This window comes from Vreelandella sp. L-15, assembly GCF_056857635.1.
Window position 1 is genome coordinate 1 of sequence record NZ_JBSXNN010000041.1, and the last position, 56665, is coordinate 56665.

The 56665-nt window shown below is 56.0% G+C and carries 56 protein-coding genes and 1 tRNA gene (1 of these 57 cut by a window edge); 37 read left to right on the top strand and 20 right to left on the bottom strand.

The features are described 5' to 3' along the window. Window positions 1-481 precede the first annotated feature (481 nt). The 10 genes from AC13CY_RS05230 to AC13CY_RS05275 all read left to right on the top strand — a co-directional run bounded on the left by AC13CY_RS05230 (window position 482) and on the right by AC13CY_RS05275 (window position 6845). Entirely contained in the window at window positions 482-790 is a 309-nt protein-coding gene (locus AC13CY_RS05230) for a hypothetical protein (protein ID WP_054641745.1), read from the top strand. Window positions 791-1065: 275 nt separating this feature from the next. After that, window positions 1066-1272: a hypothetical protein gene (locus tag AC13CY_RS05235; RefSeq protein WP_074211608.1), complete on the top strand. Its 207-nt coding sequence runs from the start codon at window positions 1066-1068 to the stop codon at window positions 1270-1272. After that, window positions 1269-1595 carry a hypothetical protein gene (locus AC13CY_RS05240; RefSeq protein WP_074210615.1) on the top strand — a complete coding sequence of 109 codons (327 nt, stop codon included), beginning with the start codon at window positions 1269-1271 and terminating at the stop codon, window positions 1593-1595. The genes AC13CY_RS05235 and AC13CY_RS05240 overlap by 4 nt, the downstream gene beginning before the upstream one ends. Next, on the top strand, window positions 1585-1830 hold the full coding sequence (locus AC13CY_RS05245) for a hypothetical protein (RefSeq protein ID WP_074210616.1): 246 nt from the start codon (window positions 1585-1587) through the stop codon (window positions 1828-1830). The genes AC13CY_RS05240 and AC13CY_RS05245 overlap by 11 nt, the downstream gene beginning before the upstream one ends. 12 nt (window positions 1831-1842) lie before the next feature. Further along, window positions 1843-2793 (top strand): toprim domain-containing protein, encoded by a 951-nt coding sequence (locus tag AC13CY_RS05250; RefSeq protein WP_083602208.1) that lies wholly within the window; start codon window positions 1843-1845, stop codon window positions 2791-2793. Beyond that, the gene (locus AC13CY_RS05255; protein WP_074210617.1) at window positions 2790-4742 is read left to right on the top strand and encodes a DUF927 domain-containing protein; all 1953 of its coding nucleotides are present in this window, start codon (window positions 2790-2792) and stop codon (window positions 4740-4742) included. Before AC13CY_RS05250 ends, AC13CY_RS05255 begins: the two co-directional genes overlap by 4 nt. Beyond that, window positions 4732-5454, top strand: coding sequence for a hypothetical protein (locus tag AC13CY_RS05260; RefSeq protein ID WP_139296673.1), 723 nt, complete (start codon window positions 4732-4734; stop codon window positions 5452-5454). The genes AC13CY_RS05255 and AC13CY_RS05260 overlap by 11 nt, the downstream gene beginning before the upstream one ends. After that, entirely contained in the window at window positions 5444-5716 is a 273-nt protein-coding gene (locus tag AC13CY_RS05265; protein ID WP_074210619.1) for a hypothetical protein, read from the top strand. Before AC13CY_RS05260 ends, AC13CY_RS05265 begins: the two co-directional genes overlap by 11 nt. A 12-nt stretch (window positions 5717-5728) precedes the next feature. Next, entirely contained in the window at window positions 5729-6205 is a 477-nt protein-coding gene (locus tag AC13CY_RS05270; RefSeq protein ID WP_074210620.1) for a hypothetical protein, read from the top strand. Window positions 6206-6530: 325 nt separating this feature from the next. Further along, on the top strand, window positions 6531-6845 hold the full coding sequence (locus tag AC13CY_RS05275; protein WP_074210621.1) for an HGGxSTG domain-containing protein: 315 nt from the start codon (window positions 6531-6533) through the stop codon (window positions 6843-6845). Window positions 6846-7348: 503 nt separating this feature from the next. On the opposite strand, the gene AC13CY_RS05280 is transcribed toward AC13CY_RS05275, so the two are convergent. From AC13CY_RS05280 to AC13CY_RS05295, 4 genes are all read right to left on the bottom strand, one after another. Beyond that, a tRNA-Pro gene (locus AC13CY_RS05280) sits at window positions 7349-7425 on the bottom strand. A gap of 97 nt (window positions 7426-7522) precedes the next feature. Further along, window positions 7523-8338 (bottom strand): inositol monophosphatase family protein, encoded by an 816-nt coding sequence (locus AC13CY_RS05285; protein ID WP_044627956.1) that lies wholly within the window; start codon window positions 8336-8338, stop codon window positions 7523-7525. Window positions 8339-8425: 87 nt separating this feature from the next. Beyond that, window positions 8426-8884, bottom strand: a complete 459-nt coding sequence (locus tag AC13CY_RS05290; protein ID WP_044627957.1) for an anti-virulence regulator CigR family protein — start codon at window positions 8882-8884, stop codon at window positions 8426-8428. A 315-nt stretch (window positions 8885-9199) separates the two neighbouring features. Further along, window positions 9200-9706 (bottom strand): pilin, encoded by a 507-nt coding sequence (locus tag AC13CY_RS05295; RefSeq protein WP_074210622.1) that lies wholly within the window; start codon window positions 9704-9706, stop codon window positions 9200-9202. 219 nt (window positions 9707-9925) lie between these two features. Here AC13CY_RS05295 and pilB point away from each other — a divergent pair, with 219 nt between their 5' ends. The 6 genes from pilB to AC13CY_RS05325 all read left to right on the top strand — a co-directional run bounded on the left by pilB (window position 9926) and on the right by AC13CY_RS05325 (window position 15649). Further along, window positions 9926-11683 carry a type IV-A pilus assembly ATPase PilB gene (gene pilB / locus AC13CY_RS05300; RefSeq protein WP_172514453.1) on the top strand — a complete coding sequence of 586 codons (1758 nt, stop codon included), beginning with the start codon at window positions 9926-9928 and terminating at the stop codon, window positions 11681-11683. Window positions 11684-11686: 3 nt separating this feature from the next. Further along, a complete protein-coding gene (locus AC13CY_RS05305; protein ID WP_172514452.1) occupies window positions 11687-12919 on the top strand; it encodes a type II secretion system F family protein in 1233 nt (410 codons plus the stop codon). 64 nt (window positions 12920-12983) lie between these two features. Next, window positions 12984-13829: a prepilin peptidase gene (locus tag AC13CY_RS05310; RefSeq protein WP_137092929.1), complete on the top strand. Its 846-nt coding sequence runs from the start codon at window positions 12984-12986 to the stop codon at window positions 13827-13829. Window positions 13830-13913: 84 nt separating this feature from the next. Further along, window positions 13914-14510: a dephospho-CoA kinase gene (gene coaE, locus AC13CY_RS05315; protein WP_172514451.1), complete on the top strand. Its 597-nt coding sequence runs from the start codon at window positions 13914-13916 to the stop codon at window positions 14508-14510. Between the two features lie 15 nt (window positions 14511-14525). After that, a complete protein-coding gene (gene yacG / locus AC13CY_RS05320; RefSeq protein ID WP_044627963.1) occupies window positions 14526-14759 on the top strand; it encodes a DNA gyrase inhibitor YacG in 234 nt (77 codons plus the stop codon). A gap of 17 nt (window positions 14760-14776) precedes the next feature. Beyond that, window positions 14777-15649, top strand: a complete 873-nt coding sequence (locus AC13CY_RS05325) for a DNA replication terminus site-binding protein (RefSeq protein ID WP_044627964.1) — start codon at window positions 14777-14779, stop codon at window positions 15647-15649. Here AC13CY_RS05325 and AC13CY_RS05330 read toward each other — a convergent pair. After that, window positions 15646-15990, bottom strand: coding sequence for a hypothetical protein (locus AC13CY_RS05330; protein ID WP_062360729.1), 345 nt, complete (start codon window positions 15988-15990; stop codon window positions 15646-15648). The genes AC13CY_RS05325 and AC13CY_RS05330 overlap by 4 nt on opposite strands. Window positions 15991-16372: 382 nt before the next feature. Between AC13CY_RS05330 and AC13CY_RS05335 the strand changes: the two genes are divergently transcribed. Further along, window positions 16373-16699 (top strand): helix-turn-helix domain-containing protein, encoded by a 327-nt coding sequence (locus tag AC13CY_RS05335; protein ID WP_228168613.1) that lies wholly within the window; start codon window positions 16373-16375, stop codon window positions 16697-16699. Window positions 16700-17185: 486 nt separating this feature from the next. On the opposite strand, the gene AC13CY_RS05340 is transcribed toward AC13CY_RS05335, so the two are convergent. From AC13CY_RS05340 to AC13CY_RS05375, 8 genes are all read right to left on the bottom strand, one after another. Continuing rightward, window positions 17186-17560 carry a histone-like nucleoid-structuring protein, MvaT/MvaU family gene (locus AC13CY_RS05340; protein ID WP_054641181.1) on the bottom strand — a complete coding sequence of 125 codons (375 nt, stop codon included), beginning with the start codon at window positions 17558-17560 and terminating at the stop codon, window positions 17186-17188. Window positions 17561-17854: 294 nt separating this feature from the next. Further along, window positions 17855-19534: a 30S ribosomal protein S1 gene (gene rpsA / locus AC13CY_RS05345; protein WP_044627967.1), complete on the bottom strand. Its 1680-nt coding sequence runs from the start codon at window positions 19532-19534 to the stop codon at window positions 17855-17857. Window positions 19535-19718: 184 nt separating this feature from the next. Beyond that, entirely contained in the window at window positions 19719-20408 is a 690-nt protein-coding gene (cmk, locus tag AC13CY_RS05350; RefSeq protein ID WP_483052370.1) for a (d)CMP kinase, read from the bottom strand. Next, complete coding sequence (locus AC13CY_RS05355) at window positions 20398-22653, bottom strand: bifunctional prephenate dehydrogenase/3-phosphoshikimate 1-carboxyvinyltransferase (RefSeq protein ID WP_062374483.1); 2256 nt, start codon at window positions 22651-22653, stop codon at window positions 20398-20400. Before AC13CY_RS05355 ends, cmk begins: the two co-directional genes overlap by 11 nt. A gap of 29 nt (window positions 22654-22682) precedes the next feature. Beyond that, window positions 22683-23774 carry a prephenate dehydratase gene (gene pheA / locus AC13CY_RS05360; protein ID WP_044627969.1) on the bottom strand — a complete coding sequence of 364 codons (1092 nt, stop codon included), beginning with the start codon at window positions 23772-23774 and terminating at the stop codon, window positions 22683-22685. Between the two features lie 5 nt (window positions 23775-23779). Continuing rightward, window positions 23780-24883, bottom strand: a complete 1104-nt coding sequence (gene serC, locus AC13CY_RS05365) for a 3-phosphoserine/phosphohydroxythreonine transaminase (protein ID WP_172514450.1) — start codon at window positions 24881-24883, stop codon at window positions 23780-23782. Beyond that, window positions 24867-27560: a DNA gyrase subunit A gene (gyrA, locus tag AC13CY_RS05370; RefSeq protein WP_058577731.1), complete on the bottom strand. Its 2694-nt coding sequence runs from the start codon at window positions 27558-27560 to the stop codon at window positions 24867-24869. The genes serC and gyrA overlap by 17 nt, the downstream gene beginning before the upstream one ends. A gap of 165 nt (window positions 27561-27725) precedes the next feature. After that, window positions 27726-28160 carry an acyl-CoA thioesterase gene (locus AC13CY_RS05375; RefSeq protein WP_044627972.1) on the bottom strand — a complete coding sequence of 145 codons (435 nt, stop codon included), beginning with the start codon at window positions 28158-28160 and terminating at the stop codon, window positions 27726-27728. A gap of 167 nt (window positions 28161-28327) precedes the next feature. On the opposite strand from AC13CY_RS05375, the gene AC13CY_RS05380 reads away from it, so the two are divergent. The 13 genes from AC13CY_RS05380 to AC13CY_RS05440 all read left to right on the top strand — a co-directional run bounded on the left by AC13CY_RS05380 (window position 28328) and on the right by AC13CY_RS05440 (window position 40397). Next, the gene (locus AC13CY_RS05380; protein WP_286701337.1) at window positions 28328-29266 is read left to right on the top strand and encodes a recombination-associated protein RdgC; all 939 of its coding nucleotides are present in this window, start codon (window positions 28328-28330) and stop codon (window positions 29264-29266) included. 58 nt (window positions 29267-29324) lie between these two features. Then, window positions 29325-30506 (top strand): 1-acyl-sn-glycerol-3-phosphate acyltransferase, encoded by a 1182-nt coding sequence (locus AC13CY_RS05385; protein WP_230834208.1) that lies wholly within the window; start codon window positions 29325-29327, stop codon window positions 30504-30506. A gap of 135 nt (window positions 30507-30641) precedes the next feature. Next, the gene (locus tag AC13CY_RS05390) at window positions 30642-30923 is read left to right on the top strand and encodes a hypothetical protein (RefSeq protein ID WP_044627975.1); all 282 of its coding nucleotides are present in this window, start codon (window positions 30642-30644) and stop codon (window positions 30921-30923) included. 111 nt (window positions 30924-31034) lie between these two features. After that, complete coding sequence (metG, locus tag AC13CY_RS05395) at window positions 31035-33071, top strand: methionine--tRNA ligase (RefSeq protein WP_286701336.1); 2037 nt, start codon at window positions 31035-31037, stop codon at window positions 33069-33071. Between the two features lie 84 nt (window positions 33072-33155). Continuing rightward, window positions 33156-33383 (top strand): diguanylate cyclase domain-containing protein, encoded by a 228-nt coding sequence (locus AC13CY_RS05400; protein ID WP_267886204.1) that lies wholly within the window; start codon window positions 33156-33158, stop codon window positions 33381-33383. 15 nt (window positions 33384-33398) lie between these two features. Then, window positions 33399-33980, top strand: coding sequence for an electron transport complex subunit RsxA (gene rsxA / locus AC13CY_RS05405; protein WP_044627977.1), 582 nt, complete (start codon window positions 33399-33401; stop codon window positions 33978-33980). A 5-nt stretch (window positions 33981-33985) separates the two neighbouring features. After that, window positions 33986-34567 carry an electron transport complex subunit RsxB gene (rsxB, locus tag AC13CY_RS05410; protein WP_062360714.1) on the top strand — a complete coding sequence of 194 codons (582 nt, stop codon included), beginning with the start codon at window positions 33986-33988 and terminating at the stop codon, window positions 34565-34567. Next, window positions 34554-36224, top strand: coding sequence for an electron transport complex subunit RsxC (gene rsxC / locus AC13CY_RS05415; RefSeq protein WP_062360712.1), 1671 nt, complete (start codon window positions 34554-34556; stop codon window positions 36222-36224). Before rsxB ends, rsxC begins: the two co-directional genes overlap by 14 nt. Further along, window positions 36221-37252, top strand: coding sequence for an RnfABCDGE type electron transport complex subunit D (locus tag AC13CY_RS05420; RefSeq protein WP_230834211.1), 1032 nt, complete (start codon window positions 36221-36223; stop codon window positions 37250-37252). The genes rsxC and AC13CY_RS05420 overlap by 4 nt, the downstream gene beginning before the upstream one ends. After that, entirely contained in the window at window positions 37249-37875 is a 627-nt protein-coding gene (locus AC13CY_RS05425; protein ID WP_074210632.1) for an RnfABCDGE type electron transport complex subunit G, read from the top strand. Before AC13CY_RS05420 ends, AC13CY_RS05425 begins: the two co-directional genes overlap by 4 nt. Then, a complete protein-coding gene (locus tag AC13CY_RS05430; protein ID WP_074210633.1) occupies window positions 37872-38573 on the top strand; it encodes an electron transport complex subunit E in 702 nt (233 codons plus the stop codon). Before AC13CY_RS05425 ends, AC13CY_RS05430 begins: the two co-directional genes overlap by 4 nt. A 29-nt stretch (window positions 38574-38602) precedes the next feature. Next, on the top strand, window positions 38603-39241 hold the full coding sequence (gene nth / locus AC13CY_RS05435) for an endonuclease III (protein WP_483052371.1): 639 nt from the start codon (window positions 38603-38605) through the stop codon (window positions 39239-39241). A gap of 28 nt (window positions 39242-39269) precedes the next feature. Further along, window positions 39270-40397, top strand: a complete 1128-nt coding sequence (locus AC13CY_RS05440) for a carboxysome shell carbonic anhydrase (protein WP_232068238.1) — start codon at window positions 39270-39272, stop codon at window positions 40395-40397. Here AC13CY_RS05440 and AC13CY_RS05445 read toward each other — a convergent pair. From AC13CY_RS05445 to AC13CY_RS05460, 4 genes are read right to left on the bottom strand one after another with little or no spacing between them, the layout of a single operon-like run. Continuing rightward, entirely contained in the window at window positions 40382-41431 is a 1050-nt protein-coding gene (locus AC13CY_RS05445) for a tRNA-queuosine alpha-mannosyltransferase domain-containing protein (RefSeq protein ID WP_074210635.1), read from the bottom strand. The two genes, AC13CY_RS05440 and AC13CY_RS05445, sit on opposite strands and share 16 nt — an antisense overlap. Next, window positions 41431-42438 carry an ArsA family ATPase gene (locus tag AC13CY_RS05450; protein ID WP_074210636.1) on the bottom strand — a complete coding sequence of 336 codons (1008 nt, stop codon included), beginning with the start codon at window positions 42436-42438 and terminating at the stop codon, window positions 41431-41433. The genes AC13CY_RS05445 and AC13CY_RS05450 overlap by 1 nt, the downstream gene beginning before the upstream one ends. A gap of 39 nt (window positions 42439-42477) precedes the next feature. After that, window positions 42478-42777 carry a cory-CC-star protein gene (locus AC13CY_RS05455; protein ID WP_016913733.1) on the bottom strand — a complete coding sequence of 100 codons (300 nt, stop codon included), beginning with the start codon at window positions 42775-42777 and terminating at the stop codon, window positions 42478-42480. Between the two features lie 26 nt (window positions 42778-42803). Continuing rightward, complete coding sequence (locus tag AC13CY_RS05460; protein ID WP_074210637.1) at window positions 42804-44480, bottom strand: carbon starvation CstA family protein; 1677 nt, start codon at window positions 44478-44480, stop codon at window positions 42804-42806. A gap of 243 nt (window positions 44481-44723) precedes the next feature. On the opposite strand from AC13CY_RS05460, the gene AC13CY_RS05465 reads away from it, so the two are divergent. Genes AC13CY_RS05465 through AC13CY_RS05480 form a run of 4 tightly spaced genes read left to right on the top strand, consistent with a single transcriptional unit; the run spans window position 44724 to window position 50102 of the window. Beyond that, window positions 44724-45107 (top strand): response regulator transcription factor, encoded by a 384-nt coding sequence (locus AC13CY_RS05465; RefSeq protein ID WP_074210638.1) that lies wholly within the window; start codon window positions 44724-44726, stop codon window positions 45105-45107. After that, window positions 45104-47161, top strand: a complete 2058-nt coding sequence (locus tag AC13CY_RS05470) for a 3'-5' exonuclease (RefSeq protein ID WP_074210639.1) — start codon at window positions 45104-45106, stop codon at window positions 47159-47161. The genes AC13CY_RS05465 and AC13CY_RS05470 overlap by 4 nt, the downstream gene beginning before the upstream one ends. Next, entirely contained in the window at window positions 47158-47364 is a 207-nt protein-coding gene (locus tag AC13CY_RS05475; protein ID WP_054641187.1) for a hypothetical protein, read from the top strand. Before AC13CY_RS05470 ends, AC13CY_RS05475 begins: the two co-directional genes overlap by 4 nt. A 2-nt stretch (window positions 47365-47366) precedes the next feature. Further along, window positions 47367-50102, top strand: a complete 2736-nt coding sequence (locus tag AC13CY_RS05480; protein WP_074210640.1) for an ATP-binding protein — start codon at window positions 47367-47369, stop codon at window positions 50100-50102. Window positions 50103-50136: 34 nt separating this feature from the next. Here AC13CY_RS05480 and AC13CY_RS05485 read toward each other — a convergent pair whose 3' ends face one another. Continuing rightward, a complete protein-coding gene (locus tag AC13CY_RS05485) occupies window positions 50137-50469 on the bottom strand; it encodes an HlyU family transcriptional regulator (protein ID WP_044627988.1) in 333 nt (110 codons plus the stop codon). Between the two features lie 51 nt (window positions 50470-50520). After that, window positions 50521-51741 (bottom strand): argininosuccinate synthase, encoded by a 1221-nt coding sequence (locus AC13CY_RS05490; protein WP_044627989.1) that lies wholly within the window; start codon window positions 51739-51741, stop codon window positions 50521-50523. A gap of 212 nt (window positions 51742-51953) precedes the next feature. Between AC13CY_RS05490 and rnt the strand changes: the two genes are divergently transcribed. Next, complete coding sequence (gene rnt / locus AC13CY_RS05495; protein ID WP_044627990.1) at window positions 51954-52625, top strand: ribonuclease T; 672 nt, start codon at window positions 51954-51956, stop codon at window positions 52623-52625. Window positions 52626-52837: 212 nt separating this feature from the next. Then, window positions 52838-54097: a 6-phosphofructokinase gene (locus AC13CY_RS05500; RefSeq protein WP_044627992.1), complete on the top strand. Its 1260-nt coding sequence runs from the start codon at window positions 52838-52840 to the stop codon at window positions 54095-54097. A gap of 110 nt (window positions 54098-54207) precedes the next feature. On the opposite strand, the gene AC13CY_RS05505 is transcribed toward AC13CY_RS05500, so the two are convergent. Next, a complete protein-coding gene (locus AC13CY_RS05505) occupies window positions 54208-55923 on the bottom strand; it encodes a bifunctional protein-serine/threonine kinase/phosphatase (protein ID WP_044627993.1) in 1716 nt (571 codons plus the stop codon). 350 nt (window positions 55924-56273) lie between these two features. Between AC13CY_RS05505 and ppa the strand changes: the two genes are divergently transcribed. Beyond that, on the top strand, window positions 56274-56665 hold the 5' portion of the coding sequence (ppa, locus tag AC13CY_RS05510) for an inorganic diphosphatase (RefSeq protein ID WP_228168596.1). Its footprint extends 139 nt past the window's final position; the window shows 392 of its 531 coding nt (coding positions 1-392); it begins with the start codon at window positions 56274-56276; its stop codon lies off the right edge, out of view.

Here is a 56665-nt window from a genome sequence, read left to right on the forward strand (position 1 = left end):
AAGCGCTGGAAGCGGATCAAGGGGTTCAACAAGCTGGAGCTGGTCGTGAACAACGTCCAGTTCAAGGACGGCGAACCCTTGACCGATCAGTCAGACAGGACTGCCGCCTGACCGGCCATACACAGAATTTGACAATAACTCGACACCTCACTGGCATTCAGTAAATCTATTACTGACGAACTGCGCATTCTGGAATCATTTGGGTTGCTAGCAGAGCTATACGCCAATCAGCACGGGCCAGAATATCGAAATGGCGCAAAACCGAATGCCACCCGCATTGTTGAAGACATGCTCAACGCCATACCGGATGACGTTACCAACATGGGGGAACGCAAGCTAAAGAGTCATGTTGGAGACGCCATAAAGGCGTGGGAGAGAAAGAAACGTCGGTAATTTGCAATCTGCATTTTGCACCTGCACCAACTTCGTTAGATTAAAGATCACCATTAGCAGCGTACCCCAGCAACAACGAGACGCTGCAATGACTGACAAAACCCAAGCCCCTACCGCCCTGCTAGATAGCGCCCTTGAACGCTATCGTGCAGGCTTTGACCCCGCCTTAATCGAGCTGCCCGAACGCGCCGTATTCCCGCACTTGATACCCGCGCAGCCTGCCACCGCCCGCAAAAGCCGTATCACTGGCCTACTGCTTGGCCGCCCAGCGCCTAAGTTTGTGCGCCGTGGTCGTAGTATCCGTTATCGCCTGGCTGATGTGTTGGAATGGTTACGCGACGGTGACGCCGTGAGCAGCATCGCCGAGGAAAATGTAAAACGTCGAGAGGTAGCTTAATGTTGACCATTGCTACTGCCCGCCGCTATGCTTCACGAGCTGGCGCAAAATCGTCAGCCTGGTTTGGCGACCGGATCAAAACTTGGCGCACTAGCGCCCACCGCGAAACAGGCGCTTTTTTTGCGTCCACTGTTCGCGTTTATGGTGGCTGTGCGTGGGAGACTGCAAAGTCTGCCGGGTTCCAAGTTTCCCGGTTCGCCAACCTGCGTACAGCCACCCCCATTAACTGTTTGGCGACAGTCGGGGATGGCTCCACAAAACTTGGAGACCTACCCATGGCATCACTAAGCCTGCCCAATCTCATTACCCGCAACCTTTCCAGCCGTGCCGCTGCCCACCGCGCTATGGCGAAAGCCGCCTTGTTTGCTGATAGCAGCACACGCACCCGCCTAAAGCGCTACAACCACCACATTGATAAAGCCCAACAGCTAGAAGCCCGCCTTGCTGACACTGCCACGCGCAGCGCTGGAGGTGTGGCATGAACAACCACGCCCGCACCCTAAACCTACCTACCCGCGACTTCACCGTTTACGCCTTCGCAGATGATACGCCCTACACCGTGCGCGCTGACTGCGACTTAGCCGCGTTAGAGCAAGCCCCCGTGCCGTGTTACATCGTGGTGGAGTACCCCAACCCGAAGCCCGGCCAACGCTTTTTGGCCATGACAGGCGTGGATGACGTGTTTGAAATCCCAGGCGGCCACTGGTCGGACGATGCCGCTAATGCCGTCGCTGCGCTCAAGAAGCACCGCGCCGACATTAAGGACTGGCAAGGCAAACGCCGGGAGGCCATTCATGGATGCTAAGCGCTTACCCTTCACACCGCTGGAGCTGGCCGAAGCCAGCGCCGCGCACAGTGCCCCGCGTTCATTCCCGTACCGCTTGGGCTTGGCCACCCGGCTTGATGAGCGCGTGAGCCACTGCCAATACAAAGCAGCACCTTTCGAGCCGGGCACCGCTGAGCATGACGCCTACCAAGCAGGCCGCGAGCATGGGCACCGGATGACTGAATTATTGGATTCGCTACAGCCGGGAGGCTGAAGGGGGGAAGGTATGGCCGCTATCACGGCAAAAGAAACCCGGCGTGGTGAGCGCCGGGGGCATGGTATTAACCACAAGTCAGAGTGTCGCCAGTATACCAGCATTGAGCAGGCGCTAGGCGACGCCCTGGCCGCGTATGGCGTGACCGGGCTGGCGATCTATGCCGATGGTGCCGTTCACCGCTTTGACACCACCGACAAGGCGAAGGGCAACCGTAACGGCTGGTACGTCTGCCCTTCGCTGGAAGTGGCGGTGTATGGCTTCTGGCACACCGGGGAGCAACACACCGTTACCACTGGCGGCAAGGCTGACCCCGCCGCTGCTGCTGAGGCACGTCTAGCCGCACAGCGGGCACGGGAGCAGCGAGACGCAGAGCGCCGCGCTCAACAAGTAAAGACTGCCGAGCAGGCCCGTCGATGGTGGGCGACGGCTGGCGCTGCCGATCCGTCACACCCCTACCTAACCAAGAAGCGACTAGCACCGCACGGCCTACGTCAGCGTGACACCATGCTGCTGGTGCCGCTGTTCTATGATGGGGAGCTGGTCAACATTGAGCGCATTTACCCAGACGGTGCCAAGAAGGCGTTGTTTGGTGGCCGGGCTAAAGGCGTGGCCGGGCTAGTAGGCAAGCTGGTTGATGCTGACCGCGTACTGATAGCTGAGGGATGGGCAACCGCTGCCGCGCTTTATGAGGCCATAGGCGTGCCCGTGGTAGTCGCCCGCAACGCCGATAACCTGGAACCCGTGGCCCGCCGTTTGCGCCAGCGCCTACCGGATAACGTGGCGATCACCCTGGCCGCTGATGACGACCGTTTCACCGACGGCAACCCCGGCACAACAAAGGCCCGGCTGGCTGCACTCGCTATTGGGGCCAAGGTGCTGATGCCAACGTTCTGTGCTGACTGCCAGCGCTGCACCGACTTTGCCGACGTGGTCTTGTGCCGTAAGGAGCGTAGCTTATGAGTTGGCAGCCAGACGATAACCTGGACTTGTTTGGGGAAGTCAGCGACAAACACGACCCTGCCCAAAATGATATGTCCACCATGTCCATCATGTCCACCCGTGACAACCACGCGGCTTCCAGCGTGGACACCAAGCGGACACCACCCCCTAGCCCGTGTCCACAAGACGAGGCAGCCACCCTTGGGCGCGAGGTGGAACCGGACAACATAGACGCACTACCTACTGAGGTTAGCGAGCCGTTTCGTCCTGGCTTTGCCACCTACTTAACCCATACCCGCTACGGTGTGCCCGGCCTGTACTTTCACGGCCAGCGGCAACCCAAAGGCGACGGCGATCCAGAACCTTACGACGTATGGATATGCGGCCCCTTGGAGTGCAACGCGGCCACACACGATGAACGCAACGATAACCACGGGCTATTACTGCGCTTTAAGTCACCTTATGGCGGCTGGCGTGAATGGGCGATGCCATTGCACTTGCTCAAGGGTAGCGGTGAGGAAATGCGCGGCGAGCTGCTGAACATGGGGTTACGGATAAACCCCGACGCCTACAAGCTGCTGAACAAATACCTGGCGCAATGCCTGCCTGATGAGCGAGTGATAGCGGCAACCCGCGTTGGCTGGCACCAGCTAGAAGATGGACGTGTGTTTGTCATGCCCCGCCGCACCCTTGGCACTGGGGAGCTTGCTAGGCGCATTACCTTCCAGAGCGATTACGGCACTCGGGACGATTACGCCCAGGCTGGCACCTTGGCTAGCTGGCGCGAGCATATTGGTAGCCTATGTAGTAATAACCCGCTGCTTATCCTGGCGGTATCTACTGCACTGGCTGGCCCACTGCTGGATATGACACACCGCAAGTCAGCGGGCATTCACTTGGTGGGCGATAGCTCCAACGGCAAGACGACAGCGCTAGAAGTCGCCGCCAGCGTATGGGGTGGCCCTGAGTTCATACGTACTTGGCGCGCTACGGGTAACGGCTTAGAGGGGGTGGCCGCTGCGCTGAGCGATACCTGCTTAATACTGGATGAGATAGGCGAGGCCGATGGCCGCGAAATTGGCGCGACCATCTACGCCTTGGGCAATGGCACCGGGAAAGCGCGTGCTAGCCGCAACGGCACCGCACGACGCCCCCACCGCTGGCGTATTGCGATTTTATCCAGCGGGGAGCGCACACTGGCCGCCCACATGAGCGAAGCAGGCCAGCGCCCAAAGGCTGGTCAAGCCGTGCGCCTTCTGGATATACCCGCCAAACGTCAGCATGGCGCTTTTGATTGCTTGCATCACCTGGATGATGGGCGCGCCTTTTCTGACCACCTAAAAAGTGAAGTGACTCGCCATTACGGCCACATTGGCCCCGCTTTCATCGAACGACTGGTGGGAGAGTCACGCGACCTAGCCGCCGAAGTGGATAGGTTTGCCAAGCTGCCTGCTTTCGCCACCGATCACCCCTTACAGGGCCGTGCTGCTAAGGCATTGGTACTGATTGCATTGGCCGGGGAGCTGGCGACCGAGTACGAGTTAACGGGCTGGCGGGAAGGTGAAGCCTTGGAAGCCGCAGAAGTTGCTTTAAAGGGCTGGCGCACCTTTCAAGGCGGTGTGCAAACCGAGCATGAGCAAATCCTGGTCAGCGTTCGAGCTTTCATTGAGCGCCACGGAGACAGCCGCTTTAGCGACGTAGACGGCGACCCCAGGCAAACCCACACCGTACATAACCGAGCTGGTTATTGGCGTGACCATCCAGAGGGCCGCGTTTATCTGCTAACTAACGAAGCAATGAAAGAAGCGTTACGCGGCTTCGATACTCGCCGTGGGCTGGATGCGCTGGACTCGGCAGGCTGGATAGCAGAGCGCGAAGGTAACGCCCGTTCTGTGCGTGTGCAGATTAACGGCAAGCGTTCACGGCTGTACGCCGTGCGACCGGATGAAGGGGGCGAGCATGAGTCTTGAAAACCTGTATCAGCGTTACGTAGGCAATTCGGCCACGGCCAAATGGACACCGGACACCATGCCATGTCCACCCCGTGTCCACGCTGTAACCCGCATGGTTGAGCCAAGTGGACATGATGGACACCGTGGACACCACCAAACAGGCAAGCAGGCAATGAAGGCCGAACTCGCTACCCCGGCAGAGATTGCCGCCATTATTGGTGGCCTGAAAGCGGCGGGCCGTTCGCTTGGACTGGTGGAAGCGCTGGCGCGTGAGGCCATGGCACAACTATCACAGGAAGCCGCCGCCGAGTTGGCCGTGGTACTGGATGACGTGTTTGAAGTCGCACCGGATGACGCTACCGCCCGCGCCCATTGCCGCCGCCTGCTGAGCGATCCGCAAGCGCTGGCAGCCGTCAAAGCGGTATGGCCTAGTTTGCCGCCACCCTTGGCCGCTATCCCTCAGGCAACCGCCACCGCCCCCGTCGTCGATCATGCCCCGCAATGGCTGCGCTTGATTCGTCAGCACTGCGCTTTGGTACCAGAAGATGAACGGCTGCTGAACCGCTGCCTTGGGATGCAGCCACCACGGGATGCCCTGCAAGCCGCACAGCGCTACGTCACCACTTGGCAGCAATCAGCCGATGCAGAGCCACGGGAAGCCGCCCGCGACAATGCAGGCAGACGCGCCGCTAACAACGAACTACGGGGAGGTAGCCGCCATGCTGGATGAAGCCACTACCGAAGCACGCCGCCTTGCGGCCAGCCTGCGCAGTATCGACACCGACTTAGCAGAGAGCGCCAACGCGGTATGGCTGGCACTGGAACCAACACCCGATCAAGCGACGCTAATGGGCTGCGCGGCCACACTGGAAGCCATCGAGCAGCGCTTACCACCGGGCACACTGGCCGCCCTGGTGCGTGTACGCCTTACCCGCCTGCAAGGGCTGGTGAACGCTTTACTTGATGACGACCTGCCCCCACCCGCCGCGTAAGGAGCCAATACCATGACCATCACACGCGAATCACTGACCCAAGCCGCTACCCATGGGCAACCGCTGGATCACTTAACCGCCGGGCAGGTATGGGCCGCGCATAAGCTGGCAATCCCACCTGAGCGCCTGCAACGACCACTGGCCAGCCATATCGGTATCCTGCTGGAGAACGTCGAGCGCAAGGCCCGCCGTCACTTCTTTGGAGGCGTCGAGCGTAGCGATACAGATACGATGATTGCCCGCGCCTATGATGAACAGCATCCGCCGTTCCTGCGACTGCCGATCCTGGAGGTGTTACGACAAGGGATGGACGAACACTTCCCCGACCTGAAGCCCGCCGGGTACGACGATCAAGGCCAAGCCGTCTATGCCCTGGCCGATATTGCTCAAGCGCTGGACGTGCCAGAGGATGAATTGCTCGACCATGCAGAACAGCAGGGGATGCTCGACCAGATAAAGCAGACGCCCGCGCCGCACCGGGTACACTGACCACATCATTAACCGCGCCCTGGCCTTTGCTGGGGCGTTTTGTTTCGTGCCCAGACCCTAATGTAACCCTAAGGTGGTTCGCGCCTTAGGTTCGCATTGTTCATGCGAAATTGGTTCGAAGGTCTGGTTCGAATGCCCGGCCTCGAATCTGTCAAAACCTGTCATTGGTGCGCACGTCTGGTGCGCAATAAAAGTGCGCATTCCGGAGGCAAAAAGTACGCACAAGTGGTACGCAATCACCGTGCGTACTTCACGCAATCCGCGCACTTTTCGCGCAATAGTTTCACGCAATCTGGATGCGCGAAACCACCGGGGGATACCGTCGATGAACAGCCAAGACGAACTTCGCAAACGCTACCGCGCCTGGTGTCGTGCCAATGAACGCGGCGACCAGCAACCCTTACCGGATGAGTGCCACAACCTACGCTGTGGTGCCAAGACACGATCCGGGACGCCCTGCAAACGTCGCGACCTTTATGCTTCTGGCCGCTGTAAGCTCCACGGCGGTCTATCGACTGGGCCAAAGTCTGGGCCGAGAGCCAAGCGACCAGAGCCGCCAGCGGCTAAACCTGAGCCGTATGATCCTGCAAATAATTCTGAAGTGTTGGCGATCCTGCGCCGCCAAGGGATACGCTGCTGAGTTAAACCCCATGAGAGGGTGATAAAAGTTGACATCTAAGCCCTGGCAACCGCTGGGGCTTTTTGCTGATGGCAAGGTTGAGGCGAGGGTAAACGCCGCAAGGTACTTTGGGAGCAGCGGCATCCAGATTCGGAAGAAAATCAGGCGGGACAACTTGTCCCACCTGAAATTGGCTATAAGAAGCCGCCCAAACAAGAGAAAGCCTTCGCTGCCGACACCGCCGAGCGCACGCGGGAGAGAAGGTTTTTCCAACATCGGTTACGCTCAAGCGCGTGTGGTTTCCAATTAGGTTTCCAGCATAAGTTTCCATTTTGGCATTCACCAAAAACGCAACGGTAAAGGCAACAAAACGCAACACTTATGGAGAGGCGCAACGGCTTGTCAAACTGCCCCTAAAAACGCGGAAATTCCAGACGGTTGTCACCTATATGTCACCTAGAACGTTAGGCAACAAAAAACGGCCACCGCGTGATTCGCTAAGTGACCGTTTTATATGTCTTTTTTGGTCGGAGTGACAGGATTCGAACCTGCGACCTTTGCAACCCCATTGCAACGCGCTACCAAGCTGCGCCACACTCCGATGTCTGTTTGGCATTTGCCTCAAGACGGTGCGTATACTAGCGTTTTATACGCCAAATGAAAAGCACTTTTTGCGCTTTCTTTTCAATCGCTTGCCACTAAGCGTGGTCGGCTGCTTTTAATAAGGACGCCATGGCGTCGTAAACCTTAGGGGTAGTTACTAGCAACTGCTCCGGGTAGAGGTCTGCCGGTACACCGTCAGGCACCTCGCTTAAATGCCCCACCCGCGCGCCTGCTTCACGAGCAATGACCCAACCCGCCACAAAATCCCAGGGCGATACGCTTTCGTAGTAAGCATCTAAACGGCCGCAGGCCACATCACACAAATCCAGCGCCGCTGAACCATTACGCCGGACATCCTGACAGCCTGTGAGTACTGCTTCTAAGCGTGGCAGAAGTTTTTTACGCTGCTCTTTTTGATAGGGAAAGCCGGTACCTACCAGCGTGCTTTCAAGGGTCTCAGCGCCGCTCGGCTGAATCGGCTGCTGATTGCAGAATGCGCCTAGGCCCTCTGCTGCACTAAAGGTTTCACCTAAAAACGGCGCATGTATCACGCCTACTTTACCTACCCCCTGCTCCATCCAGCCGATTGATACCGCCACATGGCGCAGGCCCTGGGCAAAATTAACGGTGCCATCAATCGGATCCACAACCCAGAGCTGCTCGGCGGGGGTATGCAGCGCATGCTCCGGGCTTAGCTCCTCGCTTAACCTTGCTTCCTCTGGGAAGCGCTCCTCCAGGCGCCGACTAATGAGCGTGTCGACGGCAACGTCCACATCAGTAACTAGCTCGATCCCTCCTTTCAGCCGCTGGCTAAACCCTTGCTGCTCTCGGGCATTACGAATCATCTGCCCAGCCTCTTCGGCAATCTCTACGGCCAGTGCCAGCCGCGCTTCCAGGGTATAAACCGCCATATTCGCTCCTCAGTGGGGTGTTTGTTGTTTCTCAGCATAAGCGTTGGTCCATGGCATTACCATAACGCCCCAACACATGGGAACGGCTTAGCGCAAAGCATCCACCAACACATCGACCACCACACGGGTGGCGGCTTCAATTAACACCACATCAGCGCCAACACGCTCCCACTCGTATCCTGGGTAACGGGGCAGCTCATGGGCAATGGGGCCGTCAAAGCGCTTGGCAATGCCGGGTGGCAAAGGTTTACCCCGCTCTAAATTGCGCTGGATGCCAGGAGGCAGTGGTTCCGCACGGGGGGCATCGTGACGGCGCAGCAAGCGCAACAGTTCGCGCTCGTTAATGCGCGGCAAATCCACATAACCCTTGCTAAGGGAACGGCGCGAATCGCTTTCGTAGCGACCCTCACCACCTCGGTAGCGCTCTGGCTGGGAAGCGTTATCCCGAGCGCCGTGGGCTGGCGCATGGGCGGGCTGGGCCAACGCGGCACTGCTTAGTATAAGCGCGGTAGCGCCGATCAAGAGTTGATGTAGTAAACGGCTCATAAAAAAAGCTCCACTGTGGTCAGGGAGCTTTAGTGTAGGTAACAAATAAGCAGGCAGTGTGGAAGGGGCTAGCTCGTTACTTTTACCCACGCACCATCCTGCTGTCTATCATATATTCCTGCACCACTATTATTAGCTTTGTATACATCGCTGAACCCTACGCACCACATAGTCACTGTGGCACAGCAACCGCTGCCAGTACGCCTAACACCGCTACCACCAGTTCAATCAGCGTAAAGCTGCGCTCACTTTTGGCCACGACTGGTCTCTCCCATCAAAAAAGGGGCCAGAAGGCCCCTTTAATTTTGCAAAATATTACTCTCTACAAGCAGTAGGTAAGTATGTTGCGTTTAGCCCTGTACACCGCCATCCGGAAATCTGTCCACCAGCGGAAGAAGACGCGTCACTCACGGCTGCCGGACTTCCATTAATCAGAGGTGTAAATACAATCGTTTCCCCCTCGTGGACCCCTGCATCAAACTCGACACTGTAGGCACCGTTTTGAGTGCCATTTAATGAAACTTCTCCAATATACTGGCCATCAAGAGCACCAGCAGAACCTTGGTTGAAGTTAGCGCTTCCGCCAGAAGAGGTGTAGCCGAGAAAAGAACCATTTTCAGCGTAATAAACAGCAATATCTGTTCTTATGCCTGCTGTTGCGGTAAACGCTTCTGCGGCTTGAGCACGTCCCACATAGTTCTGATACTGCGGCACGGCGATGGATGCCAATACGCCGATGATCGCGACGACGATCATCAGCTCAATCAGCGTGAAACCGCCCTGCTTGAGGTTGCGAAACGCGTTTTTTGCAGTTGCTTGCATCTAAAAATCTCCAAGGAGATTTTGCTTGGCAGGTATTGCCAAGCAAAATTAATGTACATTAGTTACATTATCTTACGCACAGTGTTTTTTCAACTACATTTGGCCCACTACTTCGTTCATTTGTACGAACGCGTGCGCTTAGAAAAGCGTGGTGCCGCCAGTACCCTTAGTATGGTACAAGTATGCGCATTCTGACCACTTTGCTACCACAGGTCGTGCATGTCTAAACCCTCTTTTGAATCGACACTTAGCCACGCGGCAGCTCACGGCGGCCTGCGCGGCATTGCCCAGCGGTTGGTTAAACACGGCGTGTTAAGCGATGCACAAGCGGCCACCGCACAGTCGACGGCCTCTGATCTCGAAATTTCGCTGCTTCAACACGTTATTGAAAGCGGGCTGGCCGACCCTGTTGCAGCTACCGTAGCAGCGGGATGGGAGTATGGTCTTCCGGTTATCGACCTTGAGGCGCTGCGCCTTACTACGCTGCCACCCGCCGCCGACTACCCCGTTAAAGTATTACAAAATCTTAATGTGCTGCCCCTGGCCCGCCATGGCCACCGCCTAACCGTCGCGGTGCCTTATCCAGCAACGCTTACCCAGCTAGATGAGCTCCAGTTTGCCACAGGATTAAGCATAGAAGGTGTGCTTGCCCCGGTGGATCAAATCACTGTTGCACTTAATAACTATCTCGCCCAGAACGAACGCGGCATGTTGGATGAGCTAGATGGCATTGACGACGCGGTGAGTTCGTTAAACATTGTACAAAACAGTGACGGCAACGAAGTTCCTCTTGAGGAAGCGTCGCAGAGTAGCGAAGATGCGCCCATCGTTAAGTTTGTTAATAAGATTTTATTAGACGCCATTCGCCAAAGGGCCTCTGATATTCATTTCGAGCCTTATGAAACGCTCTACCGCGTCCGTTTTCGCGTTGATGGCATGCTGATTGAAGTTGCTAGACCGCCCTTTGCCATGCGCCACCGTATTGCGGCTCGCCTTAAAATTATGGCTCGGCTGGATATTTCGGAGCGCCGTCTACCCCAGGATGGCGCGATAAAACTCAAGCTCTCGCGAACGCGCTCTCTCGATTTTCGGGTTAACTCGCTACCTACGGTATACGGTGAAAAGCTGGTGCTGCGGATTTTAGACCCTACGGCGGCTCAGCTAGGCATTGAGCAGTTAGGTTTCACCGATGAGCAGCGCGCTATGTATGAACATACGCTTAAACAGCCCCAGGGCATGATTTTGGTGACGGGGCCGACCGGCAGCGGTAAAACCGTTTCGCTTTATACGGGGATTAATATCCTTAATAAAGTAGAGCGCAATATTTGTACGGCTGAAGACCCCGTAGAAATCAAAGTAGATGGCATTAACCAGGTAAACATTCTACCCAAGATCGGCCTCGACTTTGCCAGCGCCCTGCGCGCCTTCCTTCGCCAGGACCCGGACGTTGTGATGGTGGGAGAAATACGCGACCTGGAAACAGCGGACATTGCGGTAAAAGCTGCCCAAACCGGCCACTTGGTGCTCTCTACGGTGCATACTAACTCGGCAGCCGAAACACTCACACGATTAGCCAACATGGGCGTTTCGTCCTTCAACATTGCAAGCGCCGTTAGTTTAATTATTGCACAGCGCTTAGCGCGTAAACTTTGCCACCATTGTAAAGAGCCCATTGAAATACCGCGTAAGGCGCTTCAAAAAGAGGGGCTAAACAATGAGGAGATTAACCAAGCCACCCTATATAAAGCCGTGGGTTGTAAACACTGCACCCAAGGTTACAAAGGGCGGATTGGTATCTATGAAGTTGTTCCCATTACAGAATCGATGCGTCAGCTCATCATGCGCGATGCTAATTCGCTAGAAATTGACCAGCAGGCCCGCAGGGAAGGCTATCCCAGTCTCCATCGCAGCGGCCTATTAAAAGTCATGCAAGGTATCACCAGCCTTGAAGAGATTAACCGCGTAAGTAAGGAGTAAGGCATGGCTAAACGTGCTCGTAGACGCCAAACTCCCGCCATCAAGTTATCGCGCTGGAAGTGGATAGGCAAAGGCCCCCAAAACAGAACGTTAAGCGGCGAAATGATCGGCCGCAGCAAAGCGGAAGTCACCGCCGAACTCGCCAAACAAAATATTGATATTCGGCGTATCACTAAAAAAGGCAGCATTGGCGGCAACGGCCGCATCAACCCTAACGACATCATGGTGTTTGCGCGTCAAATGGCCACCATGATTCGAGCAGGCATCCCACTTTTACAAGCGCTTCAAGTAGTCGCTGAAAGCCTAAAAAAACCGGCCATGGTGGCCCTGATACAGCAAATGATGAGCGATGTGTCTTCTGGCTCTAGCTTCTCGGATGCGCTTCGCCAACACCCAAAACATTTTGATCGCCTGTTTGTTAACTTGGTAGATGCTGGTGAACAAGCAGGCGCCCTAGATCAAATGCTGGATCGCGTTGCAACCTATAAAGAGAAAGTAGAATCCCTGAAAGCACGTGTTAAAAAGGCGCTGTGGTATCCCACTGCGGTCATGGCGATTGGCATAGCGGTTACCATGCTGCTTCTGGTGAAAGTGGTCCCTGAATTTGAAAGCATGTTTCAAAGCTTCGGGGCGGAACTACCTGCGCTTACGCAAATGACGGTAAATCTATCGAAGCTTGCCCAACAGTACTGGCTAACAGCATTTGGCGCGCTGGTAGCGGCCATATTCTTGCTTAAACAAGGCATCCAGCGTTCACCAAATATCGCTTACCGCATGCATGCATTACTACTTCGATTACCGATTATCGGCGACATCATGCATAAATCTGCGGTTGCGCGTTTTTCTCGCACATTGGCCACCACATTTTCTTCCGGTGTCCCACTGGTAGAAGGGTTAGACACAGCCGCCGGAGCAACCGGCAATAAGGTTTACGAACACGCCGTGGTGCAAACTCGCCAAGACGTGGCGACGGGGCAGCAATTACATTTTGCGATGCGCATGACAAATCGTTTTCCAGCCCTGGCGGTTCAAATGGTCAGTATCGGTGAGGAGGCAGGCTCTTTAGATGCCATGCTGAATCGAGTGGCAGATTATTACGAAGAGGAAGTTGATAACAAAGTGGATGCACTCACATCGTTAATGGAACCCGTTATTATCGTTGTGTTGGGCTTATTAGTCGGCGGTGTTGTCGTGTCCATGTACTTGCCAATTGTCAATTTAGGCTCTGCGTTATAGCCGTTTTCTACATGCGCTGCCCACGGTGGCCTCTCCTATTTTCAGGCAGTTAAAAAGGACATTTATGTATCTCCCTTCACCGCTCGAGTGGGCGCCTGCTCTTCTACTCGGGCTTTGTTTTGGCAGCTTTTTAAATGTGGTGATTACTCGCCTACCGGTCATGCTGATGAGGCGCTGGCGCAATGAAGCCCTAGCTTCGCTGGAGTTTCCGGCAGAAACAGCGCCCCGCTTTAATCTCGCAACCCCTGGCTCGATGTGCCCGCGCTGCGAGCATCCGATTGCGTGGCATGATAACTTACCGCTGCTTGGCTGGTTAAAACGGCGCGGTAAGTGCGCAAACTGCCAATCTCCCATTAGTGCACAGTACCCACTGGTTGAACTGATGGGCGGGCTATTAGCGGTGGCCGTTGTGGCGCTTTATGGCACAACAGCAAGCGCCCTGTTTATTTATGCGGCCTGCTTAACACTTTTGGCGCTGGCGGTTATCGATTTTCGTACGTATTTGCTGCCGGATATGTTAACCCTGCCCTTGCTCTGGGCGGGCTTGCTCTATCAGCTGATCTTTCAGCCCATTATGTTGCCCAGCGCGGTAATCGGCGCGATGGCTGGCTACTTAATCCTCTGGAGCTTTTACTGGCTGTTTAAGCTATTAACGGGCAAAGAGGGTATGGGGTTTGGCGATTTTAAGCTGCTAGCGGCGTTAGGCGCCTGGGTCGGTTGGCCCATGCTGCCATTACTGTTGATCGTATCGGCAGGCATTGGTGCCCTTGTGGGCTTGGCGGCGCAAGCCAGCTCCCCTCATTTGCGCGGCCAGCCGCTGCCTTTTGGCCCTTTTCTAGCCCTGGCGGGTTGGGTTTGCTTATTAGCGGGCGATGAGCTGATGGCGCTCTATACGTCACTGCTATATTAGCATTGGTCATTTCGTCCATCTTACTGTGGCCAGCTATTATCTATGCCCATGACGATGAGCAGCGCCACTATTTAGGGAACAGCCATGATTGTTGGGTTAACAGGCGGTATCGGTTCCGGTAAGTCTACCGTTGCTCGGGCGTTTGGTTCGCTGGGAATCGGCTGGGTAGACGCCGACGATGTGGCCAGGGAAGTCGTCATGCCTGGCGAACCAGCGCTAGCGGCTATCAGCGAACACTTCGGAAATGATGTACTACACGCTGACGGCACGTTAAACCGGTCAGCTCTGCGCAGCATAGTGTTTGACAACCCTACCGAGCGCAAATGGCTGGAGTCGGTGACCCATCCTCGCGTGCGCGAACGCATTCTCGTACATCTAGAGCGCTTGCAGCGCCAATCACCGTATGTGCTGCTGGTATCGCCGTTGTTATTTGAGTCAGGCCAAGACAAGCTGGTGGATCGCACCGTTGTAGTCGATGTGCCCGTTGAGCTGCAGCTTTCGCGGACACGTGCGCGAGACGACGTGAGCGAGGCTCAAGTGCATGCTATTCTCGCCGCCCAGCTTCCCCGTGAAGAGCGCCTTACTAAGGCCAATGATGTTATTGATAACAGCGGAGACCATGCTTCGATGATGCAACAGGTAACGCAGCTTGATCAGCACTACCGAAATAAATACCTCTAGCTCAAGGAGAGTTCTATGCCAACACCCGCTAACGATGCACCGCTAGAGGTCGCTTGCCCTCAATGCAGCAAGCCAGTCGTCTGGAGCCCAGAGAGCGCCTACCGCCCTTTTTGCAGCAAACGATGCCAGCTGCTTGACCTAGGCGCTTGGGCGGAAGAGTCTCACCGCATTTCGGGCGAATCCGCGATGGATGAAGCCGATTTGGACGCGCTGCTTGCCCAAGCGGATAGAGACGCCCCGCTCTCTTAGCCCATGAGTGTTCTGCCATGAACGATAATGCCCTGCCCGTTTACCACTTGCTGCATGAGCTGGATGCCCGTTTCGATGACTTGATGGCAGCTATAGATCATGCAGCCACTTATTATGAGCAGCAGCAATCAGCCACATGGCACTTTCAGCCCTACCCTGGGGGTAGGTCTTGGCTACGCCAAGCCCTGCTCGATATGTGGCATCAGCAGGGCCAAGATGGGCGCGAGACGCGTAACTACATTGCGCTTATCGCAGCAGATGATGAATTACTTGAAAAATTTACGGCGGTTAACCGCGCTAAAGCACACATTAGCGACCTGCTTCAGCATATTAAACAGGCACAGCCAAATACACTCAGCCAAGCCAAACACCGCTTGCCTCAACGCCACCCAGACGTGGATAACGTGCTGCGTCAGGGTGGCTTGGCGCGCTTGCACCTTAAGCAGTGTTGGCGGCACCTTCCTATTGCCCCGGCACCGGTATCGCGCGTTCGCTTTGCTTGGTATAGCAGTGGCCGCTCAATAAAAAAAATTACCGTACAAGAAGCAGAGCAAAAACTCTTGCAGTTAGATACCGACTCGCCACATATCCGCATTCAGCTACGTAGACTAGCGGGAATACCAAGCAGCGAACCGCTAGCACAGGTACAAAACCAAGCCCCGCTCATGCGCGGCAACCTGTTTTTTACAGAACCACTAGAAGACGGCCATACCCGGCGCGCATTAAATATTGCCATGCCGCTTATTGTTCCCGCCCCTGAAAATCGCTTGCCACATATTAAAATGCCGCCCCTAGAGCCGCCCGCGCAGCGTACGCGGGCAAAGCGTCGGGATGAAAAGCTGGAGAGTGACGTATTTCTACCTAGCTTGCGGGTATATCGCTACCGTTAGTGCCCACTGCCACTTTGGGCGGGCATGCGATCCACCTCCCATAGTCCGTAGGCCAATAGCGTCTGTATCAGTTCGCTTACTCCACCCTCTGATAAATCATACTCCTTCAGCAAGGCCTTGAAGCGCTGGCTGAACAGCAGATCCTGTTCCTTCTGCCGCTCAGCCTGATCATCAGCCTCAAGCGCCGCTAAAGAGCGTACAGGGGGCCCTGTTGGAATATCAAAGTCACTATCAGGATCTTCCAACTGACGCAATGCTTGCGCAAAGGCGTCATCCAGCTCACGAAACTTACGCAGCTTTTCACGCTCATCCAGTTGTTTTTGAACCTTTTGATATTTCATCGATGTTTCATTTACACCTTACTTGGGATGGTCGATATGTCTGCAAAACAGACTTTATTTACAAAAAACTGTGCACAAACGCGTAAACTCTCATAGCAAACTTGCCTTTGCTTCAGCTTAGCAGCATAAAGACACTATCGTGATGAAGCCACTAATCGGTAATAATGATTATCCGGCTATCTATCGAACGTCAAACGCATCACGTTCCATCACGAGCCATGGATGGCCGCTCTGTAGATAACACTCAAACACTGGTGGCAACGATAAAAGTCATGGACCACCAGGTTACCAGCAACAACAAGCACCGGGAGGGTGCATCACAGGCAAGCTATCAACTGACCTGTATGACTCACGCATGGGAGGCCAGATAATGTTCAATGCAATGTCGCGAGCTGAGATCTGGCTACAGGACACGCTTGACCAATCGCTAAGTATAGAAGACCTTGCTAATCACTTGGGATATTCAGCGTCACAGATACGGCGGCAATTTCGTCACTGCTTCAACACCTCTCCTAGCGCTTATCGTGAGCAGAGGCGCTTAGAGCGAGCAGCGGTCTTGCTATCGCTTACCCCACAAAATATAGCGCATATTGCCATTCGCTGCGGGTATGCAAACCATTCATCGTTTTCGCGCGCATTTCAGCGGCGCTATCAGCTGACGCCTAGGCATTATCGCCAGTCTTTTAGCAGCGTGCGACACCTACAGTAGCGCTACCTGACCTGCTCGCAGACAAAGTTGACGCCCTTGAGGCAGGCGCTAAGGTACGCAAGTCAAGAACTGACATTGGTCTCTATTTAACCCACACAGCAAATACAGAAAATTTAGCCCTACCAGTTGCTTACCGGCGCATTGAAATTCCTGCACAACACTATGCAAAAACCTTCTTTGATGATTTTGATGAGCTATCAGATGCATTGACATCAACGCTACTGCAGCTGCTCAATCAACAACATCGCTTTCACATTAGTGGAGAATCCCCACGGATTTTATGGCATCCCGATCACTTAGAGCTGCGGGTGCCACTACTGAGAGAAGCAACGCACATTTATTGAACTGGTTGATGCTGAACTAGTGGCTGGCTAGTCCGCAGCGCCAAACCCTGCTGACTTCCCAGCCAGTCTTCTAGGTCGCTGCTTGAAACTAACCCTCTAAAAACAAAACCGGCATTTCTATTAGAAATGCCGGTTAAACTACTTAGTCTTCCATGCGCACGAACCAGGACTCGACAGCTTCATCACCATGCTCATCTTTCCAGCTACGCAGACCTTTATGGTTCCCACCACGGGTTTCGATCACTTCACCAGTATGCGGGTTCTTATAGATTTTTAAACGACGCTTACGGCGAGCAGAGGCGGCCGGCGCTGCTTTGGCACTGCGCTGATCAGTAGTCGGATCCAAAAGCGCAATTACATCTGCAGGACGCTTACCAAACTCGTTCATCAGTGCTTCAAGTTTAGCTTTAAACTCAAGCTCGCTTTTCAGGCGCTGGTCGCCTTCAAGACGCTGCAGCTCTTCTTGAAGCTGTTTAAGCTGCTGCTCTTTTTGAATGTAGTCGTTTAACAGTGACATAGGAAATCCTTTTAGCTTGGTTTTAACTGCGATGGCATTCAGCTGGGCAACTCAATACCGATTAGTTCAGGATGCGGACACATTATTGCCTTAAACTCTGTAATTGACAACAGTCTAGTTCATTTTGGTCCATTTACTAAACAATTTTACAATCCACAATAGCGCTTTAAAGCCTTTGCTTATTAACCCAATCATCCACTTACTTCTGACTAAGCCAACAAAGAAAAGTGTGTAAAATTTTTGCAAAAAAACGCCGCCCTTTTGGGCGGCGTTTTAGTAGGAAAAACTAATAATTTAGTCTTGACCCATCTGCTGCTTGATCAGATCACCGATAGTGGTCGGGCCACCTGCTGCTTCCGGCTCTTGGTCACGCAGTTTCTTCAGGTTCTGACGAGTGTCGTCTTGCTCTTTCGCTTTCACCGACAGATTGATCTGACGGCTCTTACGATCGACGCTGACAATACGCGCTTCAACGCTGTCGCCTTCGTTCAGCACATTGCGTGCATCTTCAACGCGGTCTGCGCTAATTTCAGACGCTTTAAGAATGGCAATAACGTCAGTTGCCAGCTCAACGTGTGCTTCTTTAGCGTCAACTTCTACAACGCGACCGGTAACAATGCTGCCCTTGTCATTCACTGACAGGTACTCAGCAACCGGATCGGAATCCATTTGCTTGATACCCAGGGAGATGCGCTCACGCTCCGGGTCGATAGACAGAATAACGGCTTCTGCTTCGTCGCCTTTCTTGAAGTTGCGAACGGCTTCTTCGCCAGTCTCTGTCCAAGAGATGTCGGACAGGTGAACCAAACCGTCGATACCGCCTTCAAGGCCGATAAAGATACCGAAGTCAGTGATTGACTTGATGGTACCGGAAACACGGTCGCCCTTGTTGTATTCAGCGTTGAACGTTTCCCACGGATTAGCAGTGCACTGCTTGATACCCAGAGAAATGCGACGACGCTCTTCATCGATATCAAGAACCATCACGTCAACATCATCGCCCACTTGAACGACTTTAGACGGATGAATGTTCTTGTTGGTCCAGTCCATTTCAGACACGTGAACCAGACCTTCAACGCCTTCTTCCAGCTCAGCAAAGCAGCCGTAGTCCGTCAGATTAGTGACGACCGCGTGCACTTTGGTGCCTTCCGGGTAACGCTCTTTGATGTTGACCCACGGATCTTCGCCCAGCTGCTTCAGACCCAGTGAAACGCGGTTGCGCTCACGGTCGAACTTCAGCACTTTGACGTTGATTTCGTCGCCAACGGCAACGATTTCAGACGGATGCTTGATACGCTTCCAAGCCATGTCGGTGATGTGCAGCAGGCCATCAACGCCGCCCAGATCTACGAAAGCACCGTAGTCGGTCAGGTTCTTAACGATACCCTTGATTTGCTGACCTTCTTGCAGAGTGGCCAGCAGCGCTTCACGCTCGGCACTGTTTTCTGCTTCCAGCACGGCACGACGCGATACAACGACGTTGTTGCGCTTCGGATCAAGCTTGATGACTTTAAAGTCCAGCTCTTTGTTTTCCAGATGTGCCGTGTCGCGAACCGGACGAACGTCAACCAGAGAGCCCGGCAAGAAGGCACGGATAGAGTCGACATCGACAGTGAAGCCGCCTTTGACTTTACCGTTGATCACGCCCTTGACGATTTCGTCTTTCTCGAAGGCTGCTTCCAGAATTTTCCAAGCTTCTGCGCGCTTGGCTTTTTCACGGGACAGACGCGTTTCACCGAAGCCATCTTCAACGGCTTCCAGTGCAACGTGAACGTCGTCACCGATAGCGATGGTCAGTTCACCATTCTCATCGCGGAATTGTGCCGCAGGGATCTGACCTTCGGATTTCAGACCAGCGTTAACGGTAACCCAGTCACCGTCAATGTCGACAACCTGGGCCGCGACGATAGCGCCTGGCTCCATGTTGATGTCGTTAAGAGACTGTTCAAACAGTTCAGCAAAGCTTTCGCTCATGGTTTTCCTACGTGATCAACGTTGTTGAGGCATAACTGCCTTCTCCGTACCACCAGCGAGTACGGGCCTAATGTCACTCTGCTTTTGGAGGCGTTAGCGCTGGTTAGACCTGACCGGGCTCACTGATATGGAGTTATCGCCCTGCCACGTCGTGACACCTTTCCAAAAACGCCGCAAGGGAGAATCAAATGCCGTTAGACATGCCGCGTTGGGCAAGCAGTTCGGTCAGCCGATCAACCACTTCCGGTATGCTCAGGCGCGTGGTATCAAGCGTAATGGCATCATCTGCCGGCTTGAGAGGAGCCACACTGCGTTGCGTATCGCGTGCATCGCGTGCCTGAATCTCCTTTAAAAGACTCGACAGACTAGCATCCACCCCTGCTTCCTGCAACTGTAGATGCCTTCTGCGAGCCCGTTCTTCGGCGCTGGCGGTGAGAAAAACCTTCAACGGCGCCTCGGGAAATACGACAGTTCCCATATCGCGGCCGTCTGCCACCAGTCCAGGTAATTGGCAAAAATCTCGCTGGCGCTGAAGTAGTGCTGCGCGCACACTAGGCAGTGCTGCGACCTGAGAAGCAAGTTCACCTGCTTGCTCGGTACGAATCACCTGCCCAACGTCTTCGCCCTCTAACAAGGTGCAAGGCTGACCATCTACCACAGGAAAGGCAACATCTAGCTTAGTGGCAATCGCTGCCAGTGCCGCCTCATCATCTAGGGCGACATGATGCTTGACGGCCGCCCGGGCCGTTAGACGATAAAGTGCCCCACTGTCTAATAGGTGCCAACCTAAACGCTCGGCCACAAGGCTGCTAATCGTGCCTTTGCCAGCACCGCCGGGGCCATCGATTGCCAGCACAGGTACCTTAGCGGTCATTAGCACCCTCCACGCTAACACTCATACCAATGCGCTGCGCCAGCGCAACAAAATCCGGGAACGAGGTAGCGACATTCGCACAGTCGTCAATAATGATTTCATCACCTGCGCGTAGCGACGCAATGGCAAACGCCATAGCAATACGGTGGTCGCCCAAGCTATCGATACGGCCGCCGCCATAGCTCGGCACGCTGTCGTTGCCGTTACCAATAATATCGATACCGTCTTCCACCACCGTATGCTCAACGCCAAGCACAGCAAGGCCATCGGCCATGGCCTGGATACGGTCGGACTCTTTCACCCGCAGCTCTTCCGCGCCGCGCAGGCGCGTCGTGCCATGAGCATTGGCCGCCGCGATGAATAGCGCCGGGAACTCATCTATAGCCAACGGCACTTGATCGACGGGAATATCAATACCTTTTAGGGGCGCGTAACGAATACGAATATCCGCCACTGGCTCTCCACCCACTTCACGTTCGTTTTCAAGCGTTAAGTCGGCGCCCATCAATTTCAAAATATTGATCACGCCAATGCGGGTTGGATTGATACCTACATGCTCTAACGTGATATCCGAGCCCGGCGTAATGGCAGCTGCGACAAGGAAGAACGTCGCTGACGAAATATCGGAGGGCACATCAATCGACCCAGCCGTTAATTGTCCGCCACCTTGTAGCCAACAGGTATCCCCTTCGCGTGAAACGGCGTATCCAAAGCCGTTAAGCATACGCTCGGTATGGTCACGGGTAGGAGCTGGCTCGCGCACACGGGTTTCACCTTCGGCATAGAGCCCAGCAAGCAGCAGGCATGACTTTACCTGCGCGCTGGCCATCGGCATGTCGTAGTAAATACCTTTCAGCGGCGCACCGCCGTGGATCTTTAACGGCGGACGGCCGCCTTCGGCGGTATCGATGGTAGCGCCCATCAGACGCAGCGGATCTGCCACACGCCCCATCGGCCGCTTAGAGAGCGACTCATCGCCGGTCAGCTCGCTATCGAAAGATTGGCCCGCCAGCAAACCGGCAAAGAGCCGCATAGCCGTACCGGAGTTGCCTACATAGAGCGGCCCTGCGGGCGCTTTCAAACCCTGCATGCCCACACCGTGGATAGTGACTCGCCCCTGGTGCGGCCCCTCAATGGCCACGCCCATCTCGCGAAAAGCTTGTAGAGTCGCTAGGCTATCCTCACCTTCCAAGAAGCCTTTTACTTCCGTCACACCTTCCGCCAGAGCACCCAGCATAATAGAGCGATGGGATATGGATTTATCGCCCGGCACGCGAAGACGGCCTTGCGCTTGGCCGCCTGGCTGCACGCGATAAGTCACTTTACCGTGTGGTTGCATATGATATTCCGCCTGATAACTGGTTTTATTCAATAACGTATCAAAATAGTGTCGCGCGTGGCTGGCACGATCAAACGTTGCAATTAGCGCATCGCTATCACCGCTTTCAACGGCGCAACGAAGACGCTTTAACCCTGCTTCAAAGTCGTCTAGTGACGACAGCACTGCTTCTCGGTTGGCGATAAAAATATCCCGCCACATGACCGGGTCGCTGCCTGCAATACGGGTAAAATCACGAAATCCGCCCGCAGCGTAACGAAAAATATCCAGCCGCTCATCCTGACGCGCCAGCGTATCCACTAGAGAGAACGCCAAAAGGTGCGGCAGGTGACTCGTGCGTGCCAGCACCTGATCGTGGCGCTCGACGCTCATTTGCAAGACTTCTGCACCACACGTCTGCCAGAGCTTTTCCACGCGTGCTAGTGCATCAGCATCGACGTTAGGTTCGGGCGTCAGAATCACTTTGTGATTAACATAAAGCGTCGGGTTGGCCGCTGCCACACCACTCTTTTCTGAGCCCGCGATAGGATGCCCTAAGACGATATTAGGTAATACGTAACCAAACACGCGTTCGGCACATTCACGAATGGTGGCTTTGGTACTACCCACATCGGTGATCACTACATCATCAGCCGCGTTAGGAAGCGCCTGGGCCAGTGCGGTCATCACGCTTTCCATTGCCAGTACGGGCACTGCCAGGACCACCATGGAAACATCATCCAGCAGCTCAGCTAGCTGCGTGCCGCCAGCGTTAACAAGCCCCAGCTCAATACCTAGAGCAATCTCGTCTTTATTAGGGTCGCAGGCAATAATTTCCCCGGAAAAACCAGAAGCGCGCAGCGCCGCTGCTAGCGAACCACCAATTAAGCCCAGCCCGACGATTAAAATTCGCGGTTCATGACACACTTCACGCCCAGCACCTTGTGCTAACACCGTCACAGCACGCCCTGAGGGTAAGAACCCAATACGCGCAACTCAGCAGCGCGCAGACGCACCTCTTCCAGCACAGCCGCTACACTCGGCTCATCACGGTGGCCTTTGAAATCAATGAAGAACACGTAATTCCATACGCCTGTGCGCGAAGGGCGCGTCTCGATGCGGGTTAAATCGATCTTGTGGCGATGGAATGGCTCCAACAGGTCGTGAAGCGCGCCTGGCTGGTTACGCATGGCTACCACAATGGAAGTTTTGTCTTCACCTGACATAGGCACATCTTGATTACCAATAATCAAAAAGCGCGTCGAGTTATCCGGACGGTCTTCGATTTTATCGGCAATGCGCTCTAAGCCGTAGAGCTTGGCAGCCATGTCGCCGGCAATCGCCGCGCTGTGCCATTCGGTTTTCACCAATTTAGCCGCTTCAGCGTTGGAGGAAACCGGCACACGCTCAGCATGTGGGTAATGCGCATCCAGCCATTTACGACACTGGCCAAACGACTGGGGGTGCGAGTAGATACGCGAGACTTTGTCTTTGCGCGTTGTTTCGCTAATTAAGAGATGGTGGTGAATGCGTAGTACTACCTCGCCACAAATCTTGATGGAAGAGTCCATAAAGGTATCGAGCGTGTGGTTCACCACCCCTTCAGTGGAGTTTTCCACCGGCACCACGCCATAGTTCACCGCGCCTGCTTCCACTTCGCGGAACACTTCATCGATAGCGGCCATAGGCAGACTTACCGCACTTTCGCCAAAATGCTTGAGCGCCGCTTGCTGGGTGAAAGTGCCTTCCGGCCCCAGGTAGGCCACTTTTACCGGCTGCTCCAGCGCGAGGCAGGCCGACATAATCTCGCGGAACAGACGGGCCATCTCTTCAGCGTCCAGCGGGCCTTTATTCAGCGCCATAATGCGCCGTAACACCTGCGCTTCGCGCTCTGGGCGGTAAAACACGGCATCTTGATCTTGGGCGAGCTTAACGTGCGCCACCTGCTGGGCGCAGCTGGCACGCTCACTGATCAAGCGCAGAATATCGCCATCCAACTGGTCGATACGTTGACGCAAGTCATCTAAATTGATCGGCGTATCGGACATGATGGTTAGCCTCTTCGTTGTTCAAAATCCGCCATAAAGGCGATTAAGGAATCGACCGCCTCTTCTGGAACGGCGTTATATAAACTAGCGCGCATACCACCTACGCTGCGGTGGCCTTTAAGGTTTAGCAGGCCTGCCTCATCGGCTTCTTGTAAAAACGCTTTATCCAAACGCGCATCCGCCAACACAAACGGTACGTTCATACGCGAACGGTTAGGTACGGCGATAGGGTTACTGTAGAAGGCGCTGGCATCAATGGCAGCGTAAAGCTTTTGCGCTTTGCGCTGATTCAGCGCATCCATTGCATCTAAGCCACCGATGTCATTTTTAAGCCATTGGAAAACCAAGCCCGATAGATACCAGGCATAAGTCGGCGGGGTGTTCACCATAGAGCCCGCTTCTGCCAGCATTTGATAATCAAAAAGTGATGAAATCGTGCTAGGGGCTTTACCTAGCAGATCGTCACGTACGACCACGATGGTTAACCCCGCCGGGCCGATATTTTTCTGCGCGCCAGCGTACACCACACCAAAATCGCTGATATCAATCGGGCCAGAGAGAATATTCGACGACATATCGCACACCAGCGGCACGGCTGCACCGTCAGCGCGGGTTATCTGGGGCGTGTAATCAAACTCTAAACCGCCAATGGTTTCATTCGAGGTGTAGTGCAGATAGGCCGCGTCATTGGTGATTGATAATGACGCCTCATCAGGCACGGCAGTGTGACCATTAGCCTCGCTGCTGGCAGCCACATGGCAGCTGAAGCCAAGCCGCTTGGCTTCACTTAATGCTTTCTTTCCCCAAATGCCTGTTTGGATAAAGTTAGCGCTACCGCCCTGGCCCAGTAAATTCATCGGCAGCATCGAGAACTGCATGCTTGCGCCGCCCTGCAAGAAAAGCACTTGGTAATTGCTGGGAATTGCTAGCAGTTCACGAAGATCTGCCTCGGCACGTTCTGCAATGGCAATAAACTCATCACTACGATGGCTCATCTCCATCACAGACAAACCACGACCCTGATAGTCAAGCAATTCGTTACGCGCTCGCTCTAAAACGGCGGTTGGCAGGGCTGCAGGCCCTGCACAAAAGTTATAATGACGTGTCATCGGTTCCCGGTTCCTGTGCGCCATTGTCTGCGTCTGCTGGCTCGCCTGCCTCTAAAACATCGGACTCTTCGGGCTCATCAACGCGTACGGTTTTCACCAGCTTCTCTTCTTTACCCAAGCGAATCAGCATCACACCCTGAGTATTACGCGAAGTCGTTGACACCTCTTCCACGCGAGTACGCACCAGCGTGCCGCGATCGGTAATCAGCATCATTTCGTCGCTGTCATACACCTGCATAGCGGCAACCAATGAGCCATTACGCTCGCTGGTCTGCATCGCAATGACGCCCTGGCCGCCACGGCCGCGCAGCGGAAACTCCTCCAGTCGGGTGCGCTTGCCGTAGCCATTCTCACTGGCCGTCAGAATATAAATCTGGCCTTCGCCCTGGGCTTGCTCCACCGCCTCTGCCTGCGCAGCTACCTCGGCATCGGCTTCGGCATCAATCTGCTGGCTCTTCGGAATAATCAGACTGATAACTTCCGCATCGCCTGCCAAGCGCATACCACGTACGCCGCGAGCGGTACGGCCCATGGCGCGCACATTGCCCTCTTCAAAGCGAATCGCTTTGCCATTCGAGGAGAGCAGCATGACGTGATCGGAACCCGATGTAATCGCAGCACCGACCAAGCGGTCACCCTCTTCCAGGTCAATCGCAATCAGGCCAACGCTACGCGGGCGAGAGAACTGCTCAAGGCTGGTACGTTTGACCGTACCATTTGCGGTGGCGAAGAAAATGTAGTGCTCGGGGTCATAATCCCGGACCGGGAGAATGGCATTCACCGATTCGCCCTCTTCCAGCGGCAGCATGTTCACCAAAGGCTTGCCACGAGAGCCGCGGCTTGCATTGGGCATTTCGTACACTTTCAGCCAATACACCTTGCCACGGTTAGAGAAGAGCAGCACGGTGTCGTGGGTCGAGGCAACCAGCAGATGCTCGATGACGTCCTCGTCCTTCATGGCCGTGGCGGACTTGCCGCGACCACCCCGACGCTGAGCCTGATAATCAGACAGCGGCTGAGTCTTCGCGTAACCAGAGCGGGACACGGTAACCACCATATCCTCTTCCGCGATTAGGTCTTCAATGGAAAGATCCAGGTGGCTGGCTTGGATTTCCGTGCGGCGGTCATCACCGAACTGATCACGCACCGCGTGCAGCTCTTCACGGATGACTTCCATCAGGCGGTCAGCGGAAGCCAAAATTTCGGTAAACTCGGCGATCTTCTCAAGAATCGAGAGGTACTCATCCAGCAGCTTCTCGGTTTCAAGCCCAGTAAGGCGGTGCAGGCGCAATTCAAGAATGGCCTGAGCCTGAGCGGGGGAAAGCCGATATTCGGTGGCAGAGGGGTTCAGTCCAAATCCTTCATCCAGATCCTCCGGCTTGCAAGAGGTCGCCCCAGCACGTTCCAACATCGCGGTTACCTGACCAGGCTTCCACACTTTCGCCAGCAGCTTTTCACGCGCTTCAGCGGCGTTAGGCGAGGCTTTAATCAGTTCAATGACTTCATCTATGTTCGAAATCGCGACAGCCAAACCTTCAAGCAGATGGCCACGCTCACGCGCTTTCTTGAGTTCATATAGCGTGCGCCGCGTCACCACTTCACGGCGGTGACGAATAAACGCTTCGAGCATCTCTTTGAGGTTCAACGTGCGGGGCTGGCCGTTCTCCAGCGCCACCATGTTGATGCCGAACACGTTCTGCAGCTGCGTCTGGGCGAACAGATTATTGACGACCACTTCGCCGGACTCACCGCGCTTGATCTCAATCACCACGCGCAGGCCATCTTTATCCGACTCATCGCGCAGCTCAGCAATGCCTTCGATTTTCTTCTCTTTAACCAGCTCGGCGATCTTCTCAATCAACCGGGCCTTGTTCACCTGATAAGGCAGCTCAGTGATGATAATGTGATCGCGGCCGGTTTTATCGTCGTGCTCGATGGTATGGCACGCGCGCACGTAAATACGTCCACGGCCAGTGCGGTAAGCATCGAGAATGCCCGCACGCCCGTTGATGATCCCCCCGGTGGGGAAATCAGGACCGGGGATGTATTGCATCAGATCATCCACCGAGAGCGTGTAGTCGTCGATGAGCGCCAAGCAACCGTCGATCACTTCCCGCATGTTGTGCGGCGGGATGTTCGTCGCCATGCCCACCGCGATGCCCGACGACCCGTTGACCAACAGGTTGGGAACTTTCGTAGGCAGCACGTCTGGGATTCGTTCAGTGCCGTCGTAGTTATCGACCCAATCGACCGTGTCTTTTTCGAGATCCGCCAGCAGCTCGTGGGCTAGACGCGCCATGCGCACCTCGGTGTAACGCATGGCCGCCGCGTTGTCACCGTCGATGGAGCCAAAGTTACCTTGACCATCGACCAGCACATGACGCATGGAGAAGTGCTGCGCCATGCGTACGATGGTGTCATACACCGCACTATCCCCGTGCGGGTGGTATTTACCGATGACATCGCCGACGACACGCGCCGACTTCTTGTACGGTTTATTCCAGTCATTGCCCAGTTCATGCATGGCAAACAGCACACGCCGGTGAACGGGCTTCAGGCCGTCGCGCACATCAGGTAGCGCGCGGCCGATAATGACACTCATCGCATAGTCGAGGTACGACTGTTTGAGCTCGTCTTCAATATTGACGGGCAAGATTTCTCTGGCGATGTCACCCATGAAAGTCAGATCCTTTGCACTGCATTGGCACTGCGAGAGTTGAAAGCGCTTGAAAATGCCGCCTTTCATCGTACGAGACTGAGTACATGAAGGCGGCGCGCAGATACCGTGACATCATACCACTGCATGCGCATCAAGGGCAGTCGGTGACACCGCCATTGCCATTTAGGCCGTAAACGCCTCTTTGGGCACGATCAGTCCCCGTAGCACGTCGCGCACCTCACCTTCGATGGCGGCGGCTTTATTGGCCTTCACATCCAGCAGCACGAAGGTGAGGTCGGCCTGGGCGATCAAAGTGCCGTCAGATCGAATGATACGGTGATGGCAGAGCGCACTTCGCTCACCAACGTCGACGATGCCCGTTAATACCTGCAAATCGTCCCCCTGGACGGCCGCTGCGCGATAGTCGATGTTTAAATTAACCACCACGAATGCCCGCCCAGCGCTGTGAAGCTGCTGGATAAGCCGAGGGTGCTCATCGAAGAATGCCCAGCGCCCCTCCTCCATAAACTCCAGATAACGCGCGTTGTTGACATGACCATAGCCATCTAGGTGGTAACCACGGACCCGCATACTGACGTGGGAAATTGATTCAGACATAGCATCCTCTTGTTCACTGCTTATGGAAATGGGGCAAGGAATCATTAATACCCTGCAAATCAAACACAAGTTTTAAACTCGTGCAACAGCAGGTCGCTGCACCAAGGTGCTGGTAGGAAAGGCCGCGTTTCGACATAATGTGCCACCTTTTTCATAGGATCGGTGACATGTGGTTTAAGCACCTGCATTTATATCGCCTACACGGCGCTCCCGAGCTAGATAGCCAAACCCTGGCCAACGCATTGGATGAGCACGCGGCCAAGCCGCTAGGCAATGCGGATGCACGCCGCTTAGGCTGGACAGCGCCTGCGGGGCGGCTAGGTGGCGACCAGCGTCTGCATGAAATTCAGGGGCACCGCTTACTCTCTGCCCTACGCCAAGAGCGCCTGCTTCCCGCGTCGGTTGTCAAAGAAGAAGTCGACGAAAAAGTCGCCGATATCGAGGCCAGTGAGGGGCGCAAAGTCACGCGCAAGGAAAAGAGCTCGCTGAAAGAGCAGGTCACCGAAGAACTCATGCCCCGCGCCTTTGTCCGCAGCCAGAAAATTGACTTATGGTGGGACACTAAGCGCCAGCTCATTGGCGTTAATGCTAGCTCGCGCACCCGAGCAGAAGATGTATTGGACCTGCTGCGTGAGACACTCGGCAGCTTAAAAGCTACGCCATTGAGCAGCCAAACACTGCCGATACGCGCCATGACTACTTGGTTAGGCGACCCATCTAGCCGCCCAAGCGACCTACAGCTCGGCGACCAAGTGGAACTCAAGGCAAAAGGCGACGATGGCGTGCTACGCGCACGGCAAGTTGACCTAGACAGCGATGAAATTCAGCAGCTACTTGAGAGCGGACGCCAGGCCAGCAAACTGGCGATCAGCTTGGAAGGCCGCCTAAGCTTTGTGCTGCATGACGATTTAGCGCTGAAGTCGCTGCGCTTTGGCGACGCACTGATTGAAGAAGCCGACCATGCCGACGACGGCGATGATGCGCTAGCCCGCCTGGAAACCGACTTTATTCTGATGGCCCAAGCGCTTTCTGACGATGTTACCCGCCTGCTGGAATGGCTTGGTGGCGAAACTCAGCGGGAACCGACGGCTCAGCAAGATACCTAACGCTCTATATTTTAAGCCGCAGCCACCCGATTATTTTTGCTTATATCCAACGGATCGCATGACTCATCATAATAACGCACCCAACACTGACACCACCAACGACCCATGGGCAGACATTCGCCCCTATATGGATCATGAGGTGGCCGATGTTCTTGAACGGCTCTCTCACGATAGTGAACTGCTTGACGCGCTTACCCGCTTTAGGCTGCCGCGCATGGCCAAATGGGCGCGGCCCGTAGCGCGCGTGCTGGCAGGCCACGCCATTCGCCGTGAAGTAAAGGGTGTTACCAGCGTTCGCGAATTTCAAATGCGCATTGCCAGCTATATGGAGCGCATGATCCGCACCACCACGGATGCCTTTGAGGTCTCGGGATTAGACAAACTCGACGACAACAGCGCTTATCTATTTATCGGCAATCATCGCGACATCTCGCTGGACCCCGCCTTTGTTAATTACGCGCTTTACCAGGCAGGCCGAGATACGGTACGTATTGCGATTGGCGACAACTTGCTGAAAAAGCCCTATGTAACCGACCTGATGCGGCTAAACAAAAGCTTTATTGTGCCGCGGAGCGCACGCGGAAAGCGGGCCATGTTGGCCGCTTATCAGCAGCTGTCGTCTTACATTCGCCACTCGATTACCGAAGACAATCACTCTATCTGGATGGCCCAGCGCGAAGGTCGTGCTAAAAACGGCATTGACCGTACCGACCCCGCTATTATCAAAATGCTCACGATGGCAAAACGCCATGCAGAGCGAGATATGGTCTTCGGCGATGCCATTGCCGAGCTGAAGCTCGTTCCTGTATCGATTAGCTACGAGTACGATCCCTGCGACTTGCAAAAAGCCCAGGAACTGCATGATATCGCCACCCAGGGTAGCTACGCCAAGAGTGAGTTTGAAGACATCCGCTCAATTGTTTCTGGCATTACCGGCTCTAAAGGCCGCGTTCAGCTAAAATTTGGTACGCCAGTGGGTGCCGACATGGCGACACCTGATGAAGTAGCTGCTGAAATTGACCGCCAGGTGATTGGTGGTTATCGCCTATTTCCCAGCCACTATCTGGCGCTGGAAGCATTGGGCGAATCGCCGGAGCTAGTCGCGCGTAAATCCATTACCCGTCAAGATCGGGAGCGGTTTAAAGCACGGCTAGCAAGCGTTCCAGAAGCACTGCAACCCTATTGGTTAGGGCAGTATGCCAACCCGGTGAAACATAAGGCGGGACGACTCAGCATATAAATGCTTACATGAAGCGGCTTACTTAGTTAAGCGTAATGATCAACGCATGCTCGCAGCTCGAAAAAGTGCTATGGTCAAGGCATTCATTGGTCTCGCTTGGTAGCTTCATCAGGCGCGGTCTTAAGGAGATTCTCTATGTCCGCATCAGAAATTCAAAAAACACGTATTATCAACGAGCTACGCGGCTTTATTCGCAAGCTTCTGCAAGACCCTAAAATTCTAGAGCAGTCGCTGGCTATTGCACGCCAGCAACTGATTGAAGGCAGTAGCCCCGCCGTGATGGCACGTATTGCCAATGAGATTTCAGACACCACCAGCGTGCATATTCCTGAAGACCCGGCAGAGCACTCGGAAGCAGACAAGCTATTTTTAGAACTGCTGCGTGAAGTAGTTCAAGAAGAGCAAGCGCTCTACTAGTCTGTCAGGCTGAGCCTCTGGCTATTTGTACGCATTACCATGACATTACCGGCGAAGCACCTCCCCTTCGCCGTCTTTATTTGTACTGCCTAACCGGAATTATCACTCACCATGCCCAATACTGCCCCGCGCAACATTCTGGTGACGAGCGCCCTTCCCTATGCCAATGGCGCTATTCACTTAGGCCACCTGCTTGAGTACATCCAAACGGATATCTGGGTACGCTTCCAAAAGAGCCGTGGCCAGCAGTGTTACTACGTTTGTGCTGACGATGCTCACGGCACCGCGATTATGCTGCGTGCCGAGCAGGAAGGCATTTCCCCTGAAGCACTGATTGAACGCATTTCCCAAGACCACCAGGAAGATTTCGCCCGCTTTGGCGTGGGGTTCGATAACTACCACTCCACCCACTCGGATGAGAACCGCTACCTCAGCGAGCTGATCTACACCCGCCTACGCGATAAAGGCCATATTGCCACTCGCGATATCGAGCAGATGTTCGACCCGCAGAAAGGTCTGTTTCTAGCCGATCGCTTCATCAAAGGCACCTGCCCAAAGTGCCACGCGGTCGATCAGTACGGCGATAACTGCGAAAAGTGCGGAGCAACCTACACACCTGCGGACCTGATCAATCCAGTTTCCGCCATCTCCGGTGCCACGCCCGAAGTACGCAGCTCCACGCACTACTTCTTCAAACTGCCGGACTTCGCCGACTTCCTGCAGCAGTGGATCAATGATGGCCACGTACAGCCACAAATCCGCAATAAGCTAATGGAGTGGTTTGAGTCTGGCTTTAACGAGTGGGATATTTCCCGCGATGCGCCCTACTTTGGTTTTGAGATTCCCGATGCGCCCGGCAAATACTTCTATGTATGGCTAGACGCCCCCATCGGCTATCTGGCCAGCTTTAAAAACCTCTGCGAGCGCGAAGGTATTGATTTCGATCGCTTCTGGGAAAAAGACTCAGACGCGGAGGTCTACCACTTCATTGGTAAAGACATCGTCTATTTCCACGCGCTGTTCTGGCCTGCCATGCTCCACGGTGCTGATTTGCGCACCCCCACGGCGGTAAACTGCCACGGCTTTTTGACCGTCGATGGTGCGAAGATGTCGAAATCGCGCGGCACCTTCATCAAGGCGGCCACTTACGCTGAACATCTCAACCCCGAGTACCTGCGTTACTACTTTGCCGCCAAGCTCACCTCCAAGGTGGATGATCTTGACCTAAACCTTGAAGACTTCGCTGCCCGAGTGAATTCAGATCTCGTCGGTAAGGTCGTGAACATTGCCAGCCGCTGTGCCGGTTTTGTCAAAAAACTTGGGGGCGGCACCCTCTCTGAGCACTGTGCCGAGCCGCAGATGGTTGCCCGCTTTATCGCTGCCGGTGACGATATTGCCGCCGACTTTGAAGCGCGTGAGTTTAGCCGCGCCATACGCAAGATTATGGAATTGGCCGATGAAGCCAATGCCTATATCGCTGAAAAAGAGCCCTGGGCACTCGCCAAGCAGGATGGTCGCGATCAAGAAGTACTGGAAATCTGCTCGGTGGGTATCAACCTATTCCGCCAGCTGATGGTCTATCTGGCACCGGTGGTGCCGAGCATGGCAGAGCAAGCCCGTGAGTTTATAAATATTGACACTCTTGATTGGGAAAGCCGTGGTAACGTGCTGGTCAACCACCCGATCAATAAATTCAAACCGCTGATGACCCGAGTTGAGCGGGACAAAATCGATGCTATGATCGACGCATCAAAAGAGGATCTGGTAGAAGAGCAGAAGCTAAAAAACACCCCGAAAGGCCCGCTAGCAGACGAGCCCATCGCAGATGAAATTAGCTTTGATGAATTTGCCAAGGTTGACCTGCGCATTGCTCGGATTGCCAAAGCACAATATGTCGAGGGTGCTGACAAGCTATTACAGCTTACTCTGGACTTGGGTGGCGAAACCCGCAACGTCTTCTCTGGCATTCGTTCTGCGTACTCTCCAGAGGCCCTGGAAGGCCGCCTGACGGTGATGGTCGCCAACTTGGCGCCCCGCAAGATGCGCTTTGGTGTATCCGAAGGCATGGTGCTTGCTTCAGCGAATAAAGAGGGTATTTATCTGCTCTCGCCGGATGCTGGCGCCGAGCCGGGTCAGCGTGTAACGTAACGCCGCCATTCACGGATGAAAGGGGCAAGGCGAACAGCCTGCCCCTTTTGTTTTTAGGCTACTTCCATTTAGACCCATGACTCACTGTCGGAGCTTCCCAACCGGCGGTTATTCGATCAACTCTTAACCTTAGCGGTGAGCCAAGCCAGTGCAGACAGTGAACTACTGGCCATCATGATGCTGGATATCGATCACTTCAAACTCTACAACGACTATTATGGCCATCAGAAAGGAGACGAGTGCTTACAGCAAGTGGCGACGGCGCTGCATGTCTCTCTACAAGCCCCCTCTAGCCAGCCACCCTATTTCTAAGCAAAATACGCCGTCATGAATGAACTCTTCGTTATTTTGGTCAGCACCGCGCTGGTGAACAATTTTGTATTGGTCCAATTTCTTGGGCTATGCCCGTTTATGGGTGTCTCGAACAAGCTCGAATCAGCGATGGGCATGTCGCTGGCTACCACGTTCGTGTTGACGCTAGCCTCTGCCGCTAGCTACGTGGTTTATCACGGTTTACTGGTGCCCTTTGATATTACCTATCTGCGTACCATTAGCTTTATCGTCGTGATTGCTGCCGTTGTGCAGTTCACTGAAATCATGGTGCGCCAGCTCAGTCCGTTACTGCATCAGGTGCTGGGTATTTTTCTGCCACTAATCACTACCAACTGTGCCGTCCTCGGCGTGGCGCTGCTGTCGCTAAACCGAGAGCTGAGCTTTTTCCATACCACGCTATATGGCCTGGGCGCTGCGTTAGGCTTTTCGCTGGTGCTCGTACTGTTTGCCGCCATGCGCGAGCGCTTGGCCAGCGCAGATGTACCCAAGCCCTTTCGTGGGGCCGCTATCGCCATGATTACCGCCAGCCTCATGTCGTTGGCATTTCTTGGATTTTCCGGACTGGTACAGGGGTAACGGCCATGAGCGATTCCTTTTCATGGTGGGGGGTGCTTAGCGCCGTCGGCGTACTCACCGGCCTGGGCATCACCTTTGGCGCGCTACTCGGCATGGCGAGCGCGCGCTTTAAAGGTGAAGAGAACCCGCTGGTTGAGAAAATTGATGCGCTGCTGCCACAAACCCAATGTGGCCAGTGCGGCTATCCCGGCTGCCGCCCCTACGCTGAAGCGATCAATCAGGGCGACGCCATCAATAAGTGCCCTCCCGGCGGTGAGGCAACTATTCTCGCCCTAGCGGATATGCTCGGCCGTGACCCTGCCCCGCTAGATGGGGAAGCAGCCAGTGAAGATACCGTGGCGTATATCCGTGAAGCCGAGTGTATCGGCTGCACCAAGTGCATTCAGGCGTGCCCGGTAGATGCCATTATTGGCGCGGCCAAACAGATGCATACCGTGATCGAAGACGAGTGCACCGGCTGCGACCTCTGCGTGGCCCCCTGCCCGGTGGACTGCATCGACATGCTGCCCAGACGCAAACCGCTGACACAGTGGGAGCCCATCGTGAGCGACCGCCAGCCATCAAGGAGCGCGCATGCCGGCCTATGAATTCCCCGGAGGCATCTACCCACCCGAACGTAAAGAGCGCTCTAATCAAGCGCCGCTGCGCACCGCGCCGCTGCCAAAGGTGGTCATGCTACCGCTGTCGCAACATACCGGTAAAGCGGCACTGCCCTGCGTCAACGTGGGCGATGCGGTCAAAACAGGCACACTAGTCGCCCGCCGAGATGGCATGGTCTCAGCTAATGTGCACGCCAGTATCAGCGGCACCGTGATCGAGATAACTGACAGCGTGATCATCATTCAAGGCGATGGCGAAGATCGCTGGGCCACGCTGCCACCGCTGGATTGGCGAACCGCAGAGCGCGACACGCTGCTGCAACGGCTAGATGATAGCGGGCTTATTGGGCTAGGGGGGGCAGGCTTTCCGACCTATATCAAAGCTCAAGTCAACGAGCACCATGCCATTGACACGCTGGTGGTCAATGCCGCCGAGTGCGAGCCTTATATTACCGCCGATGACCTCACGCTTCGCCACTATGCAGCGGATGTGCTCGAGGGTGCTCAATTGCTGGCTCGCCTATGCGGAGCCACGCACATCATCGTCGGTGTCGAAGATAACAAGCCTGAGGCTATTCAGGCCCTACAAGCCCTTCTTACGGTCATTGCTGACAGCGAACCGCTCGCGAGCGTGACTCTGAAGATAATCGAAACCCGCTACCCCAGCGGCGGAGAGCGCCAGTTGATTAAAAAGCTGCTGAACCGCGAGGTGCCTAGCGGTGGGCTACCGGCGGATATTGGCGTGCTATGCCACAACCCCGGCACGCTGCTCGCGGCGCTGCAAGCGGTACGCGACGGACTACCGCTGGTCGCAAGGGTCGTTACCCTAACGGGTGATGCCATTACCCAGCCCGGCAACTACTGGGTTCGTGTAGGCACCTCGGTAGACGCGCTGCTGGCGCAGGTTGGCGTGGACGACGAGCAGTTGCATCAAGTGGTGGTCGGCGGGCCGATGATGGGCACGCCGCTTACGTCATTAGAGGCCCCCGTTACCAAAACGACCAACTGCCTGATTGCCGCGACAAAAGAAGAGCTGCCGCCAGCACCCGCGGAAGCCCCCTGCATTCGCTGCGGCGCTTGTGAAAGTGTGTGCCCTGCTCAACTGCTTCCCCAGCAGTTGCACTGGTACGCCCGTGCCGAAAACGATGCCGCCCTTGAAGCCCATCATCTGTTCGACTGCATTGAGTGCGGTGCCTGCAGCTACGTTTGCCCCAGCGCGATTCCTTTGGTGCAGGACTACCGCTCCTCCAAACAGCGTATTCGGCATAAACGCATCGAAACCGCCAAAGCGGAACACGCCAAGCACCGCTTTGAGTTCCGCCAAGCGCGGCTGGTCAGGGAAGAAGCGGAGAAGAAGGCGCGCCGTCAGGCACGGCTCGCCCAGCAGCAGTCCGCTTCCAGCGACGCTAAGGGCACTCAAGCTGTTCCCGTGGCAGACCTTCGTAGCCTACGCATCGCTCAAACGGCCGCTAAAGCCGCCGTGCGAAAAGCGGAGAAAGTGTTGGCACGGGCCGCCGCTCAAGACCCGCAGCAGCGCCACGACGATTTGGAGACCCAGCTCGCCACTGCCCAAGAAAATCTAAAAGCGGCAGAAGCACGATTGGCCGACGCTCGCGCCGCCAGTGAACAGAAGGAAGCGCCATGAGCATGATGCACGCCCCCCAGCTGGGAAAAGCACCATCAACAGCCCATGTGATGCGCTGGGTCATCGTCGCCACGCTTCCGGGCCTTGCGGTGATGACGCTCTATTTTGGGCTAGGGATACTCAGCAACGTACTGATCGCGGCGCTTTGGGCCGTCGCCGCTGAGGCGCTCGTTCTGCGCCTGCGCCACCGCCCCATTTGGCCGACGCTCAACGACTCCAGCGCCCTGCTCACTGGCGTGTTGCTAGGCGCCTCGTTGCCGCCTGCGAGCCCCTGGTGGCTGATTGGCGTTGGGGTGATCGCCGCCGTCGTCGTCGCGAAGCAGCTCTATGGCGGCTTGGGCCACAATCCTTTCAACCCTGCGATGGTGGGCTATGCACTGCTGCTGGTGTCGTTTCCCACCCATATGACGCTCTGGGCACCGCCCCAATCGCTTTGGCCCGATTCACTATGGCCACAAATCCTGGGATCCGTCCCCGTGTCCGCGCTGGATGCCTTGAGCGGTGCCACCCCCTTAGATGCCTTCAAACACAAAGGCGACGCCGTGCTCGCCAGCGAGTTCTGGGCATCGTCGCCGCTCCCTGAAGGAACGTTGTCGGCTTGGCGCAATATCGCGCTGGCATGGCTGGCAGGGGGCGTGGTGTTGATCGCCAAGCGGCTGATAAGTTGGCATATTCCGGTCGCGATGCTGGGCAGTATAATGCTGCTCTCAGCGCTGTTTTATGCCAGCGACACCAGCCACTTTGGCTCACCGCTGTTTCATCTTGTCACTGGGGCAACGCTGTTTGGTGCCTTCTTTATTGCCACCGACCCGGTCTCAGCGGCCACCAGCCGTCGGGGGAAGCTGTTATACGGTGCGGGGATTGGCGTACTGGTCATCCTGATTCGCAATTTAGGCGGCTACCCGGATGCCGTCGCCTTTGCCGTACTGCTGATGAATCTCTGCGTGCCGCTGCTGGACATAGTCAGCGTGCCACGCCCGGTCGGTCAAGCTACCGCTCGGCCTGATGAGAGGAAGAGCGCGCCATGACCACTCAACACGCTATGCTGCGCGGTGCACTGGCCCTTGGCCTGTTTGCCCTGGTCACTGCCGGCAGCGTCGCCCTCACCCGCGCCGTGACCGCGGAGCGTATTGCCGAGCACCAGCTTGCTTATCAGCATCGTCAGTTGCAGGAGGTGCTGCCCGCTTCACTGGCCTCGGTGCCGCTTCAGGCCGTGCTGGAGAGCGCGTTTTCGCTACCCAACCCATTGCCGTTGGGGCACCGCACGCCTCAAGAGGGTTGGCGGGTACAGCAAGGTAGCGAAGCCGCCACCATTCTGCCGGTCGTAACACGCCAAGGGTATAACGGTGACATTCACTTGCTAGTCGCCATCAACCAAAGCGGACAACTCACCGGGGTGCGTGTGACTCACCATCAAGAGACGCCGGGGCTTGGCGATGATATCGAGCGGTCACGCAGCGCCTGGATCACGTCATTCAATGGCCTAAGCCTTGAGAGCCTGCCCCCAAGCGGCTGGGCCGTGAGCAAAGAGGGCGGCGAATTCGACAGCTTCACCGGTGCGACGATTACCCCACGGGCCGTCATTAACGCCGTTCATGAGGCGCTGCGCTACTATCAGCGCGAACTCGTTCAGCAGGAGCCCGCACCATGAGCCAGTGGACACAGCTTGCCCGAGAAGGGCTTTGGACAAATAACCCGGCGCTGGTGCAGCTACTGGGGCTTTGCCCGCTGCTGGCGGTCAGCGCCACGGTGGTGAATGCGCTAGGCTTAGCGTTGGCCACTCTGCTGGTCTTGGTAGGCGCCAGCACAACAATCTCGCTCATTCGCCACCAGGTGCCTAGCGCCGTGCGGCTCCCTGCGTTCGTGATGGTGATTGCCGCCTTTGTAACCTGCGCTGAGCTGCTCATGGCCGCATTCGCTTACTCGCTCTATCAAATATTGGGGATTTTCATCCCGCTTATCGTGACTAACTGCGCCATTTTGGGCCGGGCGGATGCGTTTGCCTCCCGCCAGCCCGTGCTGCCCGCGGCCATCGATGGGCTGATGATGGGGCTGGGCTTTGGTGCGGTATTAGTGCTGATGGGCGCGATCCGCGAGCTGGTGGGCCAAGGGACGCTGTTTAGCGACATGGCGCTGCTGTTTGGGCCAGTTGCCGCTCACTGGCAGATCACCCTGGTGGCGGATTACCAGTTTCTCTTTTTCATCCTGCCCCCCGGCGCGTTCTTCGTTGCAGGGCTTTTGATCGCGCTGAAAAACGTGCTGGATCAACGGCGCGCCGCCCGCGCTCAGCCCGTCAACATCGCACCGCGAGCCGAGCGCCGTGTGCGGGTCACCGGCACTATTAAATAAGCACCATTCAATAACCAAGAGAACACGCCATGAATGCTCAAAAGCGTCATGAGATATTTGCGCGCCTCCAGGCGGAAAACCCACACCCCACTACCGAGCTCAACTGGAGCACGCCTTTTGAGCTGTTGGCCGCGGTACTGCTCTCCGCTCAAGCAACGGATGTGGGCGTAAATAAAGCAACGGCTACCCTCTTTCCGGTCGCCAATACGCCCGAGGCCATCATTGCACTGGGCATCGATGGACTGAAGCAGCACATCAAAACCATTGGGCTCTTCAACACCAAGGCAGAGAATCTGATGAAAACCTGCCACCTGCTGGTCAACCAACATGGTGGCGAAGTGCCCAACACTCGCAAAGCGCTGGAAGCGCTGCCCGGCGTCGGGCGTAAAACGGCTAACGTGATTTTGAACACCGCCTTTGGCCAGCCCACTATCGCGGTGGATACGCATATTTTTCGCGTTTCGAACCGTACCGGTATCGCCAAAGGTAAAGACGTGTTGGAAGTCGAGCAGAAGCTGTTGCGCCACGTTCCCAGCGCCTTTAAACAAGATGCCCACCACTGGCTAATTTTACACGGGCGCTACACCTGCATTGCGCGTAAACCCCGCTGCGGTAGCTGCATCATCGAAGATCTATGCGACTATAAAGACAAAACCGAGCTGGCCTGAACGCTTGGGCCGCCCCAGGGAGCTGCCCATGCCCAGCACAGACCACAGTACCATCTCAAGTACCATCTCAAGTACCAGCAGCCGCTCTGCCCTACGGCTTCACCAGCGCCCTATCCACGAGCGAATCGACGCGCTGCTGGCTCTCTCCCGCCAGCACGCAGAGCACTTCTGCAGTCCTGACGCGTGGCTGGCACGGCAGCGCTATCTGGCGCAGCACCCTACTTCACTTCTGGTGATGAAGTGCATGGATGGCCGTATCCACCTTCCCCATGCCACCCGCACCCCGCTGGGCATCATCACGCCGTTTCGCAACCTGGGGGGTATTTTCGACCTGGGCTGGCCTTACCTGGGTGAGCTGCTCACCGATTCGGTGCTGGCGGCAGCGCAGCAGGGGCGCGGCACCTTGATGTGCATAACTTATCACTACTCCGCCGGACAGCAGCAGCGGGGCTGTGCAGGCTTCGGCTGCGATACGGCGGCCGCCCGGGCTCACGCATACGGCATTGCCGAGCAGGCGGGCAGACTGTTTGGCAAGGACCACCAGCAGGTGTACCCGCTGGTGTGTGGCTTTGAAACGGATAGCGACGCGCTGGTGATTCATGGCAAGGCAGGAGCGGTCCTGGACATTCGCGACTGGGTAGGCCAACCGGCAGAGGCCCTGGCCATCCGTCTCGCCGCCGTCTGCCCGGATATGCCTGACGACATACGCCGTGACCTGCTACCGCTGCTGGAAGGTAACCTGGCCCATGTCACTAGCCTGTATGGCACCGCCCGGGCGCTGGAGATCGAACACCGTGAATGGGTCATTTGCATTGGCCGAGGTTTCGATTTTCTTCACCTGCCCAATACCGCACTGATCATCGGTCCCTACGGGCCCGACCTGGCAGAACCCATTGGCACGGCGGCGGATATCATCGCCGCCAACATGCTCCATGGCCGCATTCCAGACGATGGCTTCATGCTGCTGGCCTCGACCCCTTATCAACACAGCGGCGTCGATCGCGCGCGGGCAGAGCTGAAATCGCAGTTCCTGTCGCGCTTTGCCGCACAGGTGATCGGCCAGCGTCATCCTGAGCTGGCCAGCAAGATGCGGCCTCACACGGCCGTGGTGCACTGGCCTACCAGGCGTCTTGACCTGCTTCAGTCCAACAACTGACGGTACGCCTCACGCCACTGGGGCCACTCCCAGGGCGACGTATCCAGCCGCTCAGGGGCGGTCATCGTGCCTTGTAGCCACGCGGCAAGGCGCTGATAGAGCCCCTCCCGTGTCCCATCGTAACGGTAGGCATCAGGATAGAGTTCCGGAAAGCAGAGTCTGTCCGGCACCAGCGGCCACGCGCCACGCTGGGCAGCCTCCATGATGGCCAGCCCCTGAAACTCATGCCAGGTGGTCGACACGACGATACCGCCGCCGTTCAACAACGCCTGATACTGCTCCTCTGGCTGAGGCCCCCAACAGACGAGATGCTGCGCCAGCCGCACCTGCGCCTCGGCAAAGATGGCGGGCTCGTCGCGAAACCGTTGGCCCATGACGGCAAGTTCGAAAGGCACGCCCTCCTCACTCAGCCTGAACAACACCGCAAAGAAGTCCTCGGGGTTCTTGTCGTACTCCCACCGGTGATTCCAGACGATGCGGCGTGGCGGTGCAACGTCGGGCACCTGCGCCAGCGGCTGCAAGGGCACCGGCAGTACTTTTGCCGAACGCCTCAGCCGCTCCAGCGGCGCGGCGGCCGGCAGGTTCTCGGGCATTTTTTTCAGAAATTGCCTGACGCCACTAAAAAAGGAGTCGCGGTTATAGGCGGTGTTGAATACCAGGGTATCCGCCGCCAGGGCCGCATAGAGATTGACCATTTTGGCTTCGACCTGGGGCACCTGCTCGCTGGACTCCGGGTAGGCAAACTGGTTCTCGTGAAAATAGACGATCTTGCGGGCCTGGCCCAAGTGCGGAAAAAGCCCGACCAGCGTGGCCATGTCCACCATGGAGGTGGCCAGCACCACATCGAAGCGCTGGCTGAGGGTAGCGTGTTCCTTCAACCACCAGCTCAGCGGATTACCGCGTATGCGCCAGGCAAAATGGCGCGGTGGCAAGCTCAGCAATGTCCACTCCACACCCGTCAGTTCAGCCATCAAACTGTTTGCCCAGTAACGATGGCTGACCGCCTCGTAGGCGGAAAGCAGTAATACCCGCATCAAAATCCTTGCTGTTCAAGCTGGGCAGCCAACTGCTCCAGCACCTCAATACCTTGTACATCCGTCGGCAGCCAAGGTAGCACGGGGCGCGGCAGGTGGCGAAAATGTTGTTCGATGCGCGCCAGGTAAGTGGCCTCCTGCTGCCGCCTGGCTGCCAGGAACTCGCCGTCGGCGTCTGCGGGAATCACCCGATTGATGAGCACCCCCGCCACCGGGATACGCACCTCCTCCAGTGCTTTCACCGCACGATCGGTTTCCAGGATCGGCAGCCGCTCGGGGGTCATGACGAACAAGAAGCTGCAGGCGCTTTTATCCTCGATACGTCGTCGTGCCTGGTGAAACAGGCGGCGGCGCTGGATCAGCGTGCTGGCCACGTCGCGGGTGCGTTCATCCAGGTCTTCCAGCGGGTCTTGGGTGGGGTCGTCAAAGGGCGTGGCCACGTCCCTGCCTCGCTTGGGGGTCAGATGCTCCAGCACCTTGCCCAACTCAGCGGATTTGCGGTTATGGGCCAGCAGCCCGTCGGTCCACGCGGCCATGGCCTCGGGCAGGGTCAGCAGCCTTAGGGTATGCCCCGTGGGCGCCGTATCGAAAATGATCACGTCATAGGGGGCCTCATCGTCCACCATCAGACGAGCCAGCCGCTCCAGCAAGGCGGCCTCCTGGGTGCCGGGAGACTGACGTGTCAGGCGCATCTGCCGCTCCAGCTCTTGCATCATTTCTGGCGCTGCATAACGCCGCATCTGGGCCACGACGCGGGCAAGGTGTGCTTCCACTTCACGGTCGGGGTCGATCTCCATGGCATCCAGGTTGGGCAACAGGCGGCGAGGCGTATCGCCCAAATGCCTGTCGAACACATCGCCCAGGCTATGAGCGGGGTCGGTGGAGACCACCAGCACCCGTTTGCCTCGGCTGGCGGCCAGCACGGCCAATGAGGCCGCCACGGTGGTCTTGCCAACGCCCCCTTTGCCACCTACCCATAGCAGGCGTCGTTTCAATACAGCGTGCATGGTCTGTCCTGATGTGCGGGCTACCGCTGGGCAAATGCCTCAACAGCAGCGGAAGTGATCCAGTGGGGAGTGCTCCATGCCCATGCGCCGATGCCAGTCATGGAAGCGTTCGAGCAGCAATGGCTGCAGCTCAAGCGTGTAATAAGCAGCAGGATTCTGCAGGCCCATCATTTCGGCAAACACCAGCAGCATGAACAGGTCGTCTTCATCGCGTCGTGCTCTGGCGATGGCGCCCCGGTAGCGGGCGCTGTACACCTCTTCGGTAAAGAAGCGGGCCTGGTCGAGCCAGGCCCTGAGCGTTTCTCGACGCGACGACCCGGAATGCAGATCATCGCTCATGGGATTTCTCCAGGGTTTTGCAGCGGCTAAGGCTGCTGCTCGGCGACTTCGGAACGCGAGCGCTTCAGCGCGGCCGCACACTCCATGGCCACCATGATGGCCGCAATCAGAACGACGATGTCCAGTACCAGCAGGAACATGTTGCCCTGATTCCAGAAGGTGCGCAGCTGCAGCAGCAGCGCCAGGATCGTCATCACCAGCAGGAAACACAGCGGTGCCAGGGTGTACCACATGGGCCGTTTCAGGCGCACCAGCATCACGGTGATCACCAGCAATGTCAGGCCTGCCAGCAACTGGTTGGTGGTCCCAAACAGCGGCCAGATGATCAGCCCACCCGAGCCGTCGGCCCCACCGGCGCCAAACGCCAGCAACAGGCAGCTACCCACGGCCAGACCGGTGGCAATGGCAGGTTTCTTCATCCACGGCTGCTGATAGATATCGCCCCACTCCTGGAAAATATAGCGCTGCAACCGCAGCCCGGTATCCATGGTAGTCCCGGCAAACAGCGCCGCCATGACCGTCAGCAGCGTCGCCGCCGTCACTTCAGGCAGCCCCAGGCCGTTATGGATGATGTAGGCTCCGCCCTCCACGAAGGCGTTGACGCCCCCTTGGCCAAAGGCACTGTACATGGCCTGCCAGTCACCCAGCGTTGCAAAGCCTGCCGTGGCTGCCAGAATCGCCGCCAGGGCCAACATGCCTTCGCCTACCGCGCCGAAATAGCCCACGAACCGCGCGTCGGTCTCCTTGTTGAGCTGTTTGGAGGTGGTCCCCGAAGATACCAACCCATGGAAGCCAGAGATTGCCCCACAGGCAATGGTCACGAACAACAAAGGAATGAGCGATGGCGTACCCGCAGGCACATCGCTGTTGAACGCCGGTGCTACCAGAGTCGGGTTCAGCAATACCAGTGCACCGTACAGCACCAGCAGACCGATGAACAGCTGCAGGCCATTGATATAGTCACGGGGTTGCAGCAGCATCCAGACGGGTAGCAAGGAGGCGATGGCGGCGTAGGCAAACAGGATCAGGATCCACACCGCGTTACCGGACATACCCGCCACTTCCGAGGGCATCTGGATCGGCACCGAAGGGCCAATGAAGATCAGGGCATAGAGTGCAATGACCCCCAGTACCGATACAACGGGCAAGCTCATGACCCGACGGTAGATCAACTGACCGACGATCAGTGCCACGAGGATGGCTCCCCACACCGGCACAACCGCGCTGGAGAAATTCATCATGAGACCGGCAATGACCACCGCGAACACCGCGTTGACCATGAGCAGCACCAGAAAGATGACGATCATGAAGATGCTGCGGGCACGCTTGCCAACGACATCTCCAGTGAGCGCCCCCACCGATTTTGCCTTGTTGCGCACACTGGCCCAGATGGCGCCGAAATCATGAATCCCGGCAAAGAATATGGTGCCGAACACCACCCACATGAAGGCCGGTGCCCAGCCCCAGATCACCGCGATGGCCGGCCCGACGATGGGTGCGGCACCCGCCACCGAGGTAAAGTGGTGCCCCCACAGCACGAACCGATTGGTAGGCACATAATCGACGCCATCTTCGAACTCATGGGCAGGGGTTTTAAAGTCAGGATCTAGTTGGTAGATCTTTTGAGCAACGAACTTGGAGTAAATAAAGTACCCCAATGCCATTGCACCAAGACCCACCACCAGCAAGAAAATAGCACTCATAAGCGCAGCTCCTTTAATGGTGATGCTTTATTGTTGGGCTTACTCGCTTGCTCACTTCGAGCGTTTTCATAATGGTATGAGACGTCTGGCAAGTCCATGAAAAAGCCCTTTTATGGCTTTAAACCACTGCGAAAGTTGTAGGCGTCATGGCAATACTCATCGAAGGTCGTCTTGGCGGGCTCGGCTTGGCTACCTAAACTTCTTCAAGAACCAATAATAACGTTGCGTTATCAGGAGCCCTCCATGGCCAAAGTCTTAGTGGTCGACGATGAACCCAATATTGTCCTGTCTCTGGAGTTCTTGATGTCCCAGGCCGGACTCGAAGTAGTGACTGCCGAGGATGGAGAAAGCGCACTTTTACGTCTGAAAGATGCCTCCCCCGACCTGCTGTTATTGGATATCAGCCTGCCCGGCATCAGCGGCTTCGAAGTGCTCGAGCAGCTGCGCCAGCGTGAACAACAAGCAACGACCCAGCGGCTGCCTGTCATCATGCTGACCGCCCACGGCCGCGAAGTAGAGCGTGAGAAAGGCCTGGCGCTGGGAGCAGACGACTACGTGACCAAGCCCTTTTCCACTCAGCAACTGGTGGAAAAGGTCAAATCCCTGTTGGGTGAGCGAACGCCATGACCGGCAAAGGGTTACCCAAACGCCAGCGACTCATGGGCGTATGGCTGCTGTTGAGCGGCATCAGCCTGCTTGGCGGGGCTATTTTTGCCGCCTGGCTCGATGCTCAGCTGGACCTGTCGGGAATTGCCCGCGCCGCGCTGTGGTTGGGCAGCTTCTCTGGCGGCATGACGATTTTTCTGGTCGGGCTACTGCTCGAACGCATGCTGTTCACCCCGCTGCGCCACCTTCAGGCCCAGTTGGCACGCTGGGTAGCCAATCCGGATGCCCAGGACGAAAACACCCCCGAAGGCTGGCTGAAGGGGCTCGGCCCCGATTTGCGGCGCCTCAGCCAGAGCTGGCGCGCCGACCGCTCACGACTCGCCACCGCCCATGCAGAAGGAGCGCGTAGCGCATCGCGTATACGCCAAGAGCTTGAAACGCTGCTACAGGTGCTTGAAACACCGCTGTTACTTTGCGACCGGCACCGGCGGGTAATGCTGTTTAATCAGGCTGCCGAAAACTTCTTTGCGGGTAATACCGGTCTGGGGCTTGGTAAACGCCTGGATGCCCTGCTGCCAACAGCTACCCTCGCCAACGCCATGGCACAACTGCCCGACGATGGCTCGCCTCGGGAAATGCTCGCTCCCAGTGACCAGCGCTGGCTAAAGGTTGTCATTCGCCGGGTCCCCGGCAGTGAACGCGAAACGCTGGTAACCTGTAGCGATGCGACCACCACCTGGAATAATGAAATGGGCGTGCGGGCCGAACTTAATCATCTATTGCCGCCACTTCGCCAGCACTCCGCCAGCTTAAGCAGCGCCGCTGATGCGCTACGTCAAATCCCCCCCTCAGAAACGTCGCTTGAGCTACGAGCACGTTTAGAGCAAGTAGTGCACGATGAGAGCCAAGCATTAAACAAGCACGTCGCGGAGATTGGCTCGCTGCTGGACGATCTTCAGTACCACGGCGAACGCTTAAGACCCATTTGGTCCAACGATTTTTGGCAATCGCTGGATGAGCGCCTTGACCCGGCCCACCGCTTAATCACCCCTATCGGCGTGCCCGCTTGGTTTAAAGGCGATGCGCCAGCACTCATTGAACTGTTTGACTCGTTGGTAGACCACCTACGCTGCCACTTGCCCAGCAGCGGTTTTGAAGGTGAGATTACGCTCAACCCAAAACGCGCTTACGTTGACTTGATTTGGCAAGGCTCACCCGTCCCCGAAGGCGAGCTCACCATTTGGCGCGAGCACCCGCTGACTACGCTACCGCTTAGCCCCTCAGTCGCGGATATTCTGCGCCAGCACGCCACCGATATCTGGAGTGTTGCCGATGCGGATAAACGCCACGCACGACTGAGACTGCCGCTACCAACGATTGCACAAACCCAAGCGCCTCGTGAGCTTGCACCTCCGCGGCCGGAATTCCATGACTTTGGCATCGCACAGCTGCCTGCGCCTGACGAGGCTCTGGCTAGCAGAGCTCTACGCTGCCTGGATATCGTGGCGTTTGATACGGAGACTACTGGCCTTGAGCTGCGCCGAGGAGACACGGTGATTAGCCTGGGCGCCTGCCGGATCGTCAATGGCCGTTTACTGGCGAATGATGCGTTTGATCATTTCGTGGACCCGAAGCGCGCCATTCCTGCTGCCAGTACGGTGATTCACGGCATTACCGATGCGGATGTCGCAGGCGCTGCCCCTCTTGAAACGGTGCTTGGCCTGTTTCGAGACTACATTGGCGAGGCCGTACTGCTCGCCCATAATGCGGCTTTCGATATGCTGGCCATTAGCAACCGTGGCGTTGACTTTACGATGCCTGTTTTAGACACACTGCTGATTTCAAAAGCGCTCGATGAAGCATTGGATGGTCACGATTTAGACACCCTTGCCAAGCGCTATGACCTCCACTTTCCACCGGGCACTCGCCACACGGCGTTAGGTGATGCCCGCGTTACCGCAGAGCTATGGCTAGCACTGCTGCCACGGCTCGAGGCCCGAGGCATTGATACGCTGGAAGAGCTGCTTGTCCTGCAGGCAAATGCCTTTGATAAAGAGGATGCCAGCGCACCATGAACCCCTTCAGCGCTCCTTCCCGCAGGCGTGAACGGCTCATCGCGCTGGCCCTGCTAGCACTATTTATGTTTTGCCCGCCGATGCTGCTTATTGTTGATCGTTTACCGGGCCTGCTAGGTTGGCTACCGCTCTACCTATTTGCCGTTTGGGGAGCGCTCATTGGATTCACCGCTTGGCTGGTTGAGCCCCCCAAGGAACCATGACCATGCGCGGCGATTGGGTAGTGATTGGTACCGCCTTTTGCTATTTGGCCCTGCTCTTTATGGTCGCCGCCTGGGGAGACCGGCGCGCCGAACAGGGCCGCTCGCTGATTGGCTCGCCTACGGTCTATGCCCTCTCTATCGCGGTTTACTGTACTGCCTGGACGTTTTACGGCAGCGTTGGCCGCGCAGCACAGTATGGCCCTAGCTTCCTACTGATTTACCTGGGGCCGACACTGGCGATGCTGTTAGCCCCTTTTACACTACGCAAAATGGTGCGCATTGCCGCACAGCAGCGCATTACCTCGATTGCCGACTTTATCAGCGCCCGCTACGGCAAAAGCTCCCGTTTAGGGGCACTCGTGGCCATCATGGCGCTCATCACCATCACCCCTTATATCGCGCTTCAGCTAAAAGCTATCACGGTGAGTCATGCGGTGCTGATGAACTACCCACTGGGTGCCGATATCACGCTAGAGAACGAACGCTTCTGGATGGACCGCTCTTTTTGGATAGCGATGGTGCTGGCGGTGTTTATTATTCTTTTTGGCACCCGTCACTTAGATGCCAGCGAGCGCCACGAAGGGATGGTGGCTGCCATTGCCGTAGAGTCCCTGGTGAAACTGATCGCCTTTCTGGCAGTAGGCGTATTTGTCACGTTCATCATGTTTGCAGGGCCAGGCGCCCTCTTGGCCGAAGTCGCTGCTACACCAGCATTAATCAATAGCATGCGCCTAGAAAACGTACCTGGCGGCGCAACGGGCTGGGTGGGTATGCTGCTGCTGGCATTTCTGGCCTTCTTTACACTACCCCGGCAGTTCCAGGTTCTCGTGGTGGAGAATGTCGACGAGCAGCACCTCCATCGCGCCAGCTGGCTATTCCCGCTCTATTTGCTGTTGATTAACCTGTTTGTCATCCCGATTGCCTTAGCCGGGCTGCTACTTGGCGAGGGCGATCCCGATAGCTTCGTGCTCACGCTGCCCCTCTCTGCGGGGCTAGAAGGTTTGCCGCTGTTAGTCTTTATCGGTGGTCTTTCAGCCGCCACCGGCATGGTCATTGTTGAGACGATTGCCCTCTCTACCATGGTCAGCAATCAGCTCATTATGCCTCTGCTGCTGAAAGTAAAGCACCTTTATATTGAGCGCCATGGCCGGCTTGCCGACTGGCTACTCAACATTCGGCGCATCGCCATTTTGCTGATTCTACTCATGGGCTATCTCTACCATGCGCTGATCGGCGATAGCTACAGCCTGGTAACCATCGGACTGGTCTCTTTTGCGGGAGTGGCCCAGTTTGCCCCTGCACTGCTCATCGGGCTTTACTGGCGCGGGGCAACGCGCCAGGGGGCAACGTTAGGGCTGCTCGCTGGATTTTTTATCTGGTTCTATACGCTGCTGCTGCCGGGGTTTGCACAGTCGGGCTGGCTGAAAGAGACGTTAATTACCCAGGGCCCTTGGGAAATCAGTTGGCTATCACCTTACGCGCTGCTGGGGCTAACCGGATGGGATATTTATACGCATTCACTGTTTTGGAGCATGCTAGTTAATGTTAGTTTGCTGATTGGCGTATCATTATTCACTCGTCCTACACCACTAGAGCAGACTCAGGCCGCACTATTTACCGAGGCAATGCACCCCAATCTGCAAACCACTTCACTCTGGCAAGGTGAAACCACCGAAGGCGCACTCCATGCACTGTTAATTCGGTATTTGGGAAGTATGGCAACTCAGCGTGTCTTTGCATCCCAAACGGCACAACCTGATACCGAGACCGATGCTTATCAGCGGCCAGCGTCTAAGGCACTAATCACTCGTGCTGAACAGGCATTGGCTGGCTCCCTAGGTAGCGCATCCGCCAGCGTATTAATCAACTCGGTCTTACGTGGTGAAGCAGTAGATGTAGAGTCAGTGCTCACTATTTTAGACACCACCTCCCAGGCCTTAGAGTACAACCGCCAATTAGAGCAAAAGTCCCAGGAACTAGCTCGTGTCGGTGAAGAGCTACGCAGCGCTAACGAACGGCTACGTGAGCTTGATCGCATGAAAGATGAGTTTGTCGCTATGATCAGTCATGAACTTCGCACGCCACTAACATCTATACGATCATTTGCAGAAATTTTACGCGATACACCCGATATCGCGGCCGATAAACGACAACAATTTCTCAGCATTATGGTACTGGAAAGCCAGCGCCTTTCCCGACTTATTGAGGAGATCTTGGATTTAGCGCGACTTGAAAGCGGCCGATTAACCATGAAACCAGTGGCGGTTGACTTAACCAAGCTAGCCAAACAGAGCAGCGATGCCATTTTCCGCTTACATGACGAACAGAGTGTCGAATTTGAGTTCTTTGCGGAAGCGTCACCTGCCATAGTCACTGCCGACCCGGACCGTCTTGAACAGGTGATTATTAATTTACTGGAGAATGCACGGAAATTTGCTGCTCCCCGGCACCCAAACATTAGGTTATCGGTTTATCCGGTTGATAATACCTTTCAACTAAGCGTCGAGGATAACGGCCCAGGCATTCCCCCGTCAGAGCGTGAAAACGTCTTTGAAAAGTTTTATCAACTCCAGCTGAGAGAGCACACTACGGAAAAAGGCCGACCCAAAGGCAGCGGTTTAGGCTTGCCCATTAGCCGCGCTATAATTCACCACCTGGGTGGCAAACTATGGGCTACCGAATCCCCATTAGGTGGCACCAAAATGGTATTGGAACTTCCGAAAGCCTCTTTTATGTAAACAATGAGGCGCGCGCCCTAATGGACGCCCATAATTAGCTAGCCGTGCTGCTATCGCGGCGGGGGTCGGGCTCGAACATGGCATCGCCCACCTCGTCGATGTAACGCTGCGCTTTAGACACCATCAGTGCATCACAAGCCTCACGCCCCGGCAACATATCGGAACGCTCAAACCGGTGCTCTTGTGCGCCACCTTGGCTATCGGGTTTGCGTATCCAGCCGCTCACGCGGTACTGGCCGCTTTGGTTATCGGGCTGGGAGATAATTAAATACTCTTTATACTCCACCGGTTCAGCCGCTTTGGTGCCAGTACTCGTGTTACCACCGCCCTGCGAACCAAATAAGCCTGAAAGCAACTTCTTAAACATAACGGCTCCTGTTACGCAGTGGCCAGCCCTGAGGCTGGCCACTGTTGAACGTTAGCTCTGCTGACGACCTTTGCCCGCGGCAATACGAAGACGCAGCGCATTCAGCTTGATAAAGCCTTCGGCATCTTTCTGATTGTAAGCGCCCGCATCGTCTTCAAACGTTGCGATAGACTCATCAAACAGCGACTGCTCAGATTTACGACCGACTACCGTAGCGTTACCTTTGTAGAGCTTCATGCGTACAACACCCGAGACATTTTTCTGCGTCTCGTCAATAGCAGCTTGCAGCATGCGGCGCTCAGGGCTCCACCAATAGCCGTTGTAGATCACTTCGGCATACTTGGGCATCAGCTGATCTTTCAGGTGAGCCTCTTCACGGTCTAACGTCAGTGACTCGATCGCGCGGTGAGCGCGCAGCATGATCGTGCCTCCTGGCGTTTCATAGCAGCCACGCGACTTCATGCCCACATAGCGGTTCTCAACGATATCCAGGCGGCCAATGCCGTTATCGCCACCCAGCTTGTTGAGCTTCTCCAGCACTTCATGTGCCTTCAGCGCTTCGCCGTCAATCGCAACGATGTCGCCTTTCTCGTACGTCAGCTCAACGTAAGTCGGCTGCTCTGGCGCGGCTTCAGGAGAAACGCTCCAACGCCACATGTCTTCTTCGGCTTCGGCCCAAGGATCTTCCAGAATGCCGCCTTCGTAGGAGATGTGCAGCAGGTTAGCATCCATGGAGTAGGGAGATTTCTTCTTCTTGTTGGAGAAATCGACCGGAATATTGTGCTCTTCACAGTAAGCCATCAGCTTTTCGCGTGAAGTGAGATCCCACTCGCGCCATGGCGCGATGACTTTAACGCCTGGCTTCAGCGCGTAGCCGCCCAGCTCAAAACGCACCTGGTCGTTACCTTTACCCGTCGCACCGTGAGAAATAGCGTCTGCACCGGTTTCGTTAGCAATTTCGATCAAGCGCTTGGCAATCAGCGGACGAGCAATAGAGGTGCCCAGCAGGTACTCACCTTCATAAATAGTGTTCGCACGGAACATCGGGAAGACGTAGTCACGCACGAACTCTTCGCGCAGGTCTTCGATGTAAATCTCTTTTACGCCTAGCGCTTGCGCTTTGGCACGAGCAGGCTCGACTTCTTCACCTTGACCGATGTCGGCAGTAAAGGTCACTACCTCGCAGTTGTAGGTCTCTTGCAACCACTTAACGATTACGGATGTGTCCAGGCCGCCTGAATATGCCAGCACAACCTTTTTGACATCGGACATTCTTTGCTCCTTGTAAAAAGCAGTTCACTAGAAAGGGTAGCGCCCTTAAGCCAGCGCTACCTGTTTATTCAAACCGTCAGTATAGCGTTCTCAATGCTCAGCGAATACCGTCAACGACGCCTTAGGGGTAAAGCTGCTAGAATCACCCAACCATAGCGGCAAACACTCGCCGCTGATTCTGACCGACTACTCGCTTTACTAAGGAGAGCTGCATGAGCGAGGCAATTGCCCGCGAATTGATGGCCCAGCGTTTTCGCAGTTATTTACCGGTTGTCATTGATTTGGAGACGGGTGGGTTTAATGCCCAAACGGACGCCGTATTGGAAATTGCAGCTGTCACCCTCACCATGGACCCGGACGGTAATTTACTGCCTGACGCGACCTATGCGTATCACATCCACCCCTTTGAGGGCGCCAACGTCGAGCAGTCGGCGTTAGACTTCACAGGGATTAATCTGGATGACCCGCTGCGTCGCCAAGTGGCGCTTAGCGAATCCGAGGCGCTGGGCGAAATCTTTCGCCCCATTCGCAAGTCGTTAAAAGCTCACGGCTGCTCGCGAGCGATCCTCGTCGGCCACAATGCCGCTTTCGACCACGGCTTTCTGAATGCCGCAGCCAACCGCTGCAACATCAAACGCAATCCGTTTCACCCCTTCTCAAGCTTTGATACGGCGACGCTCGCAGGGTTTGTGTATGGTCAAACTGTGCTGGCCAGAGCGTGCCGTGCGGCAGGCATTGAGTTTGATAACAAAGCAGCCCACTCCGCGCGTTACGATACCGAGCGCACGGCTGAGCTGTTTTGCGCAATGGTTAACCGCTATAAAGATTTGGGCGGCTGGCGACTAGCCCAGCGTGAACAAGCGCTGGACGGTAGCGATGAGTAATCCGCGCAGGCAGCTAAAAACCCCCGCAGCGGCGGGTTTGAAACAGCATGTAATGCAGCAGAAATAGCTTTACGCTAAACTTTGCGTCATTTATGAGCGCTTGGTTCACAGGGCGACTTTCAGTGCGCCTGTGAAGCATCGGCAAGCAAGGGAGCGAACGCTTGCCGTCAATAACGATGAAACCACCCGTTTTCAGGAGATGAGACGTTTCCATGGCCCAGCATAATGCCTTTTACGCCCAGTCCGGTGGCGTTACCGCCGTCATAAATGCCAGCGCCTGCGGCGTTATCGAAGCTTGCCGGCAAGCCCCCGACCAAATCGGCAAGGTGTATGCCGGCCATAACGGCATTATTGGTGCGCTGACGGAAGACCTGATCGATGTCACCCAAGAGAGTGATGATGCCATTGCGGCACTTCGTCATACGCCTGGCGGTGCGTTCGGTTCGTGCCGCTACAAGTTGAAGGATATTGATACCCACCGCGCCCAGTACGAGCGCCTGATCGAAGTCTTCAAAGCGCACGATATCCGCTATTTTTTCTACAACGGTGGCGGTGACAGCGCCGACACCTGCCTAAAGGTCTCACAGCTTTCAGAAAAGCTTGGTTACCCGCTGACCGCGATTCATGTTCCTAAAACCGTCGACAATGACCTGCCCATTACCGACAACAGCCCCGGTTTTGGCAGCGTCGCAAAGTACATTGCCACGTCTACCCGTGAAGCATCGCTGGATATCGCCTCCATGTGCGCCACGTCCACCAAAGTGTTCGTGCTGGAAGTGATGGGCCGCCATGCGGGCTGGATTGCCGCCGCAGGCGGACTGGCAGGCGAAGGTGAAGGCGAGCCGCCACACCTGATTATCTTTCCGGAAGTGTCCTTTAACCGTAAAGCGGTCATGGCACGAGTGGATGAGAGCGTTAAGAAGTACGGCTACTGCGTGATCGTCGTATCCGAAGGCGCGCGCTACGAAGACGGCACCTTCCTGGCAGATGCGGGTAACACCGATGCTTTCGGTCACCGCCAGCTAGGCGGCGTTGCGCCCACTCTGGCCGGTATGATCAAGCAAGATTTAGGCTACAAATACCACTGGGCCGTGGCCGACTACCTACAGCGTGCGGCTCGCCACTTAGCATCAAAAACCGACGTTGAGCAAGCATACGCAGTGGGCCGTGAAGCGGTGACGCTGGCACTGGCAGGCAAGAACTCCATGATGCCGGCGATCCGCCGTATTTCACAAACCCCCTACCAGTGGGATGTGATTTCTGCGCCGCTGTCGCAAATTGCCAACCAAGAGAAATTCATGCCTCGCGATTTCATCAGCGAGAACGGCTTTGGCATTACCCAAGCGTGCCGAGACTACCTCTCGCCGCTGATCCAAGGCGAAGACTTCCCTCCGTTCGAGAATGGCCTGCCCAAAGTCGCCAAGCTCAAGCTGGCGAAAGTGGAGCAGAAGCTGCCTAAATTCACACTGTAACTTCTCGGCTGGCTGAAACGCTGGTTTAGAAAAAGGGGCGATGACCAGTCATCGCCCCTTCTTAATTGATGTGTCCCGTCCTGAATTAGAGTTGGCCACCGGACGCTTTCCTAACGCAGCAGCCAGGAAAGCACCAATAGCAAAAGCAAAATGCCCGCTACGCCTTGCCAAAAGCGCCGGGACTCCGTCCGCGGCTCTTCTCGCTGAGGCATCCGTCCTAACGGGATACGTAGCGCGTGAAGAAACTCCGACATGCGCCTAAAGCGCAGCGGCCGCTGTGGGTCCAGCGCTCGGCGCAGCGCTTCATCCAACGCGGGGGTAATCTCCGGGTTGGTGGTACGGGCGCTACGGTAGCTGAGCTCTTCTAAATCGGTATGACAGCGCAGCTTATTCGGCGTCAAGGTATAGGGCAGCTCTCCGGTTAACAGCCAATAAACCGTGGATGCCAGCGAGTACTGATCGCTGCGTCGCCCCACACTGTCGCCCAGGGCGTACTCTGGAGCCGTGTGTTCATTAAAGCCGATTTGGCGAAGCAGTTCGCCTGAGTGACGATGTCCATCCACTTCACGCATGTGGCAGGCGCTAAAATCCGCCAGCACTACCTTTCCATGCTGATCAATCAGCACGTTATCTGGCGTAACCTGCTGATGGATAATATCGCGGTGATGTAGTGCTTGAACCGCTTTGCCCAACTGATTGGCAATGTCCAAGCGCTGAACAAGGCTTGCTTGCGGGTGGCGCTCCGCCCACTGGCGCAAGGTCTCACCTTCCACGTTCTGCATGAGGTAGTAGAGATAGCGACGTGGGCGCGAGGGCTCCATGACTTTCACTACAAAGGGTGAATTCACCCGCTCTACCACCCACTGCTGCAGCAAAAAATGCTCTAAATAGGCGTTACGCAGCGAAAGTTCCGGGCTGGGCGCTTTCATCACCATCACGCGATCGCTATGCACATCACGGACTCGGTAAACGCGAGATTGGGCGTTTCGTGACAGCACGGCCTGAACCTCTAACCCATCAAGGCGCTCGCCAGGAGCTAATTCAGGGGGGATGGGCAGATCACCGTAGAGCATGCCAGGATGGTCGGTTTCTTCTTCGGGTAGCTCATCAATGCGCAATAGTTGGAAGCAGAACTGATCACCGCCGTAACCGCGCTCCTGAGCACGCTGTTTTGCCTCACTGGCCAAACGCTCGCAGGCGGCATCCAAATCGCTGGCGTCTTGGCGAATAAGCCGCACGTAGTCCGACGGCATCAACGTGCCGCGCACCGCCTGGGTAGTGAATACGAACAGGTCGCCCTGTTTAAGCGCTAGATGGGTGTAGTCGATGTCGACGCTGCCATCCATCCCCAAAGCGCGGGAGGGATAACGATAGCCGCCTACGTCGGTCACATGGTCACGAGTGAGCTGCTCAAACTCGGCACCACGTAAGCGAAATACCAGCGTATCGCCCATATGGAACAGATGCCCTTCGCGGCCCAAAAACACCATCGCGGAGAGTGAGGAAACAAAGCCACCCTCTTTAACATGCTGGCTCTGGCTGTAGCACCAACTATTAAGAGCACGCAGCACACGGGTAGCCGAGGTTTTGGTATCCCAGTGTTCAGGCGTCGAGTAGTAATCCGCAAGAAACCCGCGCACGCTCAAATCTCCCGCCTGCTTGGCCATGGTATTGCGGGAAATCGAGTCACTAATCACCGCACAGCCGCCCTTCACTTTTAACAGCGGTGCTTCCGGCAGGCGCACCGACATTGAGCTGCGGTGCTGCCGCCGCTCCGGGGCAACAAACGCTTGACCATAACTAATTAGCAACTGGGCGTGCGCCAACTCATCCTCCTAGGCTTACGGCTCACCATCGCAACTACCATTTCACTAACATCACAACCACACAGGGCTATCATACACGCTGGCACAGTGAAACGATGCCCACCAAAAGTCGCGAACGGTACAAAAACCCTACTCATGGCGCGTGACTGCCTGGAAGTGCATCAAGCCGACTAATATGAGACATCCCCGTAAATCGCAATGAACTTCAACATCCACGCCGCTAAACACCTATGTCGCATTGGTAATCTATCGACCATGTTCGTATAATTCTTCACCATTAATGCAATGCATCAACTGCTTAGCTACTGCGCTCTGCAATAGGTAAGAAAAGCCAAGCCAAGGAACCAACGATGAACTTTGATAACATCCCCGCTGGAAAGGATCTGCCCAACGATATCTACGTGGCGATCGAAATTCCTGCTAACCACGCGCCGATTAAGTATGAAATCGACAAAGATATGGGTGCCCTCCTCGTTGACCGTTTCATGGCCACGCCCATGTTCTACCCGGCCAACTACGGCTTTATCCCGCATACGCTGGCCGACGATGGTGACCCGCTAGACGCGCTGGTAGTGACCCCTCATCCAGTAGCGCCTGGCAGCATCATTCGCGCGCGTCCGGTGGGCATTCTGAACATGACCGACGAAGCCGGCGAAGACGCCAAGCTGGTATGCGTGCCGCACCCGAAACTCTCAGCGCTGTATGATGACGTGCAGGAAGTGACTGACCTCCCCGAACTGCT

What these genes read in the sequence shown, in the direction of transcription:
- AC13CY_RS05255 (WP_074210617.1), top strand. Translation starts at nt 2,790, where the DNA reads ATGAGTTGGCAGCCAGACGATAACCTGGACTTGTTTGGGGAAGTCAGC.
- AC13CY_RS05375 (WP_044627972.1), bottom strand. Translation starts at nt 28,160, where the DNA reads ATGTCTGAATCAATTTCCCACGTCAGTATGCGGGTCCGTGGTTACCAC.
- AC13CY_RS05285 (WP_044627956.1), bottom strand. Translation starts at nt 8,338, where the DNA reads ATGGCGGTTTATACCCTGGAAGCGCGGCTGGCACTGGCCGTAGAGATT.
- AC13CY_RS05440 (WP_232068238.1), top strand. Translation starts at nt 39,270, where the DNA reads ATGCCCAGCACAGACCACAGTACCATCTCAAGTACCATCTCAAGTACC.
- gyrA (WP_058577731.1), bottom strand. Translation starts at nt 27,560, where the DNA reads ATGGGTGACATCGCCAGAGAAATCTTGCCCGTCAATATTGAAGACGAG.
- metG (WP_286701336.1), top strand. Translation starts at nt 31,035, where the DNA reads ATGCCCAATACTGCCCCGCGCAACATTCTGGTGACGAGCGCCCTTCCC.
- AC13CY_RS05305 (WP_172514452.1), top strand. Translation starts at nt 11,687, where the DNA reads ATGGCTAAACGTGCTCGTAGACGCCAAACTCCCGCCATCAAGTTATCG.
- rpsA (WP_044627967.1), bottom strand. Translation starts at nt 19,534, where the DNA reads ATGAGCGAAAGCTTTGCTGAACTGTTTGAACAGTCTCTTAACGACATC.
- serC (WP_172514450.1), bottom strand. Translation starts at nt 24,883, where the DNA reads ATGACACGTCATTATAACTTTTGTGCAGGGCCTGCAGCCCTGCCAACC.
- AC13CY_RS05470 (WP_074210639.1), top strand. Translation starts at nt 45,104, where the DNA reads ATGACCGGCAAAGGGTTACCCAAACGCCAGCGACTCATGGGCGTATGG.
- AC13CY_RS05420 (WP_230834211.1), top strand. Translation starts at nt 36,221, where the DNA reads ATGAGCATGATGCACGCCCCCCAGCTGGGAAAAGCACCATCAACAGCC.
- pheA (WP_044627969.1), bottom strand. Translation starts at nt 23,774, where the DNA reads ATGTCCGATACGCCGATCAATTTAGATGACTTGCGTCAACGTATCGAC.
- AC13CY_RS05330 (WP_062360729.1), bottom strand. Translation starts at nt 15,990, where the DNA reads ATGAAATATCAAAAGGTTCAAAAACAACTGGATGAGCGTGAAAAGCTG.
- AC13CY_RS05425 (WP_074210632.1), top strand. Translation starts at nt 37,249, where the DNA reads ATGACCACTCAACACGCTATGCTGCGCGGTGCACTGGCCCTTGGCCTG.
- AC13CY_RS05250 (WP_083602208.1), top strand. Translation starts at nt 1,843, where the DNA reads ATGGCCGCTATCACGGCAAAAGAAACCCGGCGTGGTGAGCGCCGGGGG.
- AC13CY_RS05275 (WP_074210621.1), top strand. Translation starts at nt 6,531, where the DNA reads ATGAACAGCCAAGACGAACTTCGCAAACGCTACCGCGCCTGGTGTCGT.
- nth (WP_483052371.1), top strand. Translation starts at nt 38,603, where the DNA reads ATGAATGCTCAAAAGCGTCATGAGATATTTGCGCGCCTCCAGGCGGAA.
- AC13CY_RS05290 (WP_044627957.1), bottom strand. Translation starts at nt 8,884, where the DNA reads ATGAGCCGTTTACTACATCAACTCTTGATCGGCGCTACCGCGCTTATA.
- AC13CY_RS05465 (WP_074210638.1), top strand. Translation starts at nt 44,724, where the DNA reads ATGGCCAAAGTCTTAGTGGTCGACGATGAACCCAATATTGTCCTGTCT.
- AC13CY_RS05335 (WP_228168613.1), top strand. Translation starts at nt 16,373, where the DNA reads ATGTCGCGAGCTGAGATCTGGCTACAGGACACGCTTGACCAATCGCTA.
- AC13CY_RS05230 (WP_054641745.1), top strand. Translation starts at nt 482, where the DNA reads ATGACTGACAAAACCCAAGCCCCTACCGCCCTGCTAGATAGCGCCCTT.
- AC13CY_RS05450 (WP_074210636.1), bottom strand. Translation starts at nt 42,438, where the DNA reads ATGCACGCTGTATTGAAACGACGCCTGCTATGGGTAGGTGGCAAAGGG.
- AC13CY_RS05245 (WP_074210616.1), top strand. Translation starts at nt 1,585, where the DNA reads ATGGATGCTAAGCGCTTACCCTTCACACCGCTGGAGCTGGCCGAAGCC.
- AC13CY_RS05460 (WP_074210637.1), bottom strand. Translation starts at nt 44,480, where the DNA reads ATGAGTGCTATTTTCTTGCTGGTGGTGGGTCTTGGTGCAATGGCATTG.
- AC13CY_RS05295 (WP_074210622.1), bottom strand. Translation starts at nt 9,706, where the DNA reads ATGCAAGCAACTGCAAAAAACGCGTTTCGCAACCTCAAGCAGGGCGGT.
- rsxB (WP_062360714.1), top strand. Translation starts at nt 33,986, where the DNA reads ATGAGCGATTCCTTTTCATGGTGGGGGGTGCTTAGCGCCGTCGGCGTA.
- AC13CY_RS05490 (WP_044627989.1), bottom strand. Translation starts at nt 51,741, where the DNA reads ATGTCCGATGTCAAAAAGGTTGTGCTGGCATATTCAGGCGGCCTGGAC.
- AC13CY_RS05270 (WP_074210620.1), top strand. Translation starts at nt 5,729, where the DNA reads ATGACCATCACACGCGAATCACTGACCCAAGCCGCTACCCATGGGCAA.
- AC13CY_RS05310 (WP_137092929.1), top strand. Translation starts at nt 12,984, where the DNA reads ATGTATCTCCCTTCACCGCTCGAGTGGGCGCCTGCTCTTCTACTCGGG.
- AC13CY_RS05260 (WP_139296673.1), top strand. Translation starts at nt 4,732, where the DNA reads ATGAGTCTTGAAAACCTGTATCAGCGTTACGTAGGCAATTCGGCCACG.
- AC13CY_RS05475 (WP_054641187.1), top strand. Translation starts at nt 47,158, where the DNA reads ATGAACCCCTTCAGCGCTCCTTCCCGCAGGCGTGAACGGCTCATCGCG.
- coaE (WP_172514451.1), top strand. Translation starts at nt 13,914, where the DNA reads ATGATTGTTGGGTTAACAGGCGGTATCGGTTCCGGTAAGTCTACCGTT.
- AC13CY_RS05430 (WP_074210633.1), top strand. Translation starts at nt 37,872, where the DNA reads ATGAGCCAGTGGACACAGCTTGCCCGAGAAGGGCTTTGGACAAATAAC.
- AC13CY_RS05485 (WP_044627988.1), bottom strand. Translation starts at nt 50,469, where the DNA reads ATGTTTAAGAAGTTGCTTTCAGGCTTATTTGGTTCGCAGGGCGGTGGT.
- AC13CY_RS05385 (WP_230834208.1), top strand. Translation starts at nt 29,325, where the DNA reads ATGACTCATCATAATAACGCACCCAACACTGACACCACCAACGACCCA.
- AC13CY_RS05500 (WP_044627992.1), top strand. Translation starts at nt 52,838, where the DNA reads ATGGCCCAGCATAATGCCTTTTACGCCCAGTCCGGTGGCGTTACCGCC.
- rsxC (WP_062360712.1), top strand. Translation starts at nt 34,554, where the DNA reads ATGCCGGCCTATGAATTCCCCGGAGGCATCTACCCACCCGAACGTAAA.
- AC13CY_RS05265 (WP_074210619.1), top strand. Translation starts at nt 5,444, where the DNA reads ATGCTGGATGAAGCCACTACCGAAGCACGCCGCCTTGCGGCCAGCCTG.
- AC13CY_RS05480 (WP_074210640.1), top strand. Translation starts at nt 47,367, where the DNA reads ATGCGCGGCGATTGGGTAGTGATTGGTACCGCCTTTTGCTATTTGGCC.
- AC13CY_RS05240 (WP_074210615.1), top strand. Translation starts at nt 1,269, where the DNA reads ATGAACAACCACGCCCGCACCCTAAACCTACCTACCCGCGACTTCACC.
- AC13CY_RS05390 (WP_044627975.1), top strand. Translation starts at nt 30,642, where the DNA reads ATGTCCGCATCAGAAATTCAAAAAACACGTATTATCAACGAGCTACGC.
- AC13CY_RS05325 (WP_044627964.1), top strand. Translation starts at nt 14,777, where the DNA reads ATGAACGATAATGCCCTGCCCGTTTACCACTTGCTGCATGAGCTGGAT.
- AC13CY_RS05445 (WP_074210635.1), bottom strand. Translation starts at nt 41,431, where the DNA reads ATGCGGGTATTACTGCTTTCCGCCTACGAGGCGGTCAGCCATCGTTAC.
- AC13CY_RS05455 (WP_016913733.1), bottom strand. Translation starts at nt 42,777, where the DNA reads ATGAGCGATGATCTGCATTCCGGGTCGTCGCGTCGAGAAACGCTCAGG.
- cmk (WP_483052370.1), bottom strand. Translation starts at nt 20,408, where the DNA reads ATGACCGCTAAGGTACCTGTGCTGGCAATCGATGGCCCCGGCGGTGCT.
- AC13CY_RS05235 (WP_074211608.1), top strand. Translation starts at nt 1,066, where the DNA reads ATGGCATCACTAAGCCTGCCCAATCTCATTACCCGCAACCTTTCCAGC.
- AC13CY_RS05340 (WP_054641181.1), bottom strand. Translation starts at nt 17,560, where the DNA reads ATGTCACTGTTAAACGACTACATTCAAAAAGAGCAGCAGCTTAAACAG.
- yacG (WP_044627963.1), top strand. Translation starts at nt 14,526, where the DNA reads ATGCCAACACCCGCTAACGATGCACCGCTAGAGGTCGCTTGCCCTCAA.
- rnt (WP_044627990.1), top strand. Translation starts at nt 51,954, where the DNA reads ATGAGCGAGGCAATTGCCCGCGAATTGATGGCCCAGCGTTTTCGCAGT.
- pilB (WP_172514453.1), top strand. Translation starts at nt 9,926, where the DNA reads ATGTCTAAACCCTCTTTTGAATCGACACTTAGCCACGCGGCAGCTCAC.
- rsxA (WP_044627977.1), top strand. Translation starts at nt 33,399, where the DNA reads ATGAATGAACTCTTCGTTATTTTGGTCAGCACCGCGCTGGTGAACAAT.
- AC13CY_RS05380 (WP_286701337.1), top strand. Translation starts at nt 28,328, where the DNA reads ATGTGGTTTAAGCACCTGCATTTATATCGCCTACACGGCGCTCCCGAG.